Source organism: uncultured Gimesia sp. (assembly GCF_963972345.1).
GTDB lineage: Bacteria > Planctomycetota > Planctomycetia > Planctomycetales > Planctomycetaceae > Gimesia.
On the sequence record NZ_CAXAVM010000033.1, the window covers coordinates 1 to 46,065 of the forward strand.

Below are 46,065 nucleotides of genomic sequence, written 5' to 3' on the forward strand. Positions count from 1 at the left end.
ACGGATGTGACGACCCCATTGGATACACGGGTACTGCGTCAGTTAGAGTTGCTGCGAGTACCAGTAAATTCACTGGGATCCGCGCTGCAGGATCGGATGCGTGATGCACAGCGCAGGTGAGATGTTGAAGTCGAATACGAGCATGTTTTCCGCAGCAGTTCGACGCGGAAAAGAGAGCGTCTATCAGAGTCACTGAGAGTTCAGGGACAGATAGACCATTGAGTGAGAGAGCAGAAACAGGGAAATCACAAACCCTGTAAAAACAGGCTAAAATTCACGCCGAACTTAACATAACGGACATTATCGGACGTTCGTTGTGGGGTACTTTATTAAGCTTTCTCTCTCTGGTATCTCTTTCACAGCCGGCAAGTGCGGTGTTGAAATCAGGAGCTGACGGGCTCAGTTTGCCCTGTCTCGTGGAACATGCCGATCTTGCGAAACTTCTCGTAGCGCTGGTCGACGAGCTGGTCTTTGGGAATGCTCATCAGCTGCTTGAGGTTGGCGGACAGTGATGCCTTTAATGAGGTCGCCATCTGGCGATGATCTCGATGGGCGCCTCCCAGTGGTTCCGGGATGACTTCATCGATGATGCCCAGTTCGAGCAGATTCTTGCTGGTGAATTTGAGCGCGTTGGCAGCCTCGTTGGCGAACTTGACATCCTTCCATAAGATGCCTGCACAACCCTCGGGGGTGATCACTGAATAATAAGCGTACTGCAGTACCGAGATGTGGTCACCCACGCCGATGCCGATTGCTCCCCCGGAACCTCCCTCGCCAATCACGACGCAGACGATGGGAGTCTTCAGGAGCGACATTTCTCTGAGGTTGATCGCAATGTTGTAAGAGATTCCCTGTTCTTCCGCCTTGATGCCCGGGTAAGCGCCGGGAGTGTCAATCAGGCAGATGATGGGGATCCCGAATTTTTCCGCCATCTTCATTTTGGAAAGGGCCTTGCGGTAGCCTTCCGGATGAGCACAGCCGTAATAGCATTCAGTCCGCTCTTTTAAAGTGCGTCCTTTCTGCTGTCCGACAAACATGACTTTCTGCCCGTCCAGTTTGGCGAGGCCAGTCAGAATGGCACGGTCATCACCGATGGCTTTGTCGCCATGCAGTTCCACGAATTCATCAAATACCAGTTCCAGGTAATCGAGTGTCTGAGGTCGTTCGGCATGACGGGCGACCTTGACCGTATCCCAGGCATCCAGGTTCTCAAAGATCTCACGCTTCATGCGCGTGATTTCCAGTCGCATGTTACGAATGGCATCTTTGGTATTGGGTGTGGGATTGGGTTCCTGCTCGATTTTCTTGAGCTGTTCTTCCAGTTCGTAGATGGGACGTTCGAATGGAAGCTGATTGATAGCAGACATAGTATTTGAGACCACGTATTAGAATGAAAGTGTCATAGTTAAAGATGGCAGCCAGTTTAACAGATGCAAGTAATTCCTGGAAGATTTTATGGATTTAGATCACATCCGGCAATTCATCCATGAAGGGAAGATCGTCATCATTTTTGTTTTTTTGCTTCTGCTCTTCTTTTTTGGGAGGTTCCGGCTGATTTTGAGGTGGTTTGGAAGCCTGTTGTGGCGCCTGTGGCTGCGGAGGAGCATTCGCAGCAGGAGGTTGCCGGGCTGGCTGTTGCGCCGGCGGTTGCTGCTGCTGTGGAGGCTGCTGACCAGGTGGCTGTTGTTGTTGTGGCGGGTAGGGTTGCTGCGGGTACTGCTGCGGTGGATACGGTTGCTGTGGATATCCCTGCGGCGGTGGATAGCTGCCGGGAGGCATGGCTTGCCCCTGGTACTGAGGCGGATACATCGGTTGCTGATATTGCGGCGGGTACATGGGCTGCTGGTACTGAGGCGGGTACATCGGCTGAGACGGCTGTTGCGGCTGCTGCTGTGGTTTTTTCTCGGGTTCCGGTTTAGGCTTGGGTTTGGCGTTGGCTTTGCGGTCAGCCATCAACTGTTTGGCCAGTTCCGGGTTTTCTTTGACCAGTTCAGAGAGCCGCGCGTCCGCACGACTGTCGAGACGTTTCTCCTTCATCGACTCTTTTTCCGCTGCGTCTGCGTCCGCTTTTTCCTGTGCAATGAGTTCAGAAATTTCTGCTTTGAACATCTTCAGGTTTCGAATGGTGGAAACCACCTCTTCCATGGATGCGTAACGTTTCTCCGGTTTCTTGGCCAGCATCTTCAGAATGAACTCATCCATTTCCGGTGTAACGTTGGGATTGATGCTGGATGCGTACGGCGGTTTTTCTGAAATATGCTTTAACAGAACTTCCTTGGGGTTCTCTCCATGGAACGGGGTTTTGCCGGTCAGGATTTCGAAGATCGTGATTCCCAGGCTGTAGATGTCAGCCCCGGGGCCCAGCGGTTCTTTTTTGATGGTTTCCGGAGCAATATACGAGCGGGTCCCCTGTACTGTTTTGGGTTTTCCGAACAGTTTTCCCAGTCCTTTGGCGACGGGAACTGCCAGGCCGAAGTCGATGATTTTGACTTCAGAACTTTTGCTGATCAGAATATTTTCCGGCTTGATATCTTTATGAACCCAGCCTTTTTCGTGCATGTGCCCCAGTGCCATTGCCGTCGATTCGATCAGCTTGCGGAGCCGGGACTGAACGCTCTGGCGATCCGATGTAATCTGCGATCGCAAATTAGGTGCGCGAAAGTAATCCATCAGCAGATAGATGTTTTTTTTGTTTTTGACAAACTTATGCAGATGGATGAGATTGGGATGATCGAGTGCCGCTGCCACCTTTGCTTCCAGTTTCATGGTCGCAACGATTTCCGGATTTTTCATGGGTTCGGGAAGCAGGCGTTTCATGACGAAAGTGTTGGAGCCCCCCTGTTCTTTCACTTCCCAGATCTGGGTTGTGGACCCATCTACGATGAGATTCACCAGCTCGTATTCGTCAACAATATTATCTGCTTCTGTAGTTTCTGTTTCAGCCACTGCGCAACCTCTTGCTGTTATGTGATTCGACGAAGATTCGTCAGACATCATTGTAGCCAAAGACAATGATCTGCCAAAACCCGAATTCCCTCAGGAACTCAAATCGGGCTGCTGAATCGATGGAATCAGACGGGACTTTGCTTCGCATAATATAGTGTAACGAGCCAGATTACCCAACGAAACAATGGATTCTAAAAGCTGACCTTTTTTTCAGGTGGTTTTGAGGGCTGGCTGCCCGGGGCTGCCGCGGGTGTGTCCTGCGTTTTTCCTGCTGTGAGCCGGGGTTGTACCTGTGTTCCGTCTGTCAGGGGTTGCGAGGTGCTGACGATAATTTCATCATCTTTATTAAACGGTGCAGAGACAAACAGGCGTTCCGGGCCGATCTGCCCCAGGATCTGTGGAGTCAGGTCTCTGATCACATTTTCACGCACGATCTGAATTTTTCGTATCCCTTCCGGCGTATTGGTGACAGAGACAGTCGGGACTTCTGCGATCGGATAACGTGGAATCAGCTCCACGCTGACAGACTGTCCGGGTTTAAACTGGGCATTTTTGTTCTCCAGGATCACGACTGCGGAAGTGATGGACTTGGCCAGAGCGCGGAGTTTTTCAAACCGGGGATCCAGGGGCAGAACCTGGTCCACGGTCGCCTGGGTGGCCTGTTCTTCCACGTTCAGATTGATGCGGGCTCCTTTCTGGGCCTGTTCGCGCGGCAGAGGGACTTCCACCTGCAGGGATGTCGTATCCCCCAGTTCAACCAGGGGCTCCCCTGCTCTGACGAATTCACCGGGAGCCGTCAGGATGCGAAAGATCTGTCCTTCAAAGGGGGCGCGAATGATTGTCTGTTCCATGCGAATGTTGGCGAGTTTCAGATCTGCTTCCGCCAAAGCCACGCTTGCTTTTGCGACAGCCGCGGCTTTCCCCGTTGCATTCTTCTGTTCTTCACGGGCCACTTCCAGGGCGGCTTCCGCTCGATCCAGCTCTGCCTGGGGAATCGCAGGATCCAGGCGAACTACCACTGCTTTGGCAGTCGGCTTATCTCCGGGTTTGACTTCCACGGTGTGAATGATGCCATCTCGAGGCGCGGCGATGGTCAGCGAGCGTAACGGTTTCAGATTGAGGGGAACATAGTAATCCCGCGGATGTCTGAGAGTGATTGCTTCACGCTGAATGGAAACCGTTTGAGGTTCGCCGGTCTTCTCCTGGGAGAAAGCGGCAGCTGGTATTCCGCAGGCGAGGAGTACTAGTCCAAGTGCGCTTCGAATCAAAATCAACTGCGGGAATCTGGTTTGCCGGTCCTGCAAGGGCTTGGTCATTGTGGCGCTTTCAAATACGGAACAGGTCACACTTAAGAAGAACTCCTTCTCAGATTCTCGCTGACCGGTTGCGCAGTTTCAAGCAGTGTTTGCCGATCTTTCACGGATTTCCCAGAAGATGTGAGTGAAAATTTCGAACCAGCTGACGGCCGATTACTGGCAGAACACCCAGCCACGCAGCTTGACGCAGCAGGCCGACGTGCAGCTTTTCGTATCCACCCAGAGCTGATGGCACCAGTTACGTGGCTTTTCTGCCACGAGTGGTGGTCGTTCCAGTTCGAAGGTAATGGAGGGGGAATAACGATCCGCCTGCACAATCCCCGTGACCAGGGAGGCAGGAGAAACTTTCGCTGGTGCCTGTGCCTTCATCAGGTGACAGGCGGAAAGGGCATCAATGGCGTATTCGGCGCAGTGAATCCCCCGGGCGCGTCCCCCGGTCAGGTGATGACGGATTGAGTAGGGAGTTCCCAGCTTCTTATCCAGATAGCGCTCGTATCGCGCCGTCATCGTGGGATTAAAAGCGGCATTGGGTTGAAACACATGAATGGTTGCCGGGCGTTGTGTATTCAGATAGTTTTTCAACGTCAGGCAACGGGCCCCGACTCCGTTCATACTGTCGTAGACCAGCGGTTCGCCATTTCGCATCACGATCATGGCCACATGGGTATACGCGCTTTGCGTATAAATTCGAACGGCGAGGCAATCGCCTTTACTGAACAACAGGGTTCCCGTCTGAACACGGGAATTGAGTGAGTCGGCCAGTTGGTCGAAAGTCGAAAAGTTAGAAGTCATCTGTGGTATTGCAGCCTCGATTGGCTGTTCATTCCTTTGGGTATCCTGTGGTGTCGCTGCGAGGAACGCAATTGACAGGAATAATGACATAACCGCCTCCGTCTGAAAAGAGCAATCTGTTTTCCGCCTGACCGCGCTGTTCCCGGTCCGTTTCAGGCTGTTTCAGTGCTATAAAACGATGTTTTCACATCCGTTCTTCGTTGTCAACGAGGATTTATTGGGAAAAGATCAGAAAAAAGTGGAATCGAAACTCTTCCCGGCGGGATTGAGTCTGGTGAAATGGCAGACCGAACCCACGCTGGAAATGGTCTGCCTGACACACGGGAGAATGCGCAGCAGGAAAAGAATCGCGCCATGGGCTGCCTGGAAAGCGGCGTCTTATTCCGGTTTTCGGGCGGTGAGCATGAAATGATGGACTGCGCCATCAATGGCGACATCAGTGAACAAATCGAGCAGGCGGTGCGCATACCACTGATACTGCTTGGTGGAAAACTGCAGAAGTCCCCCCGGCTTCAAGGCCCGCAGGCACATCTGCAAAAAGGCCTCCCCCTGCTCTTCGCTGCTGAAATAAGATTTGTTGGTCAACAGGTAATCATAGCTTTCGGGCATGAATCCTTCGTCGAGCGCAGCCAGCTTGACGGAGACATTCGAAAGTTGGTTCTTCTCGATCCCCTGCTCTGTGCATTTGACTGCCCGGGCATTGCTGTCGAAGGCATGAATCTGAGATCCCGGACAACGTGTGGCTGCCACAAACGAGACAATCCCGGAACCACATTCCAGATTCAGGATGGAGGATTCATCGGAGAGTTCCATCAGATTGATCAGCGCACGCGCACTCTGGTTTGGTCGACGATGACTGAACACGCCTGGCAGCGTATAGGCATAAAGCAACTGTTCGCCTTCGCGCATGGCCGACTCATCCTGCAGGCATTTTTTTTCCGGAAGAGGCTGCGATCGTCTGCCCTGGTAAACGATGCCTGCATCAGAAACGATGCGCGTGACTTTAGGGAACAGCGACTGCAGAAATTTATGATATTCATAATCTTTGGTGCGTGAAGAAGCGATCGTCAAAGTACCGCCCTCCTGAAGCGAGCAGGCTGCCGAAAGTGTCAGTTCGCGCACCAGTTCATCAGAAAACTGTTCTGAGAGAGGTAACAACACGGCTTCATAGTCACCTGCCGGAAATTCACTGTCGCAGATCGTATTCCAGGCAGGTGCCTCCTCCTGCTCTTCCTGCAGGAGACTGCATTTATGATGGATCCGTTGTTCGATCGTTTTATCGAAACTGAAGCAGTCGACCCGGTCTGCTGCGGTGACACGCTTCATCAGGGCCGTCGTGAGTGGATACAGATTGGACTGGAAACAGAGCGTCTGCGTAGAACTCCAGTCTGCGGGCAGGAAATCCAGCAGCAGCTGTTCGGGCGGAGGTGCCTGTCTTTTCAGGCGTTGTTTTTTTTTCGATTTACGTGACATGATAGTTTCATTTTCAGAATGTCAGCTGCATGGAGTTTAGTCTGATCTGCGGAGGTCCCGTTTACAGTACCCGGCAGATAAAGCATTTTAAATATTGATTTTCAGGACAGCTGGGTGAGACGGGGTGGTCGGCCGGCTGGCTGCGCTGTTCCAGAATCTGCATGTGCCGCCCGGTGTGCTGAGATACCGATGCCAGCATCTGTTGAAATTCGACCTGGCTGATCAGCCCCGAACAACTGCAGGTGATCAGGATACCTCCCGGTTTCAAAACATCAAATGCCAGGCGATTGAGACTGAAATAACCTTTCAGCGCCTGCTTAACTCCGCTGCGATGCCGGGCCATTTTGGGGGGATCGAGGATGATCGAATCGAATTGCTCCCCTTCTGCTTTAAACTGTTCCAGAACCGCGTAAGCTTTACCGGTCTGAAATCGAATGCGATTTCCAATGCCATTGAGTTCGGCGTTGGCGGTCGCCTGGTCGATGGCAGACTGCGAGGAGTCGTAAGACAAGACAGATTGTGCCTGTCCGTGGATAATGGCGTTCAAAGCGAAAGCGCCGGTGTAACAGTGCAGTTCCAGTGTGCGATGATTTTTAAGATAGCGGGCGGCGGCAAGACGGTTTTCCCGCTGGTCCAGATAAAAACCGGTTTTCTGACCGGTGACCATGCTCATGCCGTAGCGGATGCCGTTCTCTTCCAGGAAGAAGTGAGCCGGCGGTTCTTCACCATCCAGAAGCTGATCAGAAATTTCCAGCCCTTCGGCTTCCCGCATCCCTTTTTCGGTTCTCAGCCAGATCCCTTTCGCGGGAAATCGTGCTTTGAGGAATCCAATGATCAGATCCTGTTTCTGCGAGAGTGCCAGGCTGGAAAACTGCACCAGAAACCAGGCACCATAGCGATCAATGGTGAGTCCTGAAAGCTGATCGGACTCACTGAAGACCAGGCGGCACCCCGATGTTTCAAAGTTCTCGAGCAGTCCGACTTCTTCCCTCAGCGTCACAGCCTGTTCCAGCCGACTGGTCCAGAGCGAGTCGTCCAGTGTTTCTGTCTCAGCCCACGAATACAGGCGGACGCGAATATTGCTGTTGGGGTTATACAGTCCATGGGCGATAAATTCGCCTTTGTCGGAAAGCAGGATGACTTCATCACCGGTATTGGGGTTCCCTTCAATACGGGAAATGGCGCCGGCGAAGACCCAGGGATGTCGTCCAAAGAATGGCAGGGCGCGTCGCGGCTTCAGGACCACGCGTGGAGTTGGTCTGGTATCGGTGGCGACCTGATCGTCGCTGACCGAGGGGTGTGAATCACTCATGAGAGTTTTCTAATCAAAGGGTCGCAGGATCGTCAGTGTCCTGCAGACAAGAACAGCGAGGCTCAGGGGCAGACGTTGCCGGGACTGAGCAGAATTTTGAAGTTGGTGCAGACTGAAACTCTTTCCTGTCGGAAAGTGGCCTGGCACTCTATTTATGATTCGCTGGAAGTAGAGCGGGTTGTGCCTTCCACTTCAGCGAGATAAGCCAGCAGTCGATCGCGCTCATGCGTCAGGTGTCTGACACGTAACAGAGAGCGGACGCGGGTCGTTAATTCGATTCGATTGACGGGTTTTGTCAGAAAGTCATCGCAGCCGGCCTGAACCGACTTCTCAATGTCACCCATTTCGTTCAACGCGGTGATCACCAGGATCGGGATCTCTTTCGTTTCAGTACTCTGTTTGAGCTGGGCACATACTTCGTACCCACTCAATTTCGGCATCATGATGTCCAGCAGGATCAGGTCGGGGTCTATTTCGGCAACCTTTTCCAGGGTCTCTTTTCCATCATAGGCCATAAACGTTTCATAGCCTTCGTCCAGCAGATAAGCGTCCAGGAGTTCGCAGTTCTGATGGTTGTCATCTGCGATGAGTATTTTTGAATTCTTCAAAGAGATTTCAGACGACATGGTCTTTTGCCTAAAGTTTTAATGGGATTAAATTCTGACCCGGGTAGTCGAATTAAAGTCGGGAATTGTGTCTGCTGGATGTAATTTATCTCATTTATGGTTGAATCACAACAACCGATAAACCGTTTTTTACAGGCAGTGCACCGTTTTTCCTCGGGTATCCGCTCAAAACAGAGTCAGGCACATTTGCACTGACCACCGCATCCGGTCGATTCGCTGTTGGATTCACTGTTCGATTTCTGGCGTTTGCACCCGCAACTCTGCTTGTTGCAGCCACACCCTGAGGAAGCGACAGGAGCAATCGTAACCGGGGAAGCCACGATCAAACGTCGCAGCAGAACTTCGTTAATCCGGCCCCGGAAGCGGATTTTTCCATCGATTGCCACGACAGGTACGCAGGTTCCGAACCTGGCGACCAGCCCGGGATCACTGTAGATATCCACAAATTCGATTCCAGGCAGGTAGGCAGTGTAGTCTTCCAGAATTTCCGCTGCTTCTTCGCAGAGCGGACAGTTTTCTTTGGTATATACAGTAAGAGTTTCGAAGCGCTGGCCTGGTTCTTCCGGCATCCAGTCCTCTTTTTGAGGCAGTTGACGTTTTCGTTCGCTGTCTCTCATTTCGGTGCTGGAAACCTGTTTCAGGATGGCAATCCCGCCCCCTGTCATACAGAGGGCCAGTAATTTCCAGATCGAAGGGCTCTGATACCAGGATCGAGGCATGTTGAACGGGAGCCATTCCGTGCCTGTCAGTGAAAGGGCAAGGATTCCTAAACCCATAAATAACATTGAGTTACCTAGGAAAGGAAGTCCGTGTGGAAGCTCTTCTTTGTGTGTCATTGTGCTCATGTACAAGATCCTGCCTGCATCTATCAATTATTTCACCAGTCAATCCCCGGTCGCTGATTGATACTTTATTAATCGAATATTGACCGCGAATATTATAGTCAATTGCCGGGCTTTTTGAATCTCTGACCGGTTTTATCAAAATATTCCCCCAGGAGAGAGGCTTATCTACGTAAATTGAAATAGTGTTCATAAAAATACAATCCAGGCAGGTACCGGGAGAGGAACGAGCGTAGAACACCCTTTTCGGGGATTCGGTAGAATCCTTAAACCAATACTGGTCAGTCATTAAATCGGATGCTAGAGTGTTACTATTACCTTACGGAATAAAGAGATTCATCGCAGGACATGTTGAGCGAATTGGTAAAGAATGGCAGGCAAACTAACGGCCGAGGCGTTTTTAAACCTGGTTAAACAAAGCGGTTTGGTTTCGGTCGATCAGCTGAAGAAGCTTCTTTCCGAATATCAGGAAAAAGGGGTCAAGCTGGGGGAACCTGCCGAGGTCGCCGACAAGCTGATTGAGCGGTCCCTGCTGACACGCTGGCAGGCCAACAAGTTGCTTCAGGGCAAGCACAAAGGTTTTTTCCTGGGGAAATACCGTCTGCTGGACCTGGTTGGCAAAGGTGGCATGAGCTCGGTCTACCTGGCAGAACATGTCCTGATGCGGCGGCGCTGTGCTATTAAGGTGCTCCCCTCGAAACGGGTGAATGACGCCTCTTATCTCGCCCGCTTTCATCGCGAAGCCCAGGCGGTTGCCTCTCTGGATCATATTAACATCGTCCGCGCTTACGATGTGGACCATGAAAAAGAAAATGAAGCAGAAATTCATTTTCTGGTCATGGAATATGTAGACGGACAGGATCTGCAGGAAGTCGTTACGAAAAACGGTGTGCTGGATATTCGTGATGCTGTCAATTATATCCGCCAGGCTGCAAAGGGGCTGGCACATGCCCACGAAGCAGATATGGTGCACCGTGACGTCAAGCCGGGCAACCTGCTGGTCGATTCTAAAGGCGTTGTCAAAATTCTTGACCTGGGACTGGCCCGTTTTTTTCAGGAAGGCGAAGACAAGTCCCTGACCATCGCGCATGATGAGAAGGTCCTGGGGACGGCAGATTATCTGGCGCCCGAACAGGCGATTGACAGTCACCAGGTCGATTCCCGAGCCGACATCTACAGCCTGGGTTGTACCATGTACTTCCTGTTAACCGGGCACCCCCCCTTCACCGAAGGCTCACTGGCACAGCGGTTGATGGCACATCAGCATAAAATTCCACCTGCCGTCACCGTCGATCGGCCTGATACTCCACCGGAAATCGTAGAGATTCTGGAAAAGATGATGGCGAAGGACCGGGAAGACCGGTACCAGACCATGGATGAGACGGCGGAAGTATTGTACGACTGGCTGCAGAACAATACCGATGAAGAGTGGCGCAGCAACAATATCAGCAGTGGACTGGGATCAGGAGTCGGGTTGGCACAAAGTGGCTCCGGTGAGCAGGACCAGCAGAAAAAGAATCCGGAACTGGCGGCGTTTCTCTCAAACCTGAAAGAAGAATCCGGCATCCAGAAAAAGACCACTCCTTCTGAAGAGCACGAAAAAAAAAGCAGCCCCCGCCTGGAACCGACTGTGAAACCATCGTCCGATGTGCATGATTCTTCGGTCGTAAAGCAGGACAAAATCAGTACCGCCTCCACGCGGATCGGCAGTGCTTCCGATGCACTCAAGAAAACCGAACCCAAGCCCCCTGCTCCCACAGCCAAACCTGTCGCAAAGCCGGTTGCCAAACCGGTGGCGAAGCCCGTGGCGAAACCGGTTGTCAAACGTCCTGTGAAAAAACCGGTGCCGCTGGCGGAAGCCTTACCCGGGGATTCGGCTGTCATGGAAGCGGAGCCGGATGAAATGGAAGCAGAAGTCGTCGAAGAGGCTGCTCCCGCTCTCGGATCGATTACCAGCCAGAAGTGGTTTATCCCGGCCCTCAGCGGAGGCATCGGTCTCTTGCTGATTGTGCTTGTCGTGATGTTTGTGTTATCAGGTGAGGAACCTGAGACACCCGCGCCTGTCAACCCGGTCCCGGTTGTAAAAAAAACCGTGGAACCGGAATCGTTGCCGGACGAGATCAAAGTCGGTCCGCAGGAAACCTATAAAACGATTGCGGCTGCACTCAAAGACATTCAGATCGTCTATGGTAAATCAATTGGAGCCGACAGTAAGCATTACACCATCAAGGTTACTGCCGACCAGGAGTTGAACGAACGGATTGTTATCGATAATTCCAGTTGGAATTATCCGAAAGGGGTTTCGATTATCGCCGAAAGTGGTAAACCGGTCATCCTCGCCCCTGAAGGTCCTGAACCGGTCATTCAACTGCGAGGCATCGAAGGGCTCACGATTGAGGGCTTTCTGATCAAAGCCCAGGGAAAAAAAGTGGCAATTCAGCTGTCCGAATACCTGGTAGGGACACAGTTGAAGAATTTGAAAATCAATGATTTTCAAACAGCAGGCATCTTTGCCACCAGTGTGTCGGGTTTGTCAAACGAACCATTTCTGCTGGAAAACCTCAGCTTCAAGGCGGGAAATCCCCAGGCGGTGGGGATGGATTTCACCGGGGATACGAACAGCAGCATCACTCTGACGAATGTACGTTTCCTGAATGCCATGCGGGTCGGGTTGCAGTTTTCATCGGCGGTCCGTGAAACGCAGGTGAAAGAATCCATCTTCTCGGAGACGAAAACGGGAATCCGCTTTGATTGCCAGGGCTATGAAATCAGCAATCTCAAACTGACAAACAATACTTTTTTCATCGTTGAGACAGGCATTCTCTTTACTACAAAACCGACTCCCGGCAGTGAAGCAATTCAGATTTCGCGGAATCTGTTTTCCACGATCGAAGGGGCTCCTGCAAAAGTTGCACAGGATAATGATCCGCAACTCTGGGCAAAAGCACTGACGGCGCTGGAGAACGATACTTCACGCGCTGCCCCCACTGCCCTGCCTGTTGATGAACTCGACCTGTTTAAAAACAAGGGCAAACAGGGGGATGCGAATCTAAATAACTTCGTATCCACAACACCGGGAGACGAAAAATTCCTGGCACCGGCTGCCGATAATCCTGCCAGTAAAGCCGCTGGTACTCCGGGGGGCATGAAACCCTACATCGGAGCGGTGGCTCCTTAAGAAGTGTCCGCGATCGGGTTGCAGGCAGATCAGCGTCAGCGAGTTTATACCAGACGCAGATCTTCGTAGATGGCCTCGTTGATTTCCCGCGCACGACGTTGATGACGGGGTTCTCCAGGTCTGCCATTCGCTACGACAGCCACTACCAGTTCCCGTTCCGGGTCGGCAAAGGCGATGGAAGACTGCGAACCACCGTGCCCGAAGGATGCTTCGGAAGCGTACTTGCCGAATCCATAAGGGACAGTACCGGCGCCATAACGATTCGAATTGACGATGAACCCCAGGCCGTAATCGACTTTGTGCTGCAGTGTGAGATCAAACTCCCCTTCCCGCTGGCGATCGATCATGGTGTCCACCGTCTGAGGCTCAAACAGGGGAGTTCCCTGGTTGAGCAGGCATTCGTAAAATCGCCCGAGTTCACGAATCGGTCCCCGCGCATTTCCACCGGGTGAAGGCGTGATACAGTGTGCTGCATCATGCAGATCAGTCAGCTGCATTTCCCCTTTTTCACGTTGATAAACATAGGCGATCTGCGCCTGCTCACGCTGATAGACGTCGGCCGGCATGCCCAGCCAGCTGTGAGTCATGTCCAGCGGTTCCAGAATCAGTTCGCGCATCAGTTGGGTGTAGGGTTGTCCTTTGATGCGCTGCAGAATTTCTCCGAGGATGAACCAACTGGAGCTGACATGGTAACCGGCTGTTTTTCCGATCTGCCAGTTCTCTTCCAGTGGTGCCTCGCAGATACGCCGAATCGATTCTTCCCAACTGACATCAGGCCAGCCTGTATCAACGGGACGGAAGCCGGCGGTGTGGTTGAGCAGGTGCAGAATTGTGATCGGCTCTTTGCCTTTGGAACCAAACTCGGGAATGAAGCGGGAAACTCGATCATCCATCTGCAGGTCGCCCTGCTCCCACAGGCGGGCCATCGCCATGGCTGTCAGCGGTTTCCCGGCGGAGAGCCAGAGGTTGAGTGTGTCGGCCGTCATGGGGACACCGGGGCGGGCTTCCCCCATGCCGCCATCAGCGATCACTTCACCCTGCAGTGAAATATAAAGCTGCACTCCTGTATGCAGTTCGTGTTCAATGCCTTCCAGAATCAGCTGGCAGGTGGCAGGCAGACGTTCAGAGAGAGCGGACACATTCAACTCGCATGAATAGTAGAAGGAAAAGGGAAATCAGACTTCGCTTTTAACGGAATCAGGGTTTGAATTCAACTAAAGCTTCGCTTGATCTGCAGGCATTCAGAAGAGTGCAAAACCTGGTGGCAGGCATTTACTGTATTTCGTCGCTGTGCAGATTCCTGAATGAAACGGCTTCTGTTATCATCAGTTGAATATTCGGTAACAGGCGCACGTTGGCGAAATCGTGATGATTTACAGTGTAGTGAAGCAAGAGGCACACCATGAAAATTGCAGCGATCAAAACTTACCCGGTTCGGATTCCCCTTAAGCCCGAACGGCGGATGATTTCGGCTCTGGGAAAACACGAAGTCTCCAACTATCTGCTGTTACGAATTGAGACCGATGCCGGTATCGAAGGAGCCGGTGAAGCAACCGTCCTCTGTCGCTGGAGTGGGGAAACCGTCTGGGGCGCCCAGGCGATTGTTGATCGCGTCTTTACGCCGCTGCTGATTGGTCAGGATCCCTGTGACATTGAAAATATCAATCGGATCCTCGATCGTACTTCCCAGGGAAACTGGTTTGCCAAGTCAGCGATTGAGATGGCCTGCTGGGATATCAAAGGTAAAGCAGCGGGGCAGCCGGTCTATGAACTGCTGGGAGGTGCGGTCCGCAGTCGCTCGATTAAATGCCGCTTTTCCATGGGCGCGTATTCGCTGGAACGGGCCGAACGTCGCACGCAGGAACTGGTGGCGGCAGGCTTCACCACGATCAAAGTCAAAGTGGGGACGAACCTGGATGAAGATGTGGCCCGCGTGAAAATGGTGCGCGAGACGATGGGCCCGGACCTGGAACTGACGATTGACGCCAACGCGGGCTGGGACTCAGCCACCGCAATCGCCGCCATGGAACGCATGAGCGATTATAATGTGGCATTGTTTGAACAGCCCACGCCCCGCGGTGATTTTGCCGCGCTGGCAGAAGTCAGACGGGCGATCCAACCGGAGATCATGGCTGATGACATCTGTTTTGATCTGGCCGACGCCAAAGAATGCATTCGTAACGAAGCGTGTGACGTCATCAACGTCTACCCGGGAAAAAATGGGGGCATCAGCAAGACGGCAGCAATAGTCTCCTATGCTGCCGAACACGGTATTCCCTGCAGTATCGGTTCCAATCTGGAACTGGATATCGCTTCAGCCGCCATGTGTCATGCGGTTGTCGGATGTCCGAATATGAATATCGAGCAATATCCGGGTGATATTCTGGGCCCCGAATATCATGAGATTTCCATCGTCAAGAATCCGTTGAAGATTGAAGGTCCCGTGATTACGATTCCCGATGCACCCGGTCTGGGAATCGAAGTCGACTGGGGTCTTGTCGAAGCGCATGCTGCTGACTGATTCCAATTCAAACTCAAACCAGTCCCCTTTTTAAACCAATACAATTCTTAAATGGAATATTTCAGATGAACGAAAATAGTGTCGCTCTGGTCACAGGATCTGCAACGGGAGTCGGTCGCGCCTGTGCGCTGCGTCTGGCGGAGGAAGGCTTTGATATTGTCGTGAATTATTCACGCAGCCAGGCTGAAGCGGAGGAAACCAAAGCACTCCTCGAAGTAGAAGGCGCCAGCGTACTGCTCATTCAATGTGATGTGAGCGATGACGCTGCTGTGAAACGCATGATTGCTGAAATTGAATCGGAGTGGGGGCGGCTGGATGTACTGGTGAATAATGCGGGAACAACCGAATTCATCGAGCATAAAGATCTGGATGCGCTCAGTGAAGAGATCTGGGATCGCATTCTCAGCGTGAATCTGAAAGGCCCGTTCTTCTGCATTCGTGCCGCGGCACATCTGCTGCGAGAGAGTGAATTTGGTGCCGTGGTGAATGTCAGTTCGACCGCCGGTATTACCGGGGAAGGCTCAAGCGTCGCTTACTGCGCGAGTAAAGGAGGACTGAATACGATGACCAAATCACTGGCGCGGGCGCTGGCCCCGGAAATTCGTGTGAATTCAGTCTGTCCCGGCCCGATTGACAGTCGCTGGCTCAAGCAGGTAATGACCGATGAAGAACTGTCAGAGCGAACAGCCGGTTTTCCCATCCCCCGCCCTGCTCAACCCGATGATATCGCTGATACCGTGTTGTACCTGGCGCTCGGCACTACGCTGACGACCGGTCAGTTACTGGTCGTCGATGGTGGCAGAACCATGTAGGGACGACGTTACTCGGGTTGATTCCAGTAGATTTTAAGGTTGTGTGAATCGCGGCCGGCGGCGACGATGTCGATCCGCCCGTCGCCGTTCAGATCACCCAGTCGCAGGTCTTCGCAGGCCATGCCGTTCTCATCGATCCAGGCCGACTTCCAGACTTTGCCTGCTTCATCGGTGGTCCAGTAGACTTTCACACCCACCTTGTTGTCTTTGTTGGGAGTTCGCCAGCCTGCGACAATTTCCTGTCTGGCGTCACCGAACAGATTCGCCGTGGCGATGGCATGGCCGGCTTTGATGTTGTCGTCCAGAATCTGACGTTTGCTGATTCCCTTGTTTGCGTCATCAGACTGATACAGCACCAGCTTGTCGCCGTGCAGCGGTTCAATGGTGGTGATGAACCGGCTGGAAGAGTCGAGTTGCCCCATGCGGATTTCGCCACTCCCCTCGATCAGCGGGAACTTGGTTTTCTTCCACTGTCCGTCTGCATAAGAGAGCAGCATGGCTCCTTCGCGGCCTGCATACAGAATTTCTTCTGCGGGTGACTGCGGATTCCACTGGACCGGGTCGAGATTATGGGTGACGTGCAGCGTGTCTTCGATAACGGTCTGCTTCCACTGGTCTGCCGGGTTCTTCGGCTTTTCATAGGCGATCAGTTTGACGCCGACGCCCTCTCCCTGTTTGTTCCCTTTACCATGCAGAGGGGAAACGACGAGTACAAAATTATTGTCGGCCAGTTTGACCCACCGCATGCGATGAATGACGGGCTGGTGGGGAAGCGGGATGGCTTTCCAGAGCTGTGTGCGATCGGCGGGGGGCTCAAGATAGAAGACAGCACCGGAATTCACGGTGTCTCCCGGGTTCCATTGCGCGCCGACAGCAACTTCGACTTTTCCGTCGCCGTCAATATCGCGGGCGGCGATACAGACATTGTCGCGTTCTGTCAGATTTTCCGCGATTACATGCCGCTGCCAGGTCGGGTTCTGATACCAGACAATTTCTTTTTTGTCGGCTAACAGAATATCCGGTTTTCCATCGCCGTTGACATCACCAATCGCGGTGCCATAACCGATTTCTACCGTACTGTCGATGGTTTCCGGTTTGAAATTCGGTGTCGCATCATCGGCAAAGCAGACGCTGGTCGAACAGAGGCAGATGGCAATCATGAGGCGCATCATAGGAGAACCTTCTCGGCAGAAACGAGTACAGTTTGGATTGAAAGCACTATTATGATTGAAGCCGATCGGAAGCCGGAATGCAAGGATATTATCGGATTGTGGACTGGTCCTGGATCGAAGGCTTTAGCTGTTATTATCAAAAGCTTCGCCCCGTGTGTCGGTGGGCAAATCGCTGTCAAGTGGCTTAACCAAACAATTGTTTGAGCGGTTCTCCGCCATCAACGATGGGAATCGGTCGATCGAGTGCGTCGGGTAACATCAGGCCGGGATCGATGCCGAGTGCCCAGTAGATGGTCGCAGCCAGGTCTTCGGGGCTGACAGGATGTTCGGCAGGTCTGGAAGCAAGACGATCAGAACTCCCGTAGGTCGTACCTCCCCGAATGCCGGCCCCTGCGACTAACGCCGGGAAAAGCTGACTCCAGTGTCCACGACCCCAGTTGCTGTTGGGTTTGGGGGTGCGGCCCATTTCTCCCATCGCGATCACGAGCGTATCGTCGAGCATGCCTCGTTGATCGAGGTCGGCCAGCAAAGCTGCACAACCCTGATCGAACGTCGGCAGCAGATTGTTTTTGACATCGTCGCTGTTGCGATGTGAATCCCAGCTGTAGCCATCAACGCAATCGTAGTGCACGGTGACAAAGCGTACCCCGGCTTCCACCAGGCGACGGGCCATCAGGCACGATTGACCAAACAGATGCCGACCGTATTTATCGCGAAGCGGTGCCGGTTCGTCTTTGATATCGAGGGCATTGCGGGTGTTGTTGGAAGTTAACAGCGCCAGTGCCCGCTGGCGGAAACGATCGAAAACCTGAGAATCAGCTTTATCGAAATTGCGTTTCATGCCGTCAAAGTGCTCGAGCAGCGCCACGCGTCGGCGGATCGTCTTCAAGGGAACTTCGGGAGCCAGTCCTTCGATTTCAAAACTGAGTTCTTCATCCGTGCAGTCCCGCCAGTACGGGTTGTCGGTGGAATCGCGGCTGTCTACGGTGGTAGAGAGCGGATTATAAGCGCGTCCCAGCCAACCCGCATATTCACCCGGTCGAATATAGCGTCCTCCTGCCTGCAGACGTCCCAGTCGATTGGGGACGACCGAGTAGTTAGGGAGATCGCGTTCCAGTCCGCCAGGAGAATGCTGAGTCAGATATTCCACCACCGAGCCCATGGAAGGCCAGTCTTTGGGGGTGGCATCAAAGCCGGCACCGACGGGAACATGCCAGCGTTTGCCGGTTTGCACATAATGACCGCCACCACTGTGATCATTGAAGGTATGCGTCATGCTGCGGATGACAGAATACTTATCCGAAACCTGAGCCAGGTGTGGCAGATGTTCGCTGATCTGCAGCCCGGGAGTGCGGCAGGCGATGGGTTGAAAGGGACCGCGAATTTCACTGGGTGCTTCGGGTTTCAGGTCGAAGGTTTCCAACTGACTGGGGCCGCCAAACAGAAACAGGAAGATGACGGATTTGGCTTTGCCTCCCTGAAAGGGATTCACAATCTGTTGCTGTTCTGCCTGGAGCATCCGTGGAAGCGAGAGCCCGAGCAGCCCGACCCCGCCGGTTGTCAGCAGTTCGCGGCGTGACATGTTTCCTGAAGATCGCTGTGGGTGGTTCAAAATCGAGAACATGGAACTTTCCTTTCACTCACTACAGGCAGGCGGGTCACCATCATTCCGGAATTACTACTGAGCACATCGGGCGGGAATGTCGGAGTGTTCAAGTGTGCGATTCTAACGATTGATCGACAGTCTGTCTCTATGATATCGAGGTTTTTTTATATGTTTTTAAACCTGCTTAAAAATTAGTCAGATAAGGTGGTATTGCGAAAAAGATTAAGTAGAGTGGAATCTGCCCCGTTGCGCAAACAGGGGCAGATTTCAGCGCGAATTCGATTGGCTTCTATGAATTTCAGGAGATAAAACTGATGCTTTGGATGCGAAAACGGACTGTTTTACTTGTTGTTGTGACTGGTCTATTCAGTCTCCTGAGTCATGGTGATGTGGTGCTGGCAGAAGACTGGCCTCAGTTCCGGGGACCCAACTGCTCGGGAGTGTCCACCGGCAAAAAGCCATTACCTGCGGAGTTTGATGATCAGAAAAATGTGATCTGGTCACAGAAACTGGGTGATGGCATTGGCTGTCCGGTGGTTGCTGCGGGACGTGTCTTTACCTCGGCCATGGTGGGGAAGGATAAAATTGGACTGTATGCCTTCGATGCCGAGACCGGAAAGAAGCTCTGGGAACGTGTCTGGAAAACCGGCGATCTGCTCGAGATTCATAAAACGAACAGCTTCGCTGCGACGACACCTGCCGCAGATGCGGAGCGGGTTTACTTCTACTTCAGCACGCTGGGCATGCTGGCCGTCGATGCCGAAACCGGGGCCGATGTCTGGGAGCAGGAACTGCCGGTCCCCTACTTCGTATTCAAGTGGGGCGCGGGGATGTCTCCCACACTGTATAAAGACCTGGTGCTGTTCTGTCAGGATGATGACCTGGCGCCTGCCTTCTATGCGTTTGATAAAAAGACGGGAAAGATCGTCTGGAAGGATGATCGCAGCGACCAGGCGGTGAACTATTCTCATCCGGTCATCTGTGAGACTGACAAAGGGGATGAGATCGTAGTTGCGGGGACCGGCAAGCTGATCGGCTATGATCCCGCAACCGGCAAGCGACTGTGGACAGCCCAGACCCTGCTGCGAAATATCAAGACCACACCGGTGAGTCATGACGGGGTGATTTATGTCTCACTGCAGAGTGGCGGAATTGCCAACCAGTGGCTGGCTTCGATTGACCGCTGGGAAACCGGCAACAGCGACGGGAAAGTTACGAAAGAGGAAATCCAGGCGTTCGTGGGCAAAACCAAAGTTCCCGAAGCCTTCTACAAAAAGACATTTGATCGCGGCGACTTGAACAAAGATGGCGCGCTGGAAGGCAAAGAACTGGATATTGCTTTCCTGCCACCCGGCAATGAAGCGGGAGCCAAATTTGGCGAAGAGCCGGCCCAGGAATTCATTCTCGCCGTCAAAGGGGGCGGTCGTGGCGATGTGACCAAAACCCATCTGCTCTGGAAGCATCCGACCAAACACACCGATCATATTGTGTCCCCGCTGGTGACTGAAGATCGGATGTTTCTCGTCAAAGGGGGCGGAATCTCGACCTGCTTTGAAGTGGAAAAAGGGAAAAAAGTCTGGGGCCCCAAACGGATTCAGAATGAATGCGAATACTTCGCCTCCCCCATTTATGGCGACGGGAAAATTTATGTCGCCGGCGAGAACGGCAAGATCGTTGTGCTGGAAGATGGCCCCGAACAGAACATCATCGCCAAGAACGATATGGGCGATTCGATTCTGGGCACACCCGCCATTGCCGATGGGCGAATTTTTATTCGTACCCGTGGCAAGCTGATTTGCGTGGGTGAGAAATAACGTTGGATAACCGGGCGTGAACTTTCTTCAATTTGTTGAGCGGGACTGAATTAGATTTGGTCCCGCTTTTTTTAGATTTCCAGTAGTGCTACAGACTCTCTTTTTGCCACCAGGCTTGATATCCACTCCCGGTCTGTTAAGATGCACAATCGATTGTGCAAAGGGGTTGTATGAGTAATTCGTCCAACAAATCGGTCACGTTGAAGGAAGTCGCCGAGGCTGCGGGGGTGAGTGTCTCGACCGCGTCGCGTGCGCTGTCGGGGAAAGCGGAAGCCTGTCGCATCAGCAGTGCGACCGAGCAGTCGGTGCGCGAAGCCGCGAAAAAACTGCAGTTCTCCCCTTCCCTGCTGGCCCGATCCCTGAGATCACAACAGACGAAATTGCTGGGCGTCGTGCTGCCCAATGTCGCGAACCCATTCTTTGCGGCGATTGCCCGGGAGATTACGCTGGCCGCCGAAGCGGACGGGTATTCGGTCCTGTTGACAGACAGCCAGGAGAACGGCGAGACGGAAGCGCGGCTGGTAGAACAGTTGCAGGCCCGCCAGATTGAAGGTCTGGTGGTCTGTCCGGTGGGCATGGATGAGACACATCTCTGCAAGCTTGCAAATCAAAAGCTGCCGCTGGTGCTGGTGGACCGGGGATTTGATAACAGGGACCTGGTGACCGTTACGTCCGATCATCAATCAGGTGCCCGGATTGCGATGAACGAACTCCTGGATGCCGGGCATCGGACGATTGGCATTTTACAGGGCTTACCCGAAACGCTGCCCAACCGCGAGCGGCTCTCCGGTGTGCAGGACTCATTATCAGCGGCAGGTCTGGACTTTGATCCGATGCTGATTGCCGGGCATCACTTCGATGAAGCCTCGGGATATCAGGCGGCCCTGCGTCTGCTGACGACGCGACCGGAGATCACCGCGCTGTTCGCGTTCAGCAATCAGAATGCGTTAGGCGCATTGAGGGCGGCGGCGGAGATGGGACGCGCGATTCCCGACGATCTGTCGTTGATCGCCTTTGATGATTTTCCTTTCGCCGCATACCTGGCTGCGCCGTTGACGTCGGTCAGTCAGGATGTCAGTCAGCTGGGCCAGGTGGCTGCCCAATTATTATTAGAACAGATTCGCAGCAGTGTGCCCCCCGAACAGAAACAGTATCGTATTCCTGTCCAGCTCATGCGGCGTTCTTCGATCAAGAATATCGGGTGAAGCGGGACCATTTTCAGACAGGGAAAAGGATTCAATCCAATGAAACGAACGACTCAGACGCTCACATTTTCCGTCTTTATTTTCTGTGCGGCGATTGCATGGATGGGGGGATCATCTCTGCAGGCCGACGAACCCCGGAGACCGGTTCCTGTCATCTTTGATACGGATATTGGCAACGATGTCGACGATGTGCTGGCATTGGGAATGATTCACGCGCTGGAAGTCCGCGGCGACTGCAGGCTGCTGGCGGTGACGATTACCAAAGACAATCCGCTGGCCGCTTCGTTCACCGATGCGGTAAATACCTTTTATGGCAAAGGCGATATCCCGATCGGGATCTGTCAAAGTGGCGTGACACCACAGCCAGGCAAGTTCAATGTCCTGGCAGAAAAGAAGGACAATGGCAAGCTGCGTTATCCGCATGACCTCAAAGCGCCGCAGCAGATCCCCGATGCCGTGACGGTGCTGCGAACTGCGCTGGCGGGCGCGGAAGATCATTCGGTCGTCATCGCGCAGGTGGGTTTTTCGACCAATCTGGCAAACCTGCTGAAATCGCCGGGGGACAAAATCAGTCCTCTCACAGGCAAAGAACTGGTTAAGCAGAAAGTGAAACTGCTGTCGATGATGGCCGGCGCGTTTGAAAAAATTCCGCACAAGGGAAAACTGGTCGATCATCGTGAATATAACATAATCAAAGACATTCCGGCGGCGCAGAAGCTGGCGCGAGAATGGCCGACGCCGATTGTCTGGAGCGGGTTTGAAATCGGGCTGAATGTCGCCTACCCGCATGAGAGCATTGAAGAAGATTATAACTACACTCCGCATCATCCACTGGCAGAAGCCTACATTCTGTATAACCCTCCGCCGCACGACCGTCCGACATGGGATCTGACCAGTGTGTTGTATGCGGTCTTCCCCCATCGGGGTTATTTTGATCTGTCAGAAACCGGTACGGTGACCGTTCAGCCAGAAGGGCTGACGACGTTCAAGCCGGGAGAGGGTCAGCAGCGATATCTGAAACTGACGGATGCGCAGCGTGTCCGCGTGGTCGAAGCGCTGGTGCAGCTTTCCAGTCAGCCTCCTCAAAAGTAGAACGGCACCTCTGATGAACGAGAAAAGACGCGCCAAAATTGCCGTGCTGGGCTCGATCAATATGGACCTGATGATCCGTTCCGCGAAGCTGCCTCTACCGGGCGAGACGGTGATCGCGGATACCAAAGTCGAGAACCCGGGAGGCAAAGGCGCCAACCAGGCGGTGGCGGCAGCACGGATGGGCGCGGAAGTGACGATGATTGGTTGCGTCGGTGATGATAGTTTCGCCGAGGAACTGGTACAGAATCTGAAAGCAGAAGGCATCGATACCAGGCACGTCACACGCAAACCGAATACGACCAGTGGCGTCGCTGTTGTGATGGTGGAATCGAGTGGCGAGAATGCGATTCTGGTTGTTCCCGGTGCGAATGCGCTGGTGGGACTGACGGAACTGGAGCAGGCGCGGCAGGTGATCTGTGACAGTGATGTCCTGCTGATGCAGCTCGAAGTTCCGGTCGAGACGGTGATCGCGGCAGCGGCAATCGCGCGGGAAGCGGGTGTGCCTGTGATTCTGGACCCGGCCCCTGCTCCGGCAGGTTTTCCTCCCGAACTGCTGAACGTGGATCTGATCTGCCCCAATCAGACTGAGGCAGCAGCACTCCTTGGAAAACCATTGTCTTCGCTCGAAGATGTCATCGCGGCGATGCCCACTCTGGCGGAACAGGGGCCGCGACGGATTCTGGTGACGATGGCCGATCAGGGGGCGGTTCTGTTTGACGGAGAGTCGGTCCAGATCATTCCGCCATTTACAATTCAGGCCATCGATTCGACGGCCGCCGGCGATGCCTTTGCTGCGGGACTGGCGGTGAAACTGGCCGAACAGGCAACATTGTGGGAAGCCGCCCTCTTTGCTTCCGCGGCAGGTGCGATTGCCGCATCGGGAGCCGGTGCGCAAACAGCAATGCCGAACCGCGAACAGATTGAAACACTGATTACGAAACAATAACAGGAGCGCTTCCATGCATGAGTTCAGAAGACGATTGATTTCCGGTCTGCTGTTGTGCGGACTGATTGCAGGCTGCACGTCTCAACCAGAATCACCAGAGCAATCAGCTGAAAAGAATACAGCAGATAAAAAGCCCAAGATTGCACTCATCATGAAATCGCTGGCGAATGATTTCTTTTCGTCGATGGCGAAAGGAGCCGAATCGCACCAGCAGGCGCACAGCGAAGATTATGACCTGGTTGTGAACGGGATCAAAGATGAACGCGATTTGAGCCGCCAGGTGGCGCTGGTTGAAGAGATGGTGTCGAGTGGCGTGGATGCGATCGTGATTGCACCCGCGGATTCGAAAGCGCTGGTGCCGGCGCTGCGGCGGGCGCGGGAAGCGGGTGTGGTGGTCATCAATATTGATAACAAACTCGATTCAGAAATATTGCAGGCGGAAAAGATCTCGATTCCTTTTGTGGGGCCTGATAACAAAGCAGGGGCAAAAAAAGTCGGCGATTATCTCGCGACCAAGCTGAACACCGGCGATGAAGTGATTCTACTGGAAGGAATTCGCACCTCGTTCAACGGGACACAACGGCGGCTTGGTTTTGAAGCAGCGATGACAGCTGCAGGCATTAAGATCGTCGACAGCCAGTCGGCGCAGTGGGAGATGAGTATGGCGAATACGCTGGTCTCATCGATGCTCAGCGAACATCCAAATGTCAAAGCGATTCTGGCGGCGAATGACAGTATGGCGCTGGGAGCTCTGGCAGCGGTCAGAAACAGCGGCAAAGTGGGCGAGGTAGCGATTGTCGGCTTCGATAATATCCCGGCCGTGCAGCAGGCGATTAAGGAAGGCCAGATACTGGCGACTGCGGATCAGCATGGAGGGGAACTGGCCGTGTTTGGCATTGAGCATGCACTGCGTCTGGTTGCCGATCCTGAAGCTAAAGTCGAAGATCGCGAAACGCCTGTCGATCTGATCACGGCTGAGGTTCTGAAATGACGGGCGACACTCGGTCGCTGCTGTTTGAAGCGCGCGGCGTCTGTAAGGACTATGTGGTGCGGGTGCTGGATGAAGCGCGGCTGGAACTGCGCCCGGGTGAAATCCATGCGCTGCTGGGCGCGAACGGAGCCGGGAAAAGTACGCTGTGTAAAATTATCGCGGGACTGACGCCGGCGACAGCGGGGCACATGTTGTTGAACGGTGTCTCCTATGCTCCCGCAGATAAGCGCTTTGCCGAATCGCGGGGCGTGCAGATTGTGCAACAGGAACTGAATCTGATTCCAACGCTTTCTGTTGCAGAGAATCTGCTGTTGGGACGTTATCCGCAGCGCTGGGGCGTCATCAATCGCAGGCGGCTGCATGAGCAGGCACGCGTGGCCCTGGACCGTTTTGGGTTGAATGAGATCAAGACAGATCAGAGTGCCGACAGCCTGGGAGTGGGACAGCAGCAGATGCTGGAGATCGCGGCGGCCCTGGACCGGAAGTGTGAGCTGTTGATTCTGGACGAACCGACGGCGGCGTTGAGCGCCGGTGAAACGGAACGACTGTTTGCGCGGCTGAATGAATTGCGGGCCCGCGGCGTGGGGATCATCTATATCAGTCATCGTCTGGATGAAATCGCGCGGATCGCGGACCGTCTGACTGTATTGCGAGATGGGAAATATGTAAGTACACATGAGGTGAGTGAGTTTCAGCCCATTGAGCGGGTGGTGGATCTGATGACGGGCGAAGTGCAGGCAGTACAGCATGCGCTGCAGGAACATACGAATCACACGACTGAAAAAACGATGTTACGTGTGGAAGGGATGACAGGCGGGCCGGTTCGGGATGTCCGCTTTTCCGTAAAGGCCGGCGAGCGGTATGGGATCGCAGGCCTGGTGGGGGCCGGGCGCACGGAGTTACTGCGGTTGATTTTCGGAGCTGACCGCGCGGAACGAGGCGAACTCTTTCTGCGGGGAGAAGCCACGTCGCGGCGGTTTGCTCATCCGCAGGAAGCAGTGCAAGCAGGACTGGCGATGGTAACCGAAGACCGCAAACAGAACGGGTTGCTGCTCTCACAGTCGATTCGCGTCAATACGACGCTGGCGAGCCTGGATCTGCTGACGGGGATCGCGGGGTTGATTGACCGTCGACGCGAAGTCGCGCTGGTGGAAGGCAAACGCAGACGACTGCAGATTCACGCGCGGGACATTGAACAGAGTGTGGGCACATTGAGCGGCGGTAACCAGCAGAAAGTGGCTGTCGCGAAATGGCTGCTGCAGGATGCGGATCTGTTTCTATTCGATGAGCCGACGCGCGGCATTGATGTGGCCGCACGCAGGAATATTCATCAGTTGTTCGATCAACTGGCAGCAAATGGTAAGGCGCTGGTGATTGTCAGCAGTGATCTGGAAGAACTGTTCGAGACCTGCGACCGGATCGGCGTGATGTCGGCTGGTCGGCTGGTTGCTGAATACACGCGGGAAAACTGGTCGTATGATGCGATCATGCAGGACTGTTTTTCCGGATACTCACAGCAAGCAAAAGAGACTGTTTCAGGATCAAATTTATGAGCGACTCCCCTGCCCCTGTTTCTGAAAAAAATACAGATCAGCCAGCCTCGCTGGTGAGTGGAGTGACCTATTCCGTGTTTCAATACGCGGGACTGCTGGGTGTGCTGGCGCTGCTGGTGCTGATTTTCAGTCTGAGAAGCGAACATTTTCTCTCGCAGCAGACCCTGGTGACGGTAGCGAATAACATCCCCGATCTGCTGGTGATTTCGGTGGGCATGACGCTGGTATTGATTATCGGCGGCATTGATCTCTCGGTTGGTTCGCTGCTGGCGCTGTCATCAGCCATGCTGGGGGTGTGCATGGTCGACTGGGGCTGGTCGCTGTGGTCGGCGGTGCCGGTCTGCCTGGGTATAGGCGCTGTGTGTGGCATGCTGAATGGGGTGATCAGTGTGAAGGCGGGGATACCGTCGTTCATCGTGACGCTGGGCATGCTGGAGATGGCGCGGGGTGGCGCGTATCTGATTACGGATTCACAGACGAAATATATAGGTTCGTCGATTGAATGGATCGGCGTGCCTTTGAAAGGCTTTGTGTTCTCCCCCGCATTCCTGCTGGCGCTGGTGATTGTGGCAGCAGGACAGTATCTGCTGACGCGAACGGTCTTCGGTCGCTATTGTGTGGCGATCGGGACGAATGCGGAAGCGGTGCGGATGTCAGGCATTCGGACGGCCCCCTGCTCGGTCGCGGTGTTTACAATCAGCGGTCTGCTTTGCGGGCTGGCGGGCGTGATGCAGACCTCGCGACTCTCCAGTGCCGACCCGAACGCAGCGGTGGGACTGGAACTCTCAGCCATCGCCGCCTGTGTGATTGGCGGAACGAGCCTGATGGGGGGCCGCGGCTCGGTGATCAATACATTCTTCGGCGTGCTGATCATCGCGGTGCTGCAGACAGGCCTGGCGCAGATCGGGGCCACCGATCCGAGTAAACGTGTGATTACCGGCGCGGTGATTATTATCGCCGTGCTGCTGGACGCGGCGAGGCAACGGTGGAAACGACGGGGGTGAGCAGATTATTCGAGACCACGAAAAGAACGAAATGACACGAAATTTGAGTTGATTCCAGCAAGTCCCAGAACTCAAATGTTTGTGGTGGAAACAGTCGGAATCGGGTACTATAAGGGTGTTTTCATTGTCGCCTTCCCGTGTCACAGAAATCGATGATTCATGGATCTGAAACTCAATCTGCTGGTGTTACGTTGTCGTGGTATAGAAGTGAGCCGGTTCTTTTACGAGCAGTTGGGAATCGAGTTTCAAAAAGAAAAGCATGGTTCCGGCCCGGAACATTATGCGTCTGCGTTTGAAGGAATGGTGTTTGAGCTCTATCCGTTGAAAGAGGATGAACCCGTTGATCGCAGTCGACTGGGCTTTGCTGTCAATCTGGAAACGGATCTGAAAGAAAGTCTGGATGCTGCTGATATTGAAATATTTTCCAGCTATGAATTTGATGGTCGGCTGGTTTTCGTGGTCCAGGATCCAGATGGGCGGAAAGTTGAATTGAGCCAGAGCCAATGATCGGAATATTCGTTGATGAAACTCGAATTCATACATGGTGACATTCTGGATCACCCGGCAGAGGCGCTGGTCTGTTCGGGGAATGTGTATCTGAATATGTCGGGCGGCGTGAACGGTGCGCTGTTGATGCGTGGGGGTGAGGCACTCCAGAGGCAGTTACATCAGTATCTGCAGGATCAGAAATTGAATTTTATTGCGCCTGGATTCGTGATGGAAATCGGACCCGAGCCGTTCGAGTTCAATTCGATTGTCTATTCAGTGGCAGTTGACGGCTGGTATGATTCAAGCATTGAACTGGTGCTGCAGACGCTAACGAGTGCGTTGTCGATCATTGAATTGCATGGTTGTAAGACCGTCAACGTCCCTGCTCTGGCGACTGGTTACGGAAAACTTTCTAAGCCCGATTTCGGAATCGCGTTACGGCGAGCTTTGTCAGAGCGAGGGTGGAACTTTCAATGTATCTATGTCGTAGAACGAAATGCGTATGGGCTGGAGGAAATTGAGGATGGTTATCACAGGATGCTGGGGTGACGACAGGCAGAACGAAATTGCAGCTACCACGAAAAGCACGAAATGACGCGAAAACAGATCCTTTCGGATAGTGATTAGTCCCGGACTTCGATCAGGTGCTGGCCTGCTTGCGGTGGTTGCCGGGGATTGACTGAATTAAGAAGGCCCAGGGCGATTTTGGGCGGGTCAGCCATCACTGCTTCCGGAGGCAGATGTCCGAATCCGGTGACAATCCATATGTCGTCCTGGTCCTTGACCTTTAGTTTCATTGTGGGATGAGCAGTGATTCCCTGCAACAGTTCGCCAGCCAACAGCAGACGATCAGCGGGTTCAGAGTAATATGCAAACACAACTCTGATTTCGGTGAGAGGTTCTGACATATGATGGTACTCAGTCCGTTTCCTGTTAACTCACCCTGCTTTGAAAACCTATTCAAACTTGAACGAATACAAGTCCGCGTCTTTGAGTTTGATTCTTAGTTTGACCGGTTTGCCGGCGAGTTTGCTCACGTCGGTTCCCTGTTTCCAGTGCACTGCGCGGGAGATGGTGTCGCCGAAGAGTTCGCTGCAGTCGGACTCTGTGAAACCGTCGATGGGTTTGCCATCCGGGCTTTGCAGTTCGACTAAGATGCCGCCGGCGGCGGAGGTGGAGAAGTTGAGCTTGAGTTCTTTACCGGTGAAGGTGATGGGTTTGGTGGTGATCTCGGCTCCCTTGAGTGGTGCGTTGATCGAGACGAAGCCGTCAATGCGCATCGTGTAGCGTCTTAGCTGGTTGCTGTTGCCGGTCCAGTAACCTTCGGTGGCGTAGAGGGAAATTTCGTTGGGGGCACCTTCCACATCTGATTTGGTTTCGACCATCTGCCAGCCGATGTATTGATGTCCGTAGGCCCAGGTTCCCTGGCGTTCGATGCCGGGACGCAGGAAGGCTTCGGGCCAGCGTTTGAAATTCACCCCGTCGCGGCTGGTCATGAACAACCCTTCGGTAATCGCCATGCCGTAACGGTCGGAGATGGACGAACGCATTTTGCGATGTTTAAACTCGGGAAGTTGCTCCATCGATTTGGACCAGCCCCGTTCGATGTAGCGTGTGGGAAAGCCGACGAGGATGTGCGGAGCACGGTAGTAGGGTTTGATCTGATTGGTATAGAGCTGCTCGGGAGGCGCATCGCCGTACTTGAGGTCCTGGGGTTTGCTCCAGTGCAGCAGATCTGGTGAGGTCGCGGTGCGGATATCACGCAGGCCGGACGGTTTCCAGTTTTTTTCATCGGTCGTGCCTTTGGTGAAGTAACGCCAGTAGGCGCGGTATTTTTGAATCGTCGGATCCCAGAAGGCGAGGTTTTCCGAATCGAAGGCACCATCGGTGATGACCGGTTTATCCGCAAGGAGTGACCAGTGAATGCCATCGGGGGATTTGAGCACCAGTAAGCCGTGCGGGCCGCGAGAGCGGAGGATGGCTTTAAATTTCGCATCTGCGGGACAGTCGGGATTTTCGTCTTTGAAGACGGCGGGATGCACGGGATCGGGTTTGGTGGACTTCATCCAGTCGCGATACGCTTTGCCGATGACGATGTTATTTTTTTTATCGCCACTGCCCGGCGGAAACGAGAACAGGCCCACGTCAGGGCGTTTCCAGTGAATGCCGTCGTCGCTTTCCGCGTAACAGGTGAAGTTACTGTTGTTGGGGCCGAGTTTTTTTTCCTGCACGTCGAGATGCCAGGCTTTGTAGTACATGCGGTATTTGTCGCCGTCTTTGAAGATACTCTGGTAGCCGCAACCACTCCCTTCCCAGGGCTTGTCGTAAGTGAAGACAATTTCGCGGGGCGTGGGATGATGCAGTTCGAAACGGGCTTCCGGGCTGCGGGATTCGATCAGGGTGTCGTCGACCATGAGTTCCAGTCGGGAGCCGATCTCGACTGGCTCTGCGGCGAACGAGATGTCTGTTGTAAGAAGCAGAAGTGTGAACAGGGCGAAGAGGCACGGGGCTGTCAGTCGTGGCATGTTGTTGTTCCTGGTGCTGGAGTGTGTTGTGAGGAATTTCATTCTAACCAGAATTTCCGTTTGAATGAAAGCCACGGAGCTGATTTCGTCCGATCACCTGTTTTTTTCGACCACGAAAACACGAAATGAGACGAAATCATAAAAAGGTGTGAACCATGATTTAATATCACTTGTCGTATAAAATACACTAAGGTAGAATGTAGTGAATAATATAAAGAATGAGAAAACAGGAATGAGAAAGGATTGTGACTATGAGTAGTCGAACAGGACGTGCGTATCTGGCGAAGACCACGCTGGAAGTCATGGAAGTGGGACAGTATGTAAATCCACGGGGGGAGACAGTAGCGATTACCGCCGAGATGGCGGCCTGCAATGCGGGTTCAGCCTGTTTTGAACCAGAAACGCTGACAGAGATGCGGGATGAAGTACTACGGACGCCTGCTCCGTTTACGGAAACGGCATTCCAACTGGAGAATGAGACCACGTTAGAAGGTGCATGGTCACTGGCGGCAGACGCGACGACTGGCCGGATTGGTGTATTGAATTTTGCTTCTGCGAAAAATCCGGGAGGCGGGTTTCTGGGAGGAAGCCAGGCGCAGGAAGAGAGTCTGGCGCGTAGTTCGGCGCTGTATGCTTCGTTGAATCTGTTTCACAAACAGTACTATGAGACACATCGCAGGTTGCGGAGCGCCTTTTATTCGGATCGCATGATTTACTCCCCTGCCTGTCCGGTGTTTCGGGATGATGCGGGATCGTTTCTGAAATCCAGTTACCAGGTGGATTTTCTGACGAGTGCGGCTCCCAATGCGGGTGCGATTCAGAAGAATGAACCTGTGCATGTGAGTGAGATTCCGCAGGTCTTCATGGCACGCATGGATAAAACGCTTGCGTTGTTTGCTGCGCAGGGTTGTCAGACACTGGTGCTGGGGGCCTGGGGCTGTGGTGTCTTTCGAAATTCTCCTGATCTGGTGGCTCGACTGTTTTCTGAATTCCTGCAATCCGGGGGTCCTTATTTCGGTCGATTCAAACAGATTCGCTTTTCTGTACTTGACCGGAGTGAGGAAAAACCGATATTGAGAGCATTCACAAATTATTTTGCGCGCTCAAGCGTATGATCAGAGCTATGAGGTATGAATGGGCTTCTTTGACAGGTTTAAATCCAAACCAGCGGCCACCACGGTCAGTAGTGCCCACAGTGTGGCACGGATTATGGTGATGCTGGAATGCGATGGCGACCAGGTTTTATTTATTTTGCTGACAGACGACGGCACGATCAACCGGATGGGAACAGGGGCCGAGGACAACCGGGAACACGATCTGTATATCGGCGTGAGTGATGCCGCTGCGTTTCAGGCAGTGCGCGGTGTCTGCAGTCCGGTGATTGACGGCTGGATCGGCGGGTTTGGTGACCCGGAAGCAGCGGGTAAACCGTGCAAATTACTGGTAGGTTTTCAGACGTCTGCGGGTGAAGAACTGTTGAGCCAGTGGGAGTATGGCACGGAATCCAAGGGACCGCCGACTGAAGTAATTGCGGTGGTGAAACAGGCCGTTCAGGCGACGGCAGACTGGTACGCGGAGCAGAAAACGCTGTCAGCCGATGGTTGATTGTGCTACCACGAATCACACAAAATGCACGAAAATGTGCTGGTGATGTGAGGTGTGGAGAAACTTCACTTTTTCAGTGAGCCTTTGCAGACCTGGTGCTGTTGACTAAGATGGCAGTATTGATCTGTCTGGAAGTGGGGACGACCTCACCGCTCCTGATTCAACGGGGACGGCCCCTCTGTGTGAAGGACTATACGATGTCGTGGCTGATTCTCATTCTGGCGGGTTTGTTTGAAGTGGCCTGGGCCGTGGGCTTGAAATATACAGAAGGTTTTACGCGTCTGCTCCCTTCCCTGTGGACCATCGGTTCGATGATCATCAGTCTGGGATTACTGGGGCTCGCGATGAAAACTCTGCCTCTGGGAACCGCATATGCTGTCTGGGTGGGAGTGGGTGCCGTGGGAACGGTGATTCTGGGCGTGGTGCTGTTTCAGGAACCGATCAATGCGGTCCGCATTTTCAGCGTGTTGTTGATTCTGGCCGGATTAATTGGTCTCAAACTGGGAGCGGCAGGTTGAACTGCCTGGCTTATTCCATGTGAAGGATATACAGAGCAGCCTGAACAGGATGCCGAAAGTTTTTTCTGCCACGAAAGTCACGAAAGAACATGGAAATGTGATTTTTGAATTTGTGCTGGTGTATTGAAACGGTAATGAGATTTTTGAAGGAGCTGTGATGAGTCGTGCATTGCTGGTGATTGATGTGCAGAACGAATATTTTACGGGGGCACTGCCGATTACTTATCCGGCGGGGCATCTGGAGCAGATCCTGGTCGCGATGGATGCGGCTGCCGCGAAACAGGTGCCTGTGATTGTGGTGCAGCATCATATGACTGATCCTGAAAAGCCGTTCTTTCAGAAAGGAACGTCGGGCTGGGAACTGCATGCCGAGGTCGCAAAGCGTCCCCATGATGTTCTGATTGAGAAAACGTTGCCGGGCAGTTTCACGGGGACGGAACTGGAAGACTGGCTGCGGGAGCGGAACATCGATACGGTAACGATCGCCGGTTATATGACTCACATGTGTTGTGATACGACGGCCCGCCAGGCGGTGCACCGGGGCTTTACGGTGGAATTTCTGAGTGACGCTACCGGGACCCTGCCCTTGTCGAATTCAGCCGGTGAAGTGACGGCGGAAGAACTGCAGCGGTCAATTCTGTGTGCACAGCAGATGATGCTGAGCGAAGTGCTGGACGTCGCTACCTGGATTGGACGATTGTGAGGATCTCCTGTGCCCCTGCTCTAATGCGAGACTGACTGTGGAGAACAAAAACGCTGAACTTGTAATCACAAAATTAAACTAACTGGGATTCGTTTTGTCACCTGAGATCCATTACCGGTTGGAGACGGTGTTTTCCGGGACTTATGGGGATGTTAAGGATCATGAAGTCAGGAAAAAATATGAGCTGGTAGAACAGATCGAACCCGTACTGGTGAGCATGTTGCTGAAAGACGAACAGGTTCTGTTTGTCTCGAAAGGAGAGATCCGGTTTCGCAAGATCATTATCGTGCTTACAAATTTGCGACTGCTTTTGATGCATTCGAACCGCTATGAACCTTTCCATCAACCCTACTGGTCTATTTATTACAGTCAGGTTGAAACACTGAAAAACTCCTGGATTGGAACGCCTCAATTTCGCCTGGTCGATGGTAAGAAAATGACTTTTAACGATTTTCCCCAACAGGATCGTCTGACTCTGCGAATGGTTTTTCAGGATGTGACTGAACTGCTGAAAAAAGCAGATTTTGATCCGTCAGTTTCGCAATCGCGGGAAAATCTGTGTGGAAACTGTTTCGCGGTCCTTCCCCAACCATCTTATAAATGTGAAGATTGCGGCGCGTCATTCTGGACGCCTGCCGAGATGGGGTTCCGCTGTCTCATTTTTCCGCCGTGGGAGAATTTTGTGTTGAAGGAAAATCACTATGCGTGGAATAGTCTGGTGACCTACCTGGCATTTCAGGCGATGGCCTTTCAGATATTGTCTCACCGAGGTTTTGCATATGCCTGGCTGATTCTGGTGATAAGTAACGCGAGTGCTGCACTGGTGGCCCTTAATCAGATGATTAAGGGACGGTATATTAAGGATGTCTCCGGGCACGTTTCCTCCGAATTCGAAAAATAACAGTCAGTATTTCGTCCAGTTTCTTCATTGCGGGGTAGCGAAGAATTCATCGTAAAAAAAGAAAATCGTTTTGAACTGTTCGTGTGTTCTGGGTAAGATGCGTTTCTACTTCCGTTTTACCCCATCCCTGAGGACGATCGAACATGAGCACTGTAGCCAGTCAGGCGGTTGATACCAAACTTACGCAGTTGAATCTGATTCTCTCCCCCGACATTCACTATCGGCTGGAGACCATGTTCCCGAAGCTTGAGGGGATGTTTGCCAAAAGTGGGATCAAGAAAAAATTCCAGCTGGTGAAACGTCTCGAACCGCTGCTGGAAGAGATGCTCCTGGAAAAGGAAGAAGTGCTGTTCATTTCCAAAGGAAATCAGTCTTCTTTCTCCGAGCAGTTCTTTATGGGAGCACTCTGGGCACAGACGATTAATCATACGGCGGTGGTGCTGACGAATTTTCGCCTGCTGTGTATTCGCACGAATGGATCGGGAAAACCCAAGCGTACCTTCTGGTCAATTTATTACAGCCAGATCAAGGATCTGAAGAGTACGATCTTCGGGAATGCCAAGATTTGTCTGAAAGATGGCAAGAGCCTGAATTATTCGGGGTTCCCGAAAATTGATCGCAAGACGATGCGTGAGGTTTTTCTGGATGCTTATAAAACATTCGAAGAGAAAGGCTTTGATCCGGAGGTATCGCAGTCGCGGGAGACCCTGTGTGGTAACTGTTTTGCAGTTGTTCCCAGGCATGATTACCACTGTGAAGCGTGTGGCGCGACGTTCTGGAAGCCATCACAGGTAGGAATTCGCAGTTTCGTCTTCCCGTCGTGGGGAGACTTTGTGATGAAACATTATCCGGTCGCGTTTGCCGAGTTTTGTGGTTTTATGATCTTAGTGGTTGTACTGGCTGCTGCCATTTCGAATGGTAACTACGGGTTCGCCGCGATTCTGTTTGTGCTGGCCAATGGTGGCGATGCCGCAATCACGGCGCAGATCGCTGCCAAAGGACTGCATCTGAAATCAGTCCCGGAATCCCAGTCAGCCTGATCGTGCGACCTGTGCGGTTTAACAGTTGTGGTTTCTTTGATCTGAGAAGTTTTTGTGAGATGCCTCCACAGCTGGCAGCGGTGATACACGATAAATAAAACGGATGGTTGAACAGGAGACCATCCTGAATTCTGTTTACCGTTCATGGGGAGTAGCTTATGCGTATTATGTCACCAGGGGTCTGTGTGCTGATTCTGGGGATAGGCCTGATGTTGCCGTCTGGAATGGTGCAGGGACAGACGATTAATCACCAACTGGAACCCTATCTGAAATCCGGAGAGCTGCCGGCGGTTGCTGCTGCCGTTGTAGTACAAGGTGTGCTGACCGAATATGGTGCGGTTGGGACACGGAAAATGGGTGCGGATATCCCGGTTACGATTCATGACAAGTTTCATCTGGGTTCTGATGGTAAAGCGATGACCGCAACCATCGCCGGGATGATGATTGAAGAAGGCAAGCTGAAATGGGACTCGACGCTGGGAGATGTCTTTCCGGAATTGAAAAAATCCATGGCGCCTGGCGTTGCGAAAGTGACGCTGGAGCAGCTGCTGTCACATACAAGCGGGATGCGGGCCGATGATGAAAATCTGATGGATCTGCTGAAGAACTCGGTGGACGTCGAAGGTAATCTGGACGAGCTGCGATACTGGATCGTGAAGGAATCGGTCAAGCTGCCCCTGGTGGCGGAACCGACCAAAGCGTGGGCATATAACAACCGGGGTTATACCATTGCCGGTGCGATGATTGAACGCGTCAGCGGAAAATCCTGGGATGAGCTGATTGTGGAACGGATCTTTGAACCGTTTGGATTGACGACCGCTGGTCTGGGAACACAGTCTACGTTAGGGAAAATTGATGCACCACTGGGGCATGTGAAGCAGAAGGATGGTAAAGTCAAATCGTATATGGCGGGACCGCAGGCAGATAACTCGCTGATTCTGGGACCCGCGGGAACTTTGCACCTGTCGATTCTGGATTTTGCGACCTGGGCCAGCTGGAACGCCGGGAACGGGATGCGGGCGCCCTGCAATATTGTTTCGCCACAGATGGTTGAGAAAATTCATACCCCGGTATTTACGATCAAAGGTGAGAACCGTCCGGGAACACCACCCGATGGAAAATACGCGCATGGCTGGGGCTGGGTGACCGTCGAGTGGGCACCTTATCCCCTGCTCTATCATGGCGGCTCGAACGGAAAAAATCTGGCACAGGTCTGGATTGATAAAAAGAAAGATATCGCGATTGTCATCATGACGAACATCAGTAATCCAAAAGCTGATGACACACTGCGGGAAATCGCGAAGGAACTGTACCAGGATGCCACCGCGGGGTATTAACGAATTACCAGGAAATCAGATTGGGATCTGAAAACGACTCCGTTCTCTCATTTGTTGTTGAGGGAGCGGAGTCGTGGTATAACGGTTGCGGGACTTTTTGCTTTTCACATCTGTCCGGAACTGATGCTTCATGTTGAATCCCATGTATGGCCGCCACGCTGCCGAATACGCGGCGGCGATCAGAGATAACAGCTATAACGCCCACTATGAACGCCCTTCCCTCATCGCGCTGCTGCCGGAACTGCAGGGAAAACGGGTGATCGATCTGGGCTGCGGGCCTGGTGAATACGCGGCTTACCTGACGTCACAGGGCGCGACGGTCACCGCCGTTGACAGTTCGCTAGAGATGATCTCGCTGGTACAGCAGAAGCTGGGAAACAGCGTCCACGCGTATGTGCAGGATCTCGCGCAGGGAGTGCCTGACGAAGCAGATCGGTCTTTTGATCTGGTTGTCTCTCCTCTGATGATTCATTACCTGGAAGATCCGACGTCCTTGTTTCGTGATGTGAAACGCATCCTCAAACCCGAGGGGCTGTTTGTGTTTTCAACTCATCACCCGTTTGTGGATTATCAGTTCTCGCCGAGCGGGAATTATTTTCTGACTGAGAAAATTGTCGATGAATGGGATACCCTGGGCAGACCGACGCGGGTGGAATATTTTCGCAGGCCTTTGTCGGCCTTGATGCAGTCTTTGACGGATGCGGGCTTGTGTATGGTCGAGCTGAGTGAAGGCAGGCCCGACGAGCAGATGCAGCAGACTGATCCGGAAAGTTTTCAGAAGTTGTCGACCGCGCCGGGATTTCTGTTTTTGAAGTGCCGTGTGGTGTGAAGCTCGTTTTATAAGCAGTCTCCGAACGAGTGAGCCGCGTTATGGAATTGTGTTTTGAGCAGACTGTTCCCGCTGATTGCGAGTGGGACTGCAAGTGATTCCTGAGTACTGTTGGCAGTCCAACAGCATCACACGGACGCTTGATCCGGTAGGTCACTTGCAATAACTAAAGAGGTTTCCGTGTGCCACGGTCCGGCTTGTCCGGCCGTGTTGAATGAGTATGTGACTCTCGATCCTGGTAAAGATGTGTGAGCTGAAACCTCCTGCTCGCTACGCTCGGCCCGGATTACATCCAGGCTCACCCAATATATCTTTCGTGTGGTTTTATGTTTTTCGTGATAGAAAATAAAGGGAGAAGCGTTCATCCAATCTCATTGCAGTGTGTTCCAATATTGAACATCTCCAGACGCGCGGTCACACCCTTGTTTTTGTTTTATCAGGAATGTTTCTCTGGTACTGTACCAGCACCGTCGGGCAAGCCGAGCGGTGGCACGCGCACGATTGATCCGGCAGGTCGTTTGCACTAACTAAAGAAGTTTCCGTGCGCTGTTGGTCCTGATTTCCGGAATTCAGGATGCGATCGCGGCGCGAAAACTGTATGCTGTACCGTTGCGGGGCGGCGGTCATTTCAAGTTGGAAAATTAAAGTGAAGCAGGGAGATCGCAGACGATGGCCGGGGCTCAACGAGATTGCTCACTGGGGGAAGGTGTTTACTTTTTGCCGGAAGATTATATTGGTTTCCGACGGCGCCTGGTGATTTGGCTCGTCGATCTGATGGTGGTCTGCATGCTACTGGCACTGATCAAAATCGTGTCAGTTAGTCTGACGGACGAACAAGATATGACTTCCGATTTTGTCGGTCAGTTCTGTGCCTGGGCCTATCTGACTGTTTTGCGTCCCTCGCGTGTGCGGACCGTTGGCTACTGGGTTACCGGTGCGCGGATCGTTAATTTGCAGGGAACCCGACCTTCGGTATTTCGCATGACGTATCGATTATTACTCAATTTATACTCGCCATTTAATCTTTTGTATGACCTGTTGTGGGTTGGCGTAGACCAGGATCGACAGTCGTTGACTGATCGTTTTGCCGGAACCTGTGTCGTCAGAAGAAAGTCGCAGCCTGCCGGACGCTCAGAAATTCATTTGGTCTACTACACGGCTCTCATGTTTATCTATTACTACCCCCGTGTCGTGCCTCCCCGGGAGATTGTTGAAGTGAACGAACCGGAGACAATCCTGGAAACTTAGCCGGCTGATTCTCAATAAGTCGATGCCGTTTCTGCTCGCGTTGTTGGATTCCTGAAGAGAGGTGTTTCAGACCGATGATAGAAATCGATCCCATAGACGAACCCGATTTTTCGATTGACCGACCGGAATTCAACCCGCTCTCTGTGACGATCATAGTACCGTTGGTGCTGATCATGTTGATGCTGACGTATGTGGCTTATGTGGTCTACGATCTCAAGCTGCAGGCAGTTCCTAATCCGAAAGAATTGTTTAAATCCATTGATCAAGAGCCGAGCGAATTGTTTAAAGCCATTGATCGGATGGCATTCGGACTGTTCTTGTTGAGTGAGGTGGGACAGATTTTTCTGTGTGGTTATAGCGGTCTGCAGTTGAATCGGTTTCTGCATCAGCATCCAGCAATGAATAATTATGAAATTCTGGAAAGATTAAAGCCACTGGTGCGAACCAACATGTACTTTGTGCCTGTAGGGCTCCTGTTTATTGGAGTGGCGCTCGTGACAGGAATATTCTGTCTGTATCAACATGACCTGTTGGAAAAAGCTGTGGTCTTGTGTCTCTGGTTTGTGTCAACTGGCGTTGCCATTCGCTGTAGTGTGATCGAAAATAAAGTACGGGCGATGGAGAGTACCGAACCGGTTTTGAAAGCAGAATATGAATCGGTCTGTCAGAGCTGGTTGCAGCGAATGTTTCCTGATTTTTAGTTTCTGAATTTGTCAAGGAAATTGAAATGGCTCCTGAGACAATTGGTTTGATCGGCGGCGTGGGCGGCACGGTGATCGGAGTGCTGGGAGGCGTGGTGGGCACCTGGTGCAGTATTAAAAATACGAATGGCCCCGCTGAGAAAGCATTCATGATTCGAATTGCAACCGTAATGTGGATAATGATTCCACTGTTTCTCCTGCTGCTGTTTCTGCTGCCTCAGCCCTGGAATCAGTTGATCTGGATTCCGTATGCAGTATGTCTGACGTGGGCGATTCACTTCTGTAACCGAAAACAGCAGGCGATTCGCGAGGCGGAGGCGTCTTTGAAGGAGATGCTGTGAATACTAAACGAATCTATTTTCAGGATGATGACATCAATGGAAGCTGTTAAATACATATACCAGGTAAGTCCCTGGCTGTTGCTCTGCCTGGAATGTGCGGCGTTGTTTGTGGTGCTTTCCTGGCCGATGGTCAAAGGAAAATCGTGGCTGGTCGCTTCGCTGTTGGTGTTCTTGCTGGTCGATTTGTGTACTCAATTGCTGAGTTCCAGCGCCACTCCTGCAGAACCTGTTCTGATGGGGCCGGATGAGTATCAGCAACTCTGGAATGACTGGTTTCAGTTGAGCTGTCTGGCTCTGGTGGGAAAAGTTCTGTTTGTGATCGCCGTGTTTCGGTTAGGTGTAGGACTGAAACGATTTATGTCACCTGTTTCCACTGACTATGAAGCGAGGGAAATCTGATGGACTTCATGCAACTCTGTGTGCTGGGTGGCTTGATTCTGGTGGTGATCGCCACGCCCTGGATGATGGTGGTGTTTGTGAGGGACATGTTTCGTCACAACAGCCGAACCGGTTCTGGCGGCGGCGGAGGGGGTGGAATCATTGGTGCGATGCTGGAAATGGACCGGATCGTGAACCCCGCAGGTCAGCATGTGCAGGAAGCCAAAGAAGTCGAACAGGAAGAAGAAGGCATCGGCGGGGAGTAACTATTCACGAATGAAAACAAAAGATTACATTTATCTGGCGATCATGGCCGCTCTGGGATTTGCTCCGATCGTGGTCATTCCGTGGAGTGAGTGGGCTGCATTGTCGCCAGACTCGTCGTTTGAGTTCTTTTATCCGCTGTACCAGTGGGGGTTGCTGGCAGCCGGGGCCTTCATTTTGTGGCGTTTCGTTAAATCGGTGGACAAGAAAGTGGGAAACCGCGCGTTGCTCTGGCTGGTGCTGGTTCTGATCTGGTTGGTGAGTACGGTTGTGGGATTCCGTATGAGCCGGGAGACCCGGATGCAGGGGATGGCTGAGTTTGCGAAGCGGAGCCAGCCCTTGATTGCTGCGATCAAGGATTTTGAACAGGATCAGGGGCGACCTCCTGAGTCGCTCGCAGAACTGGTGCCCGCATATCTGGCGGAAGTTCCTGGGACGGGGATGCTGACTTATCCGGAGTATGAATATCAGCACGGAAAGGCAGCCCGGAACAGGTATGCCGACAATCCCTGGGTGCTGATCGTGAATACGCCAAGCGCCATCTTGAACTGGGACCAGATGTTTTATTTTCCCCGGCAGAATTATGCTGATGTCCCATTTCGTGCAGGTCTGGAGCGCGTGGGAGACTGGGCCTACAATCATGAATGAGTGCGTCTGTTGTGTTTTTCGTATTGGGATTCAAAATATTTCTGATACGTGGTGGATGGATCTTGCTGCTGGGAAGCGGGGGTAATGCTGCTTTGGGGATTCTTGCTGCCTGGTCAATTCGCTATTATATCAATCGTATGGATGAGCGAAGGAACATTCAGGAGCACAGTCGACGCGAATAACAAGAGGTCTATGGCCATGAAACGTAAAGAGCGGATCTATCTGACTTTGTTTGCAGTGACTGCTGTCGGGTATTTACCGTTTGCACACTGGATTTCGACGACCCCTATCGGAACTTCACTGTTTCTCTGGCTGGCGATTTTTTATGGCATAGTATTTCTGCTGGCATTGCTGGCGATACCTGTGTCTCTGATCTGTCTGTTTTTCAAGCGATATCGCAGGGATGCATTGCTGATCCTGATTCTGGTTTTGATCTATATTCCCGGTTGTATTTACAGCATTCACCTGGGACAACAGGTACGCATGGCCCGGATGGCAGACTTCGCTGATCGGAGCCAGATTCTGGTAAAGGCGATTGAAAGTTACACGCAGGATCATGAACGTCCTCCCGAAGCACTGGAACAACTGGTGCCCGACTATCTGCCTGCTGTTCCCGGCACGGGAATGATGGCCTATCCGGAGTACAATTATCATACGGGTCAAAAAGCCCGCGAGCGGTATCAGGAAAATCCCTGGGTGCTGATCGTGCCCACTGGTAGCGGTGGACCCAACTGGGACCAGATGATGTATTTTCCCAAACAGAACTATCCAAAGAACGGTTATGGCGGCTGGCTGGAACCCGTGGGCGACTGGGCCTACGTTCATGAGTGACCGCTGGAACGGGGAACGCTGCTGATTATATCAGCCGTGGATTTCTTCCTGATCTGGTTTACAAGTAAAGAGTATCGTTTCAAATAGTGAACTCATTTCCTGCCAGTTGCTGTTTTGTTTTCTTAATGAATACGTGTTAAACTCTTTGAGTCATACTTACTGATTCATTACCTGGAAAACATTCTCACCCGGGAGCCACCTGATGTCACTTAGTACGGAACAACTCCTGCCCATCCTGGCGATTGCGATTACACTCTCGGCTTACCTGTCGGGAATTCGGCTGTATTTGATTCAGAAGATTCGTGAAATCCCCAGAGATGACCCGGCGCATGCGGAGAAAAAATATGCGATCCAGAAACAGCTGGGCTGGCTGACCCTGGCGGATGCTCCCATTGTGATGTCTGCATTCCTGCTGGGGCTGGGTCTACTCTGGTTTTCTTTGACGGGTTTAAGAACTCCCGCCTGGATGCTCTCCCTGGGGCTGTGGCTGTTCCTGTTCGCCGGCACGATGATGGTGCTTCAGCACTTCCTGGCCTGGCATCGTACATTGATCGAACTGGTTCCCATCGCAATCCTGGTACTCATCGGCATTCTGATTTTGTTTGCGCTGATGATCTGGAAGACGTTTTTAATGTGAGGTTCACCAGCGGCTGGTGTTTGTCATCACGTTACGCCTGGAGTTCTGGAAGGGAGAAACAGCATGGATCTGCAAACCCTGACCGCGTTTTTCATGTGGTGCACGATCGTGAATGGATCAATCCTGATTGTGTGGACTCTGATTTTTCTGCTGGCGCCGGATCTGGTGTATCGTTCGCAGCACGCCTGGATCCCGCTGCCACGAGAATCGTTTAATGTGATCATGTATTGCTTTATCGGGCTGTTCAAACTGCTGTTTCTGGTGTTTAATGCAGTACCATACCTGGCGTTGTTACTGATCGGTTGAAGTTGGAATCTAAACTTAGTCTGTAGTTTGTTATGACAGAGAAACCACCCTGGGAGAAATCAGGTTCGCTGCCTGGCGAACGGGACTTCGATCCTGATCAAGGCGACCTCGACGCGCAGGTGGCCTGGGAACACTTTGGTGGTTTGTCGCTGGCCGACGCTTATCGAAAGTTCCAGGAAGATCCGGAACGGTATGCAGAAGATTTCATGTATATGGGGGGCGCAGCGTTCGCGTATTATTTTCCCGTGCTCGAACGTTATCTGCTGGTTACCCCTGTCTGGCGTGAGGAAGAGGGAGTGGAATGGTGTCAGATTCTTGGTCTGGGCGCCGCGATTCAGTTTCAGTTTACGAAAGAGAGACAGCCGGAAGTCGATGAGCTGGCACCGCATGTGTTACAGCTGATATCGTACGTGAAAGAATCGATCAAAGTCCACGTTGCGAGCGGACATCCCTACATTTCCGACCCGGAAACCCAGCGTCATGTCATCGAAGAATGGAACGCGCTCGAACAGTATCTGCAGCAGCTTGGGGAACGGTGAGCAGTAAACGTGTTTGATGTGGAAGTACTGGTAATTCGCTGAAATGATGTTCTGAACTGAAAGATCAGACGCCGATTGGGCTGGGCGGTTGAGCCGTCATGGTGTGTATAAACAGAAATGAAACCTGTTTTTTGTGTGAACTCTCAATTCTCCCCTCAACATCTTCAGTTTCAACACTATAAATCAGCAAGCTAAATTTCTATTCTGTTTCCAGTTGAGCGAAAGTGCGGTTTTGAATGGTTGAGAATGAACGAGACGCAAATTCCACAGCCGACCTGGTTCTGTTGACCGGTGCTACTGGATATGTAGGCGGGCGACTGCTGCAGGCATTGGAACAGCGGGGAGTGCGATTGCGGTGTCTGGCGCGGCGTCCTGAGAATCTGCGTGCGCGGGTGGGGAATGCAATCGAAGTAGTTGCCGGCGATGTGCTGGACCCGGAAACACTGCCGCCGGCGCTTAAGGGTGTTAAGGTGGCGTACTACCTGATTCACTCAATGGGTGAGAAAGGTTCGTTTGAAGAGAACGACCGCCGAGCCGCTGAGAATTTTGCCAATGCGGCCCGGGACGCGGGTGTGGAACGGATTATCTACCTGGGCGGCCTGGGAAATGAAGCGGAAACGCTCTCGCCGCATCTGCGGAGTCGCCAGGAGGTGGGGCAGATTCTGCGGGCGTCGGGCGTGCGGGTGCTGGAGTTTCGCGCGTCGATTGTGATTGGTTCAGGCAGCCTGTCGTTTGAGATGATCCGCTCGCTGGTGGAACGACTGCCGATTATGATCACACCCAAATGGGTGATGCGGTCGGCACAGCCGATTGCGATTGAGGATCTGATTGCTTACCTGACGGCAGCGCTGGATATCTCGTTACCGGAAAGCCGGGTGTTTGAAATTGGGGGAGCCGATGAAGTCTCTTATGCGGAGATCATGCGCGTGTATGCCCGCAGTCGCGAGATCAATGTGCGGATGATTCCGGTTCCCTTTTTGTCGCCTTACCTGTCGAGTCTGTGGCTGGGACTGGTGACGCCGCTCTATGCCCGCATTGGTCGCAAGCTGATTGAAAGTATCGTGCATTCAACGGTGGTCCAGGATCAGAGTGCGCTGCAGGCGTTTGATGTAAAACCGATGGGCATTGAAGCCGCGATACAGCGGGCTTTGATTAATGAGGAACGGGCGTTTGCCGAAACACGCTGGTCGGATTCGCTCTCCTCGTCAGGTTCCCTGCCCGCCTGGTCCGGGGTCCGCTTCGGGACGCGGTTTATCGATTCCCGTTGTGTGGAAGTCGCGCGACCGGCGGCGGTTACTTTTCAGCCAATACGCAGGATTGGCGGCGATACAGGCTGGTATGCCTGCAACTGGTTATGGCATCTGCGGGGCTGGCTGGATCTGCTGGTCGGCGGCATTGGCGTCAGGCGCGGACGTGCGAATGCAGAGACACTGCGTGTCGGTGATACCGTCGATTTCTGGCGAGTCGAAGCGTACGAACCGGACCGGCGGGTACGACTGCTGGCGGAGATGAAGCTGCCGGGCCGGGCGTGGCTGGAATTCGAAGTGACCGGCACAGGCGAGACGTCAACGATTACACAGACGGCGATCTTCGATCCCGTCGGTCTGTGGGGACGACTCTACTGGTATGCTGTCTGTCCGCTGCATCATTTTGTCTTTTCCGGGATGATACACAACATCGCGGCTGCCGCCGAAAGGATTCCGCAAGGTGATGAAAAAACATCAGAGGCAGGTTCTGGATTGTAGTCAGTCTGTTCGTGGGTGCGTTATGGTATAGAGCGACCTGATTGTTGTAGGATGCGATGATCAGTAGACAGCGCAATCATTCACTCAGTAGTGAGGCACTCCATGAAGAAAGTTTTGCTGACCGGTTTTGAAGCTTATGGGTATACGCCGATTAACCCTGCGGAATCGGTGGCGCGGGCGCTGGAGGGGACAACAGTCGGAGATGCGGAGATCGTCTCGCGAATTGTGCCGAATACGTTTTTTAAATGCATCGATTTCGTCACAGCAGCGATTGAGGAAGTTCAGCCGGAACTGGTCGTGATGATGGGTGAATACGGGGGCCGTTCGATGATTACCGTCGAGCGGCTGGCGCAGAACCTGAATGATGGGACACGGTACGGTTTAACCGACAATACGGGCCAGTCGCTGCAGGGAGAAATGACAGCTAAGGACGGACCGGTCGGCTATTATGCGACGCTGCCCGTGCGTGCCATGGTGAAAGCGATGCGGGCCGCTGGCGTTCCGGCAGATATCTCGGATGCGGGGGGAACGTTCTGTTGTAATCACCTGATGTATGGCGTGCTGCATCATATCGCTCAGAAGCAGTTACCCATCCGGGCGGGCTGGATTCATCTCCCTTTTCTGCCTGCTGTGGCGGCGCGGGAGGAGAATCTGGGGGCTCCCAGTATGTCTGTTGAGACGGCAGTTACAGGCGTGAAAACGGCGATTCAGGCGGCCCTGGAAAATCCCGAAGACATCAATGAGGCCAGTGTCTCGCGGTTATTGATCTGATGTAAGATACATCTGTTATAGAGTTTAGCTCTATTATGGGCTGTTCGGAATCCATTTCCGCATTTTTCCGTACTTTCCCTGGAAGCGACTTGACGATTTGCTTTTCGCCTCGCTATATTGCTGATATTGAGACTCAGTGTCACTTGTATGGCTGGGTTCAATGCAACTGTTTATTTATTTTTCCGGAATAGCCCGCAAAAGGTAACAGGACCATCGAAGGCCGTGGGGAGCGCATTGGATTGCTCCCCTGCTCTTCCGAAAAACAGGTCTCCTCAGTAGCCAGCCAATCGCTCCGGCGAGTTTTACTTCCGTGTGGGAAGTGAATGTCCCGATTCCTGGTTTCCCTCTGAAGGAGATATCCACCATGTTGTCTCGTACAACACATCGTCCCCGTTTCCGCGCTCCCCGGCGCGCCGGTTTTACTCTGATCGAACTGCTGGTCGTGATTGCCATCATTGCCATTCTGATTGCATTGCTGTTACCCGCCGTCCAGCAGGCCCGCGAGGCG

At 52.9% G+C, this 46,065-nt stretch carries 47 protein-coding genes; 34 read left to right on the forward strand and 13 right to left on the reverse strand.

Annotation, left to right across the window (positions count from 1 at the left end; all coding sequences use genetic code 11):
- Positions 1-383: 383 nt before the first annotated feature.
- The 4 genes from AACZ40_RS07970 to AACZ40_RS07985 all read right to left on the reverse strand — a co-directional run bounded on the left by AACZ40_RS07970 (position 384) and on the right by AACZ40_RS07985 (position 5,144).
- Positions 384-1,367 (reverse strand): acetyl-CoA carboxylase carboxyltransferase subunit alpha, encoded by a 984-nt coding sequence (locus tag AACZ40_RS07970; RefSeq protein WP_291178425.1) that lies wholly within the window; start codon positions 1,365-1,367, stop codon positions 384-386.
- Positions 1,368-1,461: 94 nt separating this feature from the next.
- A complete protein-coding gene (locus AACZ40_RS07975; protein WP_339673914.1) occupies positions 1,462-2,946 on the reverse strand; it encodes a protein kinase in 1,485 nt (494 codons plus the stop codon).
- A 191-nt stretch (positions 2,947-3,137) separates the two neighbouring features.
- Entirely contained in the window at positions 3,138-4,262 is a 1,125-nt protein-coding gene (locus AACZ40_RS07980) for an HlyD family efflux transporter periplasmic adaptor subunit (protein ID WP_339673917.1), read from the reverse strand.
- Between the two features lie 153 nt (positions 4,263-4,415).
- Positions 4,416-5,144 (reverse strand): YiiX/YebB-like N1pC/P60 family cysteine hydrolase, encoded by a 729-nt coding sequence (locus AACZ40_RS07985; protein ID WP_291178434.1) that lies wholly within the window; start codon positions 5,142-5,144, stop codon positions 4,416-4,418.
- 88 nt (positions 5,145-5,232) lie between these two features.
- On the opposite strand from AACZ40_RS07985, the gene AACZ40_RS07990 reads away from it, so the two are divergent.
- The gene (locus tag AACZ40_RS07990) at positions 5,233-5,466 is read left to right on the forward strand and encodes a hypothetical protein (protein ID WP_339673922.1); all 234 of its coding nucleotides are present in this window, start codon (positions 5,233-5,235) and stop codon (positions 5,464-5,466) included.
- On the opposite strand, the gene AACZ40_RS07995 is transcribed toward AACZ40_RS07990, so the two are convergent.
- The 4 genes from AACZ40_RS07995 to AACZ40_RS08010 form a co-directional block, all read right to left on the reverse strand.
- The gene (locus AACZ40_RS07995) at positions 5,433-6,527 is read right to left on the reverse strand and encodes a methyltransferase (RefSeq protein ID WP_291178437.1); all 1,095 of its coding nucleotides are present in this window, start codon (positions 6,525-6,527) and stop codon (positions 5,433-5,435) included. The genes AACZ40_RS07990 and AACZ40_RS07995 overlap by 34 nt on opposite strands.
- A 61-nt stretch (positions 6,528-6,588) precedes the next feature.
- A complete protein-coding gene (locus AACZ40_RS08000; RefSeq protein WP_291178440.1) occupies positions 6,589-7,839 on the reverse strand; it encodes a class I SAM-dependent rRNA methyltransferase in 1,251 nt (416 codons plus the stop codon).
- Positions 7,840-7,991: 152 nt separating this feature from the next.
- On the reverse strand, positions 7,992-8,465 hold the full coding sequence (locus AACZ40_RS08005) for a response regulator (protein WP_291178443.1): 474 nt from the start codon (positions 8,463-8,465) through the stop codon (positions 7,992-7,994).
- Positions 8,466-8,641: 176 nt separating this feature from the next.
- Positions 8,642-9,310, reverse strand: a complete 669-nt coding sequence (locus tag AACZ40_RS08010; RefSeq protein ID WP_291178446.1) for a glutaredoxin family protein — start codon at positions 9,308-9,310, stop codon at positions 8,642-8,644.
- A gap of 367 nt (positions 9,311-9,677) precedes the next feature.
- Here AACZ40_RS08010 and AACZ40_RS08015 point away from each other — a divergent pair, with 367 nt between their 5' ends.
- Positions 9,678-12,485, forward strand: a complete 2,808-nt coding sequence (locus AACZ40_RS08015; RefSeq protein WP_291178449.1) for a serine/threonine-protein kinase — start codon at positions 9,678-9,680, stop codon at positions 12,483-12,485.
- A 44-nt stretch (positions 12,486-12,529) separates the two neighbouring features.
- On the opposite strand, the gene AACZ40_RS08020 is transcribed toward AACZ40_RS08015, so the two are convergent.
- Complete coding sequence (locus AACZ40_RS08020) at positions 12,530-13,624, reverse strand: serine hydrolase domain-containing protein (protein WP_291178451.1); 1,095 nt, start codon at positions 13,622-13,624, stop codon at positions 12,530-12,532.
- 263 nt (positions 13,625-13,887) lie between these two features.
- Here AACZ40_RS08020 and AACZ40_RS08025 point away from each other — a divergent pair, with 263 nt between their 5' ends.
- The gene (locus AACZ40_RS08025; RefSeq protein ID WP_291178454.1) at positions 13,888-15,006 is read left to right on the forward strand and encodes a mandelate racemase/muconate lactonizing enzyme family protein; all 1,119 of its coding nucleotides are present in this window, start codon (positions 13,888-13,890) and stop codon (positions 15,004-15,006) included.
- Between the two features lie 65 nt (positions 15,007-15,071).
- Positions 15,072-15,818 carry a glucose 1-dehydrogenase gene (locus AACZ40_RS08030; RefSeq protein WP_291178456.1) on the forward strand — a complete coding sequence of 249 codons (747 nt, stop codon included), beginning with the start codon at positions 15,072-15,074 and terminating at the stop codon, positions 15,816-15,818.
- Positions 15,819-15,826: 8 nt separating this feature from the next.
- Here AACZ40_RS08030 and AACZ40_RS08035 read toward each other — a convergent pair whose 3' ends face one another.
- Both AACZ40_RS08035 and AACZ40_RS08040 read right to left on the reverse strand, forming a co-directional pair.
- On the reverse strand, positions 15,827-16,990 hold the full coding sequence (locus AACZ40_RS08035) for an FG-GAP-like repeat-containing protein (protein WP_291178459.1): 1,164 nt from the start codon (positions 16,988-16,990) through the stop codon (positions 15,827-15,829).
- 184 nt (positions 16,991-17,174) lie between these two features.
- Positions 17,175-18,614, reverse strand: coding sequence for a DUF1501 domain-containing protein (locus tag AACZ40_RS08040; RefSeq protein ID WP_291178462.1), 1,440 nt, complete (start codon positions 18,612-18,614; stop codon positions 17,175-17,177).
- 296 nt (positions 18,615-18,910) lie between these two features.
- Here AACZ40_RS08040 and AACZ40_RS08045 point away from each other — a divergent pair, with 296 nt between their 5' ends.
- The 9 genes from AACZ40_RS08045 (at position 18,911) to AACZ40_RS08085 (ending at position 28,239) form a co-directional block, all read left to right on the forward strand.
- Positions 18,911-20,410: a PQQ-binding-like beta-propeller repeat protein gene (locus tag AACZ40_RS08045; RefSeq protein WP_291178463.1), complete on the forward strand. Its 1,500-nt coding sequence runs from the start codon at positions 18,911-18,913 to the stop codon at positions 20,408-20,410.
- A 170-nt stretch (positions 20,411-20,580) separates the two neighbouring features.
- The gene (locus tag AACZ40_RS08050) at positions 20,581-21,615 is read left to right on the forward strand and encodes a LacI family DNA-binding transcriptional regulator (RefSeq protein ID WP_291178466.1); all 1,035 of its coding nucleotides are present in this window, start codon (positions 20,581-20,583) and stop codon (positions 21,613-21,615) included.
- Between the two features lie 39 nt (positions 21,616-21,654).
- Positions 21,655-22,707, forward strand: coding sequence for a nucleoside hydrolase (locus AACZ40_RS08055; RefSeq protein WP_291178468.1), 1,053 nt, complete (start codon positions 21,655-21,657; stop codon positions 22,705-22,707).
- A 13-nt stretch (positions 22,708-22,720) separates the two neighbouring features.
- A complete protein-coding gene (rbsK, locus tag AACZ40_RS08060; RefSeq protein ID WP_291178471.1) occupies positions 22,721-23,653 on the forward strand; it encodes a ribokinase in 933 nt (310 codons plus the stop codon).
- 13 nt (positions 23,654-23,666) lie between these two features.
- Complete coding sequence (locus AACZ40_RS08065; RefSeq protein WP_291178474.1) at positions 23,667-24,644, forward strand: sugar ABC transporter substrate-binding protein; 978 nt, start codon at positions 23,667-23,669, stop codon at positions 24,642-24,644.
- Positions 24,641-26,197 (forward strand): sugar ABC transporter ATP-binding protein, encoded by a 1,557-nt coding sequence (locus AACZ40_RS08070; RefSeq protein ID WP_291178476.1) that lies wholly within the window; start codon positions 24,641-24,643, stop codon positions 26,195-26,197. Before AACZ40_RS08065 ends, AACZ40_RS08070 begins: the two co-directional genes overlap by 4 nt.
- Positions 26,194-27,201, forward strand: a complete 1,008-nt coding sequence (locus AACZ40_RS08075) for an ABC transporter permease (protein ID WP_291178479.1) — start codon at positions 26,194-26,196, stop codon at positions 27,199-27,201. The genes AACZ40_RS08070 and AACZ40_RS08075 overlap by 4 nt, the downstream gene beginning before the upstream one ends.
- 159 nt (positions 27,202-27,360) lie before the next feature.
- A complete protein-coding gene (locus AACZ40_RS08080) occupies positions 27,361-27,708 on the forward strand; it encodes a hypothetical protein (protein ID WP_291178483.1) in 348 nt (115 codons plus the stop codon).
- Positions 27,709-27,723: 15 nt separating this feature from the next.
- Positions 27,724-28,239, forward strand: coding sequence for a macro domain-containing protein (locus AACZ40_RS08085; RefSeq protein WP_291178486.1), 516 nt, complete (start codon positions 27,724-27,726; stop codon positions 28,237-28,239).
- Positions 28,240-28,313: 74 nt separating this feature from the next.
- Here the strand turns inward: AACZ40_RS08085 and AACZ40_RS08090 are convergent, their stop codons facing one another.
- Together AACZ40_RS08090 and AACZ40_RS08095 are read right to left on the reverse strand one after the other, a co-directional pair.
- Positions 28,314-28,598 (reverse strand): hypothetical protein, encoded by a 285-nt coding sequence (locus AACZ40_RS08090; protein WP_291178488.1) that lies wholly within the window; start codon positions 28,596-28,598, stop codon positions 28,314-28,316.
- Positions 28,599-28,646: 48 nt separating this feature from the next.
- On the reverse strand, positions 28,647-30,215 hold the full coding sequence (locus AACZ40_RS08095; RefSeq protein WP_291178491.1) for a hypothetical protein: 1,569 nt from the start codon (positions 30,213-30,215) through the stop codon (positions 28,647-28,649).
- 251 nt (positions 30,216-30,466) lie between these two features.
- On the opposite strand from AACZ40_RS08095, the gene AACZ40_RS08100 reads away from it, so the two are divergent.
- The 21 genes from AACZ40_RS08100 to AACZ40_RS08200 all read left to right on the forward strand — a co-directional run.
- Complete coding sequence (locus tag AACZ40_RS08100; RefSeq protein ID WP_291178493.1) at positions 30,467-31,330, forward strand: TIGR02452 family protein; 864 nt, start codon at positions 30,467-30,469, stop codon at positions 31,328-31,330.
- 19 nt (positions 31,331-31,349) lie between these two features.
- Positions 31,350-31,820 carry a hypothetical protein gene (locus tag AACZ40_RS08105; RefSeq protein ID WP_291178495.1) on the forward strand — a complete coding sequence of 157 codons (471 nt, stop codon included), beginning with the start codon at positions 31,350-31,352 and terminating at the stop codon, positions 31,818-31,820.
- A 110-nt stretch (positions 31,821-31,930) separates the two neighbouring features.
- Positions 31,931-32,338: a quaternary ammonium compound efflux SMR transporter SugE gene (gene sugE, locus AACZ40_RS08110; RefSeq protein WP_291178497.1), complete on the forward strand. Its 408-nt coding sequence runs from the start codon at positions 31,931-31,933 to the stop codon at positions 32,336-32,338.
- Between the two features lie 157 nt (positions 32,339-32,495).
- Positions 32,496-33,041 carry a cysteine hydrolase family protein gene (locus AACZ40_RS08115; RefSeq protein WP_291178499.1) on the forward strand — a complete coding sequence of 182 codons (546 nt, stop codon included), beginning with the start codon at positions 32,496-32,498 and terminating at the stop codon, positions 33,039-33,041.
- Between the two features lie 94 nt (positions 33,042-33,135).
- Positions 33,136-33,942: a hypothetical protein gene (locus AACZ40_RS08120; RefSeq protein WP_291178502.1), complete on the forward strand. Its 807-nt coding sequence runs from the start codon at positions 33,136-33,138 to the stop codon at positions 33,940-33,942.
- A gap of 143 nt (positions 33,943-34,085) precedes the next feature.
- Positions 34,086-34,982: a hypothetical protein gene (locus AACZ40_RS08125; RefSeq protein ID WP_339673943.1), complete on the forward strand. Its 897-nt coding sequence runs from the start codon at positions 34,086-34,088 to the stop codon at positions 34,980-34,982.
- 158 nt (positions 34,983-35,140) lie between these two features.
- A complete protein-coding gene (locus tag AACZ40_RS08130; protein ID WP_291178508.1) occupies positions 35,141-36,319 on the forward strand; it encodes a serine hydrolase domain-containing protein in 1,179 nt (392 codons plus the stop codon).
- Between the two features lie 130 nt (positions 36,320-36,449).
- The gene (locus AACZ40_RS08135; protein ID WP_291178511.1) at positions 36,450-37,148 is read left to right on the forward strand and encodes a class I SAM-dependent methyltransferase; all 699 of its coding nucleotides are present in this window, start codon (positions 36,450-36,452) and stop codon (positions 37,146-37,148) included.
- 669 nt (positions 37,149-37,817) lie between these two features.
- Positions 37,818-38,396, forward strand: coding sequence for an RDD family protein (locus AACZ40_RS08140; RefSeq protein ID WP_291178513.1), 579 nt, complete (start codon positions 37,818-37,820; stop codon positions 38,394-38,396).
- Between the two features lie 74 nt (positions 38,397-38,470).
- A complete protein-coding gene (locus tag AACZ40_RS08145; protein WP_291178516.1) occupies positions 38,471-39,097 on the forward strand; it encodes a hypothetical protein in 627 nt (208 codons plus the stop codon).
- Positions 39,098-39,123: 26 nt separating this feature from the next.
- Positions 39,124-39,438, forward strand: coding sequence for a hypothetical protein (locus AACZ40_RS08150; protein WP_291178519.1), 315 nt, complete (start codon positions 39,124-39,126; stop codon positions 39,436-39,438).
- 36 nt (positions 39,439-39,474) lie between these two features.
- Entirely contained in the window at positions 39,475-39,837 is a 363-nt protein-coding gene (locus AACZ40_RS08155) for a hypothetical protein (protein WP_291178521.1), read from the forward strand.
- On the forward strand, positions 39,837-40,082 hold the full coding sequence (locus tag AACZ40_RS08160; protein WP_291178524.1) for a hypothetical protein: 246 nt from the start codon (positions 39,837-39,839) through the stop codon (positions 40,080-40,082). The genes AACZ40_RS08155 and AACZ40_RS08160 overlap by 1 nt, the downstream gene beginning before the upstream one ends.
- 10 nt (positions 40,083-40,092) lie before the next feature.
- Positions 40,093-40,728, forward strand: coding sequence for a hypothetical protein (locus AACZ40_RS08165; RefSeq protein ID WP_291178527.1), 636 nt, complete (start codon positions 40,093-40,095; stop codon positions 40,726-40,728).
- 198 nt (positions 40,729-40,926) lie between these two features.
- Entirely contained in the window at positions 40,927-41,559 is a 633-nt protein-coding gene (locus AACZ40_RS08170; protein ID WP_291178530.1) for a hypothetical protein, read from the forward strand.
- A 202-nt stretch (positions 41,560-41,761) separates the two neighbouring features.
- Entirely contained in the window at positions 41,762-42,196 is a 435-nt protein-coding gene (locus AACZ40_RS08175) for a hypothetical protein (protein WP_291178533.1), read from the forward strand.
- A 63-nt stretch (positions 42,197-42,259) separates the two neighbouring features.
- Positions 42,260-42,502, forward strand: a complete 243-nt coding sequence (locus AACZ40_RS08180) for a DUF6868 family protein (protein ID WP_291178536.1) — start codon at positions 42,260-42,262, stop codon at positions 42,500-42,502.
- Positions 42,503-42,534: 32 nt separating this feature from the next.
- Complete coding sequence (locus AACZ40_RS08185; RefSeq protein ID WP_291178539.1) at positions 42,535-43,041, forward strand: hypothetical protein; 507 nt, start codon at positions 42,535-42,537, stop codon at positions 43,039-43,041.
- 236 nt (positions 43,042-43,277) lie between these two features.
- On the forward strand, positions 43,278-44,786 hold the full coding sequence (locus AACZ40_RS08190) for an SDR family oxidoreductase (RefSeq protein WP_339673957.1): 1,509 nt from the start codon (positions 43,278-43,280) through the stop codon (positions 44,784-44,786).
- A gap of 102 nt (positions 44,787-44,888) precedes the next feature.
- Positions 44,889-45,557 carry a pyroglutamyl-peptidase I gene (gene pcp / locus AACZ40_RS08195; protein ID WP_291178545.1) on the forward strand — a complete coding sequence of 223 codons (669 nt, stop codon included), beginning with the start codon at positions 44,889-44,891 and terminating at the stop codon, positions 45,555-45,557.
- Between the two features lie 364 nt (positions 45,558-45,921).
- Positions 45,922-46,065: prepilin-type N-terminal cleavage/methylation domain-containing protein (locus tag AACZ40_RS08200; protein WP_339673962.1), on the forward strand; the 144-nt coding region annotated here is incomplete at its 3' end.

Coding starts and splice junctions, on each gene's coding strand:
- AACZ40_RS08050 (WP_291178466.1), top strand. CDS start 20,581: ATGAGTAATTCGTCCAACAAATCGGTCACGTTGAAGGAAGTCGCCGAG.
- pcp (WP_291178545.1), top strand. CDS start 44,889: ATGAAGAAAGTTTTGCTGACCGGTTTTGAAGCTTATGGGTATACGCCG.
- AACZ40_RS08140 (WP_291178513.1), top strand. CDS start 37,818: ATGGCCGGGGCTCAACGAGATTGCTCACTGGGGGAAGGTGTTTACTTT.
- AACZ40_RS08125 (WP_339673943.1), top strand. CDS start 34,086: ATGAGCACTGTAGCCAGTCAGGCGGTTGATACCAAACTTACGCAGTTG.
- AACZ40_RS08135 (WP_291178511.1), top strand. CDS start 36,450: ATGTTGAATCCCATGTATGGCCGCCACGCTGCCGAATACGCGGCGGCG.
- AACZ40_RS08025 (WP_291178454.1), top strand. CDS start 13,888: ATGAAAATTGCAGCGATCAAAACTTACCCGGTTCGGATTCCCCTTAAG.
- AACZ40_RS08105 (WP_291178495.1), top strand. CDS start 31,350: ATGGGCTTCTTTGACAGGTTTAAATCCAAACCAGCGGCCACCACGGTC.
- AACZ40_RS08175 (WP_291178533.1), top strand. CDS start 41,762: ATGTCACTTAGTACGGAACAACTCCTGCCCATCCTGGCGATTGCGATT.
- AACZ40_RS08170 (WP_291178530.1), top strand. CDS start 40,927: ATGAAACGTAAAGAGCGGATCTATCTGACTTTGTTTGCAGTGACTGCT.
- AACZ40_RS08075 (WP_291178479.1), top strand. CDS start 26,194: ATGAGCGACTCCCCTGCCCCTGTTTCTGAAAAAAATACAGATCAGCCA.
- AACZ40_RS08095 (WP_291178491.1), bottom strand. CDS start 30,215: ATGCCACGACTGACAGCCCCGTGCCTCTTCGCCCTGTTCACACTTCTG.
- AACZ40_RS08165 (WP_291178527.1), top strand. CDS start 40,093: ATGAAAACAAAAGATTACATTTATCTGGCGATCATGGCCGCTCTGGGA.
- AACZ40_RS07990 (WP_339673922.1), top strand. CDS start 5,233: ATGTTTTCACATCCGTTCTTCGTTGTCAACGAGGATTTATTGGGAAAA.
- AACZ40_RS08155 (WP_291178521.1), top strand. CDS start 39,475: ATGGAAGCTGTTAAATACATATACCAGGTAAGTCCCTGGCTGTTGCTC.
- AACZ40_RS08065 (WP_291178474.1), top strand. CDS start 23,667: ATGCATGAGTTCAGAAGACGATTGATTTCCGGTCTGCTGTTGTGCGGA.
- AACZ40_RS08035 (WP_291178459.1), bottom strand. CDS start 16,990: ATGATGCGCCTCATGATTGCCATCTGCCTCTGTTCGACCAGCGTCTGC.
- AACZ40_RS08045 (WP_291178463.1), top strand. CDS start 18,911: ATGCTTTGGATGCGAAAACGGACTGTTTTACTTGTTGTTGTGACTGGT.
- AACZ40_RS08180 (WP_291178536.1), top strand. CDS start 42,260: ATGGATCTGCAAACCCTGACCGCGTTTTTCATGTGGTGCACGATCGTG.
- AACZ40_RS08070 (WP_291178476.1), top strand. CDS start 24,641: ATGACGGGCGACACTCGGTCGCTGCTGTTTGAAGCGCGCGGCGTCTGT.
- AACZ40_RS07970 (WP_291178425.1), bottom strand. CDS start 1,367: ATGTCTGCTATCAATCAGCTTCCATTCGAACGTCCCATCTACGAACTG.
- AACZ40_RS08030 (WP_291178456.1), top strand. CDS start 15,072: ATGAACGAAAATAGTGTCGCTCTGGTCACAGGATCTGCAACGGGAGTC.
- AACZ40_RS07985 (WP_291178434.1), bottom strand. CDS start 5,144: ATGTCATTATTCCTGTCAATTGCGTTCCTCGCAGCGACACCACAGGAT.
- AACZ40_RS08150 (WP_291178519.1), top strand. CDS start 39,124: ATGGCTCCTGAGACAATTGGTTTGATCGGCGGCGTGGGCGGCACGGTG.
- AACZ40_RS08100 (WP_291178493.1), top strand. CDS start 30,467: ATGAGTAGTCGAACAGGACGTGCGTATCTGGCGAAGACCACGCTGGAA.
- AACZ40_RS08090 (WP_291178488.1), bottom strand. CDS start 28,598: ATGTCAGAACCTCTCACCGAAATCAGAGTTGTGTTTGCATATTACTCT.
- AACZ40_RS08015 (WP_291178449.1), top strand. CDS start 9,678: ATGGCAGGCAAACTAACGGCCGAGGCGTTTTTAAACCTGGTTAAACAA.
- AACZ40_RS08085 (WP_291178486.1), top strand. CDS start 27,724: ATGAAACTCGAATTCATACATGGTGACATTCTGGATCACCCGGCAGAG.
- AACZ40_RS07995 (WP_291178437.1), bottom strand. CDS start 6,527: ATGTCACGTAAATCGAAAAAAAAACAACGCCTGAAAAGACAGGCACCT.
- AACZ40_RS08005 (WP_291178443.1), bottom strand. CDS start 8,465: ATGTCGTCTGAAATCTCTTTGAAGAATTCAAAAATACTCATCGCAGAT.
- AACZ40_RS08040 (WP_291178462.1), bottom strand. CDS start 18,614: ATGTTCTCGATTTTGAACCACCCACAGCGATCTTCAGGAAACATGTCA.
- sugE (WP_291178497.1), top strand. CDS start 31,931: ATGGCAGTATTGATCTGTCTGGAAGTGGGGACGACCTCACCGCTCCTG.
- AACZ40_RS08115 (WP_291178499.1), top strand. CDS start 32,496: ATGAGTCGTGCATTGCTGGTGATTGATGTGCAGAACGAATATTTTACG.
- AACZ40_RS08130 (WP_291178508.1), top strand. CDS start 35,141: ATGCGTATTATGTCACCAGGGGTCTGTGTGCTGATTCTGGGGATAGGC.
- AACZ40_RS07980 (WP_339673917.1), bottom strand. CDS start 4,262: ATGACCAAGCCCTTGCAGGACCGGCAAACCAGATTCCCGCAGTTGATT.
- AACZ40_RS08010 (WP_291178446.1), bottom strand. CDS start 9,310: ATGAGCACAATGACACACAAAGAAGAGCTTCCACACGGACTTCCTTTC.
- AACZ40_RS08160 (WP_291178524.1), top strand. CDS start 39,837: ATGGACTTCATGCAACTCTGTGTGCTGGGTGGCTTGATTCTGGTGGTG.
- AACZ40_RS08190 (WP_339673957.1), top strand. CDS start 43,278: ATGGTTGAGAATGAACGAGACGCAAATTCCACAGCCGACCTGGTTCTG.
- AACZ40_RS08080 (WP_291178483.1), top strand. CDS start 27,361: ATGGATCTGAAACTCAATCTGCTGGTGTTACGTTGTCGTGGTATAGAA.
- AACZ40_RS08185 (WP_291178539.1), top strand. CDS start 42,535: ATGACAGAGAAACCACCCTGGGAGAAATCAGGTTCGCTGCCTGGCGAA.
- AACZ40_RS08145 (WP_291178516.1), top strand. CDS start 38,471: ATGATAGAAATCGATCCCATAGACGAACCCGATTTTTCGATTGACCGA.
- AACZ40_RS08000 (WP_291178440.1), bottom strand. CDS start 7,839: ATGAGTGATTCACACCCCTCGGTCAGCGACGATCAGGTCGCCACCGAT.
- AACZ40_RS08055 (WP_291178468.1), top strand. CDS start 21,655: ATGAAACGAACGACTCAGACGCTCACATTTTCCGTCTTTATTTTCTGT.
- rbsK (WP_291178471.1), top strand. CDS start 22,721: ATGAACGAGAAAAGACGCGCCAAAATTGCCGTGCTGGGCTCGATCAAT.